Origin of the sequence: Streptomyces luteolifulvus (assembly GCF_008806595.1) — a bacterium.
Taxonomy (GTDB): Bacteria; Actinomycetota; Actinomycetes; order Streptomycetales; family Streptomycetaceae; genus Streptomyces; species Streptomyces luteolifulvus.
Genome location: NZ_VZRB01000001.1, coordinates 279,433 through 336,244, shown reverse-complemented (window position 1 = coordinate 336,244; position 56,812 = coordinate 279,433). Strand labels below are relative to the sequence as shown.

Genomic DNA, 56,812 nt, shown 5'->3' with positions numbered 1-56,812 from the left:
TACTATTGGACTACCAAAACAGTAATAGCACCAGGAAAGGAGAATATAATGCCATCTCAGACATCGAGCAAGAATCGCAAAGAAGTTGCAGTGAAGCGAGCGGTTCTATACCTGCGCGTTTCGTCCAAGCGCCAGATGGACACCGACGCAGACTTCGACCCCGAGGGCAACTCGATCAACACGCAGCGAAAACATGCGCTGCAAAAAGCCAAAGAACTCGGAGTTGACGTCGTCGACGAGTACGTCGAACCAGGAAACTCGGCAGTAACCATCGCCAAGCGGCCCGTTTTTCGCCAGATGCTCAAACGCATCACCGAGCAGCGAGACGTCGATTGCGTCATCATCTACATGCGCTCACGCGTCTTCCGAAACTACATCGACGCCGCCATCACCAAGCGGCAGCTTGAGCAGTTCGGCGTCAAGTTGGTGTCCACCAAAGAGAACTTCGGCGACGGCGATATGGCCGAGGCCATGGAGGCAGTAACCGATGTTTTCAACTGGCTTGCAGTCCGCCAAAGCGGCGAGGACGTCAAGACCAAAATGGCCAACAAGGCTCGCAACGGCGGCACGATCACCCGCACCCCTGTCGGGTACCTGAACACCATCGAACTCGTCGACGACCGCAGGGTTCGCACCGTCGCCGTCGATGCTGTACGCGGCCCCTTCATCCGCCTGGCGTTCGAGCTGTATGCCACCGGTGAGTTCACCGTGGAAGAAGTGGCGCAGGAACTGTACGACCGTGGGCTGCGTATGCCCCGCAACGCCCGGCACCCCGAAGAACGGGGGATCTCCACCAACCGACTGCACGTCGTCCTGCGCGACGACTACTACTGCGGCTGGATCACCCACGAGGGCGAGAAGTACAAGGGGCGTCATACTCCCCTGGTCCCCCAAGACCTCTTCGACCGTGTACAAGAGATTGCCGACTCCCGAAACAACGCTCGTGAGAGACGGCGTGTGCATCACCACGAGCTAAAGGGTTCGCTGTTCTGTGGCTCCTGCCGTCGCCACCGAGGTGAACAGCGCCGCATGATCGTTCAGCACGCCACCAACCGGAACGGCGACGTCTATCGGTACTTCTTCTGCAACGGCCGCTTCGATCACATTTGTGAGCTGCCGTACGCCCCGATCGAACAGGTCGAGGAAGCTGTCGAGGACCACTACGCCACTGTGCGCTTCACACCAGAGTTCATCTCTGCCATGCGCACTGAACTGGCCACCATGGTCGATGAGCAGCAGGCCACGACCAAGCTCCTCCAAGCCCAGCTCACGAAACAGCTTCGTGCGCTCGACACCAAGGAGAGCAACCTCATCGACCTGGCCGCCGACGGCGGCCTGCCCCAGGGCAAGATCAAGGCCAAGCTGCGAGACATCACCAAGCAGCGGGATCGCCTGACGACTCGGCTCCACGATGTCGACGAAGACCTCAGCACAGGAGCAGAGATCATCGAGACGTGTTTGCAGCTTCTGCAAGATCCGCAAGCGTTGTACCGGCGTTGCAACGATCAGCAGCGCCGCCGGCTGAACCAGGCGCTCTTCGAGGCGCTGTACATCGACAAGGACTCGGACGGCAACGTTCGGGTGGGCCACAAGCTCAAGGAGCCGTTCGGCACACTGCACGCGGCACAAGCCCAACACCAAGCCCCCACAGGGCCGCCGCAGGCCCCGGCCACCCTCCAAGCCGTCCTGCCTGCCCCCAAACGGCAAAGCGCCCCTCCCCAGCCGGGGACGGGCGCTGGCCTGCAACTAACAGGGGCCGCCCTAGCGGGCGGCCCCTGGAAGGTACCGGGTTCCAATGAACTTCTTATGGTGGGCGATACTGGGTTCGAACCAGTGACCTCTTCGGTGTGAACGAAGCGCTCTCCCACTGAGCTAATCGCCCGGGAACGCACTGAACAATACAGGTCCCCGCGGCCTTCCTTCAAACCGCTTCGAGGTACTTCACCAGGCCGCGCCGTCCGGACCGCATCATCAGCCAGTGGTTGGCGCGGAACACCGGCCGTCCCGGCACGGCGAACAGCCTGAGCAGCGGCTTGTTGACGTCGACGACCTGCTCGTAGCGCGCCAGCGTGCCGCCCCCGCCGCCGGTGATCGTCCAGCGCACCCGTCCGTCGAGGTCACCGGACAGAGCGATCTCCAGCACTCCGGCCGCCCGGTCGCGGCGCACCTCGCGCGCGGTGAAGGTCAAGTCGTAGGGCAGGAGGGCGCGGACACGGATGACGCCGACCGTGTCGCCGGCCCGCCGTACCTCGCGCACCTGGCGCCACCAGCGCGGGTAGTCCTCGGCACGCTCCAGGGCGTCGTACACGGCGCCGGGCGGCGCGGCCAGGGCCCACCGGCTGCGGAAGCGGTAACGGGTCCAGTCCATGTTCCGAGTCTGCCCTCCCGGGACGCGGTGAGCCGCATCTGAGTACGTTCTGAGTAGCCGCACTCATGCCGTGCGAAGTGACGCGGCCCACACTCCAAGGCATGACACACACCCCGCCCCCGGCCGAGGAGTTGCGGCTCCTCGACGCAGAGCTGTGGCGCCTCGACGCCCGCCGGGCTCACCTGCTCGTCCGGCGCGCCCAGTTGGTCGGCGCCCTCCAGTCGGCACAGCGCGTGCAGCCGGTCTCGCCGACGCCCGTGGGGCCGTCCCGCCCGGAGGCCACCGCACCGGGTGTGCAGAACGTCCTTCTGCTGCTCGGAGGCATCCTGCTCACCATCGCGGCGATGGTGTTCACGCTGGTCAGCTGGGGTCATCTGGGGATCGCCGACCGGGCCCTGGTGCTCGGCGCCGTCACGCTGACGGCCCTCGGCACACCGGTGGTGCTGCTGCGGCGGGGTCTGCGCTCGACCGCCGAGTCGGTCGCGGGCCTCGGCCTCGCGTTGACGGTACTGGACACCTATGCCCTGCACGAGGTCACGTTCACGGCGGCGGACGGCATGACGTACCTGGCCACCGCGTCGACGGTGCTGTCCGCGGTGTGGGTGGCGTACGGCTCGGCGCTCGCCGCGCTCCCGGCCGCGACCCCGCTGCGTCTCCCGCTGCCCGCCGCTCTGGTCGTCGCCCAACTCCCGCTGCTGCTCTGGGGGTTCGCAACCGGCGGTGGACCGCACACGATCACGGCCGCGCTGCTGCTGACCGCCGCCTTCGACACGGTGGTCGCGCTCCGGGTGTCCGTGCCGTCCGTCCGTCTCGTCGCCGTCGGCGGCGCGTTCGGCACCGGTGGCGCGGGCGTATTGACGACCGGCCTGCTCTCCCTGAGCGCGACCGGTCCGAGCGCCGCCGCCCGTGCGGCGGCGCTCTTCCTCCTCGCGGCGACGATCGCGCTGGGCGCCGCGTGGTTCACCCCGCGGCCCGGGCTCGCGACGGGCTCCGCGACGGTGGGCGGCCTGCTCCTGGCCACCGGCGCCGGGGGTGTGCTGCGCACCTGGCTGCCCGGCGACTGGCTGGTGCCCGCGTATCTGGCGTGCGGGATCGCCCTGTTGGGCGGGGTGCGGGGTGCCCTCCCGGAGCCGGTGCGCCGGGGTGTCGTCCGGGCCTCCGCGGCCGTGCAGGCGGGTGCCGTGCTGTGGACGCTGCCGGCCGTCGGTGTCGCCCTGCTGGGGCCGGCCTCGTGGGTGTGGCGGGCGTGGTCCGGTGCTCCGGCCGACGCGCGCGACGCGGCGACGGCCGACGCGCTCTGGCCGCCGTACTCCGCCACCGTTCCCCTCGTCCTCGCCGCGGTCGCCGCGGTGGCGGCCCTGGCGTTCCGTGGCACGGAGCGGCACCCCCGGGCGCTGACGGTCGCGCTGACCCTGACCTGGGCAGCGGTGATGGTCATCCCGCCGGCGCTGGAACTGCCGTACACCGTCGGCCTCGTGCTGTACGGAGTCGCGGCGACGGCTCTGCTGGGCCCTGTGACGCGGACGGCGACGGGACTCGCCCTGCTCACCTCCCTGTGCCTCGGCTTCCTCTCGCTGGCCGCGGAACCCGCGACCCTCGCCGTGCTCGCGTCACTGACCGTCCTGTTCGCGGCGGCCGCGTGGCGGCGGCGCCTCGCCCCGGTCTCCGCCGCCGCGTCCCTCGTGTACGCCACCGGGCTCATGTGCGCCGTGGGCGCCTCGCTGAACTGGCAGCCGCAGCACACCGCGCTGCTGGTGCTCGTGGTGCCGGTGGCCGCGGCCCTGATCGCACCGCGCACCGCCGACCCCGCCGTCACGGCGGCCGTCGAGGCGACGGGAGCCGGCGCCGGCCTCCTCGCCGTCGGTCTCGCGATCGCCGACCCACCCCTGCTGGCCCTGGTGCTCGCCCTGTGCGGGGTGATCGCCGCCGGTACCGCCGTCCGCCCCGGCCGCCGCCCCGTGGGCTACGCGGCCGCCGTCCTCTTCCTGGCGGCCACCTGGGTTCGCCTGGCGGCCTGGGACGTGGCGACGCCGGAGGCGTACACGCTGCCGGTCACGGTTCCCGCGCTGCTCGTCGGCGCCCTGCGCCGGCACCGCGATCCCGAGGCGTCGTCCTGGACGGCCTACGGTCCCGGACTGGCCGCCACCTTGATGCCGAGCCTCCTCGCGGCCTGGGGCGACGCGCACTGGACGCGCCCGCTGCTGCTGGGCGCGGCGGCTCTGCTGGTCACCCTGCTGGGTGCCCGGCACCGCCTCCAGGCCCCGCTGCTGCTCGGCGGCTCGGTGCTCACGCTGGACGCGCTGCATGAACTCGCCCCGTACCTGGTCCAGGTGACCGACGCACTCCCCCGCTGGGTTCCTCCCGCCCTCGCCGGACTGCTCCTGCTCGCGCTCGGAGCGACGTACGAGCAGCGGCTGCGGGACGTCCGGCGGGTGCGGGAGGTCCTGGGGAGGATGAACTAGCCGACGGTAACGGCATTGTCCGGGCTCAGAGTGAGGTCGAGCGGCGTAACTTCCGAAGAAATCCAGCGGCGTTCTGGAAACGTCGGAAACGTCCGGGGGATTTCCGCCGATGGCCTGTGTCTGGAACTTCTCCCAGAAAGAGACATAGTCCTGGAAGTCCCTCCCCGAGTAACGGATCGTCACCGTCCAGTCGGCGGAGGGTTGCCAAGGGTCTGGGTGGGGGGAGTTCGTGGCGCCCGGGCGCGTGGCGGGGTGGCTCGGGCGGGGGTTGGCGGGCAGGGGGCGAGAGGCTGGCGCTGTTTGGGAGCCTCGCGGCACCGAGTCGGGAGTCAGCCATATCTGGCCGGAGGGCTTCCGCGGGTGGGCGGAAGAACGCCGTCCCACACGGCCGGAGAGACGTCCTCACCCGGCCGGAGCAGCCGCCACATCCGGCACAAGGGCTTCCGCGGGTGGGCTGAGGAACGCGGTCCACCCGGCCGGAGGAACAGTGCCACCCGGGCGGAGGTGATTTCTCATCCGGTTGGAGGGTTCATCCCACCACCGAAAGCGACTCCCCGAGCCCGTCGGTGAGGTCTCCCCGAGCGTCGAAGGGCCTGCTCCCGCGGCGCAGGGCCCGCTCCCGCGTCGGCGTGCATGCCCCCACGCGTCGGCGCGCCCGCGCCCCCACCTGCCGTCCGCGCAGCACACACGACAACGGCCCGTCCGCTCTCTCGCAGACGGGCCGCCGTATCCCGGTGGGCGATACTGGGTTCGAACCAGTGACCTCTTCGGTGTGAACGAAGCGCTCTCCCACTGAGCTAATCGCCCGGGCGCAGGAAGAACATTACCCCATGTCAGGGGGTGCCTGTGACCAGCGACAACCGGCAAACGGCACCCCCTTCGCCGGTCACTGGTCCTTGATCTTCCAGGGCATCTCGAAGCCGAACTTCCAGAGGTAGACGCCGACGAGTACGCCCACGATGACCAGGCCGATCACCGTCAGCGTGATGTTGCGCCGACGGACCTTGGGATCGAGGGCACGCTGCGCCGCCTCGGTGACCTTGCGCTTGGTCCAGCGCAGCACCAGCTGGGCCCAGACGAACTCGGTCGCCCAGATGGCCATGCCGCCGAAGATCACCACCCAGCCCGGTCCGGGCAACGGCAACATGATGACGCCCGCGCCCACGACCGCGAGTCCGATGATGAAGACACCGACCTGCCAGCTGACGTGCAGCATCCGGCGCGCCTTGATGAATTCCGGCGCCCGCGAGCCGAGCCCCTGATGGCTTGTCGCCTCGTCCGCCTTCGTCTCGTCCGACGCCACGGCTACCTCGCCCGGCTCGTCACTCCCCGTATTCATACGGCCAAACCCTACCCGAACGAAACCAGTCACTGGAATGGTCGTACCGTGCTAACAGGTTCTCGGCCGGAAGAGTTACGTAAAGACACGCAAAACACTCAGAGGGGTTTACAACGGCACCGTAGGTGGCATGTCGATTTCGCCGACGTGCGAATCCCCGAGCGCACACTGAGCGAAAGGCCCTGGCGCTTATGAACACCACGGTCAGCTGCGAGCTGCACCTGCGCCTCGTTGTGTCGAGCGAGTCCTCCCTGCCTGTCCCCGCAGGCCTGCGGTACGACACGGCCGACCCCTACGCCGTGCACGCCACCTTCCACACCGGAGCCGAGGAGACCGTCGAGTGGGTGTTCGCCCGCGACCTCCTCGCGGAGGGCCTCCACCGGCCCACCGGCACCGGCGACGTCCGAGTCTGGCCGTCGCGCAGCCACGGCCAGGGCGTCGTATGCATCGCCCTGAGCTCTCCTGAGGGCGAGGCTCTGCTCGAGGCCCCGGCGCGGGCCCTGGAGTCCTTCTTGAAGCGGACGGACGCGGCCGTGCCGCCCGGCACGGAACACCGGCATTTCGATCTTGATCAGGAGCTCTCGCACATCCTGGCGGAGAGCTAGGGGCGAGGCCTCACGAAGCCGCCCGGCGCCGTCCACTCGGGGAGACGGCTCGGGCTCAGACAGCCGCATTCGGCTCATGGCCGGCGCCGCCCCGCGGAGCGTTCCGCGGGGCGGCGCCGGTTGTGTGCGGGGCCGTGGCCATGGGGCCAGGGGTTGGCGTGGGTCGGGGAGACCTGTGATCGCGGGTGCGGTCGGTTGTGGCAGGGAGCCGCACAGCCCGGCACCCACGGGTGCCGCCTCTCTCGGGGACAGGAGCCGCCCCAGCGGCACGGCTGCCCGCGGCTGTACGGCCGCCGGGAACCACCGCCCTCTCCGTCGCGTTGTATTCGGCAAGCGCGGGCGCGGCCGGTGGGTGTCGGGTCGGAGCCACTACCATCGGCCAGCATCGGCGGGCGCCCGCCCGTCTCCAGGCCAGGGAGCGAAACGTGCTGATCACCCACGACACCCGGTGCGCGCTCGACACCGTGGTGGATCTGGTGAACACCGCACCGGAGGACGACACGACACCGGACGCACTGCCGGACGTGCCGGCCCTCGAGGATTTTGTGCGCAACCACGACGTCAGTGATGTCGGGGCGCTCTCGGTGTTCGACCTCTCCGCGGTGCGCAAGATCCGCGGGCGGTTCGCCTCGGTCTTCGCGGCCCCGGACGCCCGGACGTCCGCCAAGCTGATCAATGAGCTGGTGGCCGCCGCGGGCACCACGCCCCGGCTCACGGACCACGACGGCTACGACTGGCATGTGCACTACTTCGCGCCGGGCGCCTCCGTCGCCGACCACCTGGCGGCCGACTGCGGAATGGCGCTGGCGTTCTTCGTGGTCGCCGGTGAGCAGGAGCGGCTGCGGCGCTGTGAGGCCCCCGACTGCCGGCGCGCCTTCGTCGATCTCTCCCGCAACCGTTCGCGGCGCTACTGCGACAGCCGCACCTGCGGAAACCGGCTGCATGTGGCCGCGTACCGGGCCCGGCGCAAGGAGGCGGCGGGCTGACGCCCCCTGGACACCTTGGTGTGTCGTGGCCCCCGGCGGGTGGCGCCGGGAACCACGGGTATGGCTCACAGCATCAGCAGATCGTGCAGCGCAGCCATGAGCAGCAGACACCCGATCACCGCAAGGAAGATCATCAGCGGTGGCTGGGAAAGGGCGAAGAGGCACCCGCGCGGCTCGTCCTGTGGCGGCGCGGCCTCGCTCTGTGTCGTGTCCAGCATCTCGCCGCGATGATGACGCAGCGAGCACTCCTGACGCGTTCAACACGCCCGGGAGGAACGGGAGTTCGCTGGAATCCGTGACATTCGGTTCAGCTCGTGATCGTTTACGGACGCACGCCGACCCGCTGTGTCGCTTCGGTCCGTCCCGCGGATGTCAACGGATGTCAGCGGATGAGGGCGGATGCCGGCGGTGTCATATGCCGTGCTTCTTGAGGATGGCCTCGATGTCGCTGAAGTCGTCCGCCGACTCGGCGCGGGGCGCGGCCGCGGGGCGGGTCGCCGGACGCTTCCCCGGGCCCAGGGAAGGGGCCGAAGCCGCGGGAGCCACCGCGTCGCTCTGCGTGGCGCCCCTGGTCTCCTTGCGTTCCTTGCGGGTGCCACCACGGCGGCGCTCCACGGCACGGGTGGTCGCGAACAGCACCCAGGCCGCGCCGAGCACACCGAAGCCCGCCCAGGCCGTGGGGCTGAAGGCGGTGTCGGCGGCCCACTCGACGATTCCGGTCATCACCAGTCCGAGCGGGACGAGGGAGTAGGCGGCGATCCGGACCGCGGCGAGGAAACGCTTGCGGTACGCCGTGACCGCGGCGATGCCCAGGCCGGCCGCGGAGACGGCGGAAAAGACAGTCTCGGCAATCATCCGGTCCTCCAGGCAGGGCACGATCGGGCAGGGACACGTTTCGTCCCTTCCATCCTGCACCGCCCGGAGCCCGCCCGGCCATGCTCCGGCCGGACATCAGGGAGATCTCCGGGTCGGCTCCTCCGCAGGTGCCGGTCGGGGTCGTACCGGTTGGGTGCCCCGGGCCCGGGGCTGGGAGACTGTGCCCATGAGTGACTCCTCCCCCGACCGTACCGCCGTACCGGTCCTCGACGTCTGGTGCGAACTGCAGTGCACGGACTGCCGCAGCGCCCTGGACGACCTTCGCGCCCTGCGCGCCCGCTACGGCGACCGTCTGGAGCTGCGGCTGCGGCACTTCCCGCTGGAGAAGCACAAGCACTCCTTCGCCGCGGCGCAGGCCGCCGAGGAGGCCGCGGAGCAGGGGCAGGGATGGCCGTACGTCGAGGCGGTGCTCGGGCGGGTCGAGGAGCTGGACCGCGGGGGCGAGGCCTTCCTGATCGAGGTGGCCCGTGAACTCGGGCTGGACGCCGAGGAGTTCGACACCGCGCTGATCGACGGCCGGCACATCCTGATCGTCGACGCCGACCAGGCCGAGGGCAAGGCGATTGGTGTGACCGGCACCCCGACCTATGTCATCGGCGGCGAGCGCCTCGACGGCGGCAAGAGCCAGGAAGGGCTGCGCGAGCGCGTCGAGGAGATCGCGGACCGGCTGCTGGCCGAGCAGGCGTGAGGCGATCTCAGAGCAGGTTCTTGTACATCGAGTACCCGATCGTCACGTAGCCCAGTGACTCGTAGAGCCTCTCGGCAGGGGTGTTGCCCGCGAACACGTTGAGGCCGAGGACCCGTCTGCCGGCGGACAGGGCCTGGGCCTCGGCGAGCAGCATCAGGGAGCGGCCGTGGCCCCGGCCCCGGTGGGGTTCGTCGGTCTCGACGTCGAAGACGAACGCCTTCTCCCCCGCGAAGGCCACCCAGAGGCAGCCGACTCGGCTGCCCTCGTGTTCCAGGACGCTGAGCAGCATGTTCTCCGTGGCCAGGCCCTGCGGCAGCAGCTGCTCATGGTCCCGCTGCGACTTGGCCCGTGCCTCGGCCTCGGGCACGCCCCGGTCGATCAAGTCCTGGGCGTACCCCTCGATGCCGTGCTCGCTCCAGGGTCCGTACTCGGCCTGCGTCAAGGGTCTGCCCCGGCTGCCCGCGGGCAGCTCGGGTGCGATGCTGCCGAGTTGCTTCTCCATGCCCCGGTTGCGGTGGACGTAACCGAGCGCCGTGGCGAGCCGCAGCGCGGCCCCGGCCTCCGCCGGCACCCTGATCTCCAGCTGAGTGCAACCCCAGCTCCGCGCGACCTCCTCGGCGGCGAGAGCGGCGACCGTGCCCCGGCCGCGCCCGCGGTCCGGCACCTCGATGCGCAGGTCCTTGATCTGGGCGACGGCAGGCCCGAGGGAGGGATGCGTCGAGAGGTGTATCCCGCCGACGGGGCGGCTGTTCACACACACCTGGTAGCGCCGTGAGCGTGTCCCGTCGGCCGCATGCTGAAGCGGCTCGGTCGGCCGCAGAGTCGTGGTCATCACCGGTGTTCTACCCGCTGCCGCCGGCCAGGTCAGCCCAATATCGCCGGCCTTTACGGATCGAGGTCGCCCGCGGCCCGCTCGTCGAAGACCCGCATGGCCTTGGCGGTCACCGGGCCCGGCGCGCCGGACAGCTCCCGGCCGTCGACCCGGTGCACGGCCTGTACGTCGCGCAGCGTGGAGGTGAGGAAGACCTCCTCGGCCTGTTCCAGGACGTCCAGCGGCAGGTCGGTCTCCTTGGCGCCCGTCCACTCGACGGTCAGGGCACGGGTGATGCCGGCGAGGCAGCCGGAGGCGAGCCGCGGGGTGTGGATCTCGCCGTCGAGGACGACGAAGACATTGGACCCGGTGCCCTCGCAGAGCTGCCCGACCGTGTTGCCGAACAGCGCCTCGGAGGCGCCCTGTTCGTGGGCACGGGCGAGGGCGACGACGTTCTCGGCGTACGAGGTGGTCTTCAGGCCGGTGAGGGCGCCGCGCTCGTTGCGGGTCCAGGGGACCGTGATCACGGCCGTGGAGTCGGGGCGGCGGGTGGTCTCGCCGAGGGCGACGACGAGGGTGGGGCCGTGTTCGCCGCGGTCGGAGCCGAGCGGGCCGTGGCCGCCCGTGTACGTGATCCGCAGCCGGCCGAGCGGCATCGGGTTGGCCTCGATGACGGCGGCGCAGGCGCGGCGGACCTCGTCGAGGTCGGGGTCGGGCAGGCCGAGGCCCTGGGCGGAGCGGGTCAGCCGGTCGAGATGGCGGGTGAGCGCGAACGGCCTCCCGTGCACCGCCTTCACCGTCTCGAAAATGCCGTCGCCCACGGTCAGTCCGTGGTCGAAGACGGAGACACGGGCGGACTCGATGTCCTGCAACCCGCCGTCGAGCCAGATCGTCACGTCAGTCCCTCTCCAGTCACCTCGTACGTTCCCGACGCTACCGCGAGCAGGCGGGACGCCTTCAGTTCGGTCTCCCGCCACTCCCCCTCGGGGTCCGAGCCCCAGGTGATGCCGGCGCCGGTGCCGAACCGCAGCACGCCGTCCGCGCGGTCGATCCAGAAGGTGCGGATGCCGACGGCCAGCTCACCGGTCCCCCGGTCCGCGTCGACCCAGCCGATGCCTCCGCAGTAGGGGCCCCGCGGTGCGGTCTCCAGTGCGTCGATGATCCGCAGGGCGCTCGACTTGGGCGCGCCGGTGACCGAGCCGGGCGGGAAGGTCGCGGCGAGCAGTTCCGGCCAGCCGGCGTCCTCGCGCAGCTCGCCGCGGACGAGCGACACCAGGTGCACCAGTCCCGGATGCTTCTCGACCACGCACAGGTCGGGCACGGTGACGCTGCCCGTCGCACAGACCCGCCCGATGTCGTTGCGGACCAGGTCCACGATCATCACGTTCTCGGCGTAGTCCTTCTCCAGAAGGTCCGCCTCGGTCCGCCCGGTGCCCTTGATCGGCCCGGACTCGACGGTGCGGCCGTCCCGGCGCAGGAACAGTTCGGGGGACGCGGTGGCTGTCTCTACGCCGTGACCGGGCAACCGAATCGTTCCTGCGAACGGCGCGGGGTTGCCGCGCGCCAGCAGCGCCGTCAGCGCGTCCACGTCGGCGTCGGGCGCCACGGGCGCGGTGAGCACCCGGCAGAGGTTCGCCTGATAGACCTCGCCGGCCGCGATGTGCTCACGGATCCGCCGGACACCCGCCGTGTACGCGGCGTGGTCGAGGGAGGACGTCCAGTCACCGGCCGCCGGCCCGTGCCACCCGCCCGGCACCGGCGCCGGCACGGGCTCCTGTCGTACGTCGCTGAAGCGGGCGCAGGTCAGACCGCCCTCGTATTCCGCGCAGACGGCCCAGAAGCCGGTGGAGTCGAGGGCCGAGGGATCACTGGTGACGTCGACGAGGCCCGTGGCGACACGGTTGCCGAAGCGGGCGAGAGGAGGGAGGCGGAGCACGCGACGAGTCTATGGCGCGTGTCCGGCACATGGCCTGACCATGTCGTTCCCGGGGCCGGGACCAGGAACGTGAGCAGGCGCAGCGCAGCACGCTGCACAAACGCGTTTTTGTACTGGCCCGGGAATCCGCTAGAGTTCAGCATGTCGCCGGGACGCGCAAGCGGAACGGAAACGACAAGCGGACGTAGCTCAGTTGGTAGAGCGCAACCTTGCCAAGGTTGAGGTCGCCAGTTCGAACCTGGTCGTCCGCTCGAAGGACGTGGGGGATCATCCCGAACCCCTGCACTCCTGGTGGAGTGGCCGAGAGGCGAGGCAACGGCCTGCAAAGCCGTCTACACGGGTTCAAATCCCGTCTCCACCTCCAAGGACGATTAGCTCAGCGGGAGAGCGCTTCCCTGACACGGAAGAGGTCACTGGTTCAATCCCAGTATCGTCCACTGGCCCGGGCTGACCGGGCCTCAGCGCGATTAGCTCAGCGGGAGAGCGCTTCCCTGACACGGAAGAGGTCACTGGTTCAATCCCAGTATCGCGCACGCAGTACGCACCACCAGCAGGTCCCACCTGCGCGATTAGCTCAGCGGGAGAGCGCTTCCCTGACACGGAAGAGGTCACTGGTTCAATCCCAGTATCGCGCACCAGCCGAAGCCCCCGGCCGTCTCGTACGGCCGGGGGCTTCGTCGTGCCCGGGTCTCCCGTCAGGAGGAGAAGAGCATGTGACCGAAGCTCTTGTGACGCTTGTGGCCGTAGTGGCCGCCATGGCCGTGGCCACCGTGCGGGGCACCCCAGGCGGGGGCCGGGGCCGACGGGTACGCCTGCGGGGCACCCGGCGGCGGCGCGGGCTGCGACCACTGGCCCTCCAGGCGGGTCAGCGCCTCCAGCTCGCCGTAGTCGAGAAAGATGCCGCGGCAGCCGCTGCACTGCTCGATCTGGACGCCATTGCGGTTGTACGTGTGCATCGGCGCATGACATTTCGGACACTGCATGGTCGGCTCAACTCCTCGCCGGTAGATCCAGCTTCGTGTTACAGCAGCACAGACTCTGTCCGGCTGCGGTCGGTTGCACCCTACTTCGCATATCCGGCAGCCAACTCCGGCGGGGCCGTACCCATTCGGTCACAGGCGTCGACCACGGCCTGCTCCACCTCGTCCAGGGGGCGGCCTGCCTCGACGGCCTTCGCGACCGCCCGTGCGGCGGTCTGCACGGTGAGGGCGCGGGCGGGTACGTCCAGGACGGGCCAGGGGTCGCCGTCCGCGGGGACGGCCGGGCCGCCGGCGGTGCGGTAGGCGGCCAGGAAGCGAGTCCATTCGTCCGGCGGGAGCAGACCGCAGGCGTACCAGGCCGCCGGGCGGGCCAGGTCCCAGGCGGGAACGCCGGTGCCGAGGTCGTCGACGTCTATGAGCCTCCAGGGGCCGTCGGGAGCCGGGTGGCGGACGAGCTGGCCGAGGTGGAGGTCGCCGTGGCAGAGGGTGTTGGTGTCCGGCATGGGGGCCTCCGCCCGGGCCCAGCGCGGGAGCGCGGACCAGGCGCGCAGGACCGGGGCGGTGGCGGGGTGGGCGGGGGCCGCGGCGCGGAGCCGGGCCATGGCGCGGGACGCCTTCACGGGGCCGCGCATCGGGGGCAGGCCGGTGGGGGCGGGGGTGCGGTGGAGCGCCGCGAGGAGTGTGGCGGCGTCTTCCCAGGGTGCGGCGTCCGGGTTGTCCGGGTCGACGGGGGCGCCGTACGGCCAGAAGGTCACCGGGCGGCCGTGCAGGGCGACCGGCGTCGGGCTGAGCGGCTGGAGGAGGACGCCGGGGAGGTGGGTGGCGGCGGTGAGACGGAGGGTGAGTTCGGGGAGAAGGGTGTCCGTGGCGTGGGCTTTGGCGACGGTGTCCGCGTGGCGGACGACGGTGCCGTCCGGGCGGTCGGCGAGGGTTGTCGCACCGCAGGGGCAGGGCTCGGCTGCTGCATGGGCCTTGGCCTTGGCTGTGGCGGCGAGCTCGGAGAGGAGGAGGTCGGCGGTCACGTGGCTCCCTGGGGCGTGCGGGTCTGTGCGCGAGGGTACGCAGGTGAGGTTGCCGGTCGCTGTGCAGGCACCCACCGGCAGCAACCACCTCCGCGAGAGCGCGCGCCGGCTCGGGCGCACAAGAATGCCGGCGCAGCTCCCCAGCTGCGCCGGCATTTGTGCCGTCCGCCGCACCCCCGTCCCCACGGGGTTTCATGGGTGGATGTCCCCGCCCGGACCGCTCTTCCGGGCCTGGGGTCGCCGCTCAGCGCCCCAGCATCACGCCCACGGACGACGCCTGTGTGGCCACTGTCTCCCAGCCGTCGAAGACGAGCAGGAGCAGGGCCGCCAGGGGAAGAGCCATGAGGGTCGCCACCAGGGGGTGGCGGCGGCCCTGTCGACGGGGGCGGAGCGCGGGGGCGTACACCTTGCGCTCCTGCGTGCGGATCAGTGTCCGCGGTGCCGAGTGGGCCATGGTCCCTCTCCTGACCGGTCTCAGTTGTCGTTGGCAGCGGCGGGTGTCTGACCTCGGGGGACGAGTGCTGCACCCGCCGCTTGACCTCAAATCTAGGCGTCCGGTGCCCGGCGCACGTCATGCCCTCGTACCGATTGCCGGGCCTCCCCGAGGATGAGCCGTGACCTGGGATGTACTCCCCTGGGTGGAGACGGGGTCCTAGGACTCGGGGTCTTCCCTGAGGGGGCGTCCGGAGTGCCCCGAAGTTTCCGGGCCGTCCTCGCGCGGCACCGGCTGCTCGACCAGGGCGAGGACCCGGTTGGCCATGAAGCGGGCCGTGCGGACCACCGTCCCACTGCGGGTGACTTCGCTCACTTCCACGACACCTCGTCGTACCGCCGTCTCCACCCGGCGGCCCGCTCTGCTCGCCACCACCTCGTAGGTGCGCGTCGTGTCCCCTGCGTCCACGACTATCTCCACGCGATCACCCTTCACGCGTTCAATCCCCCTTCCGTGACGGGTGGTTGGGAACACCGGCCTGCCAAAGCCCGGCTCCTCACGGGTTCCCTGACCACCTTTCAAGTCTCCCATCCGGCACTGACAATCGATCGGGTCGAGAGGGCGCGGCCTCTGCGCGCGGACGGCCGGGTAAACGTAAGCTGTGCCACGTCACACGGACCGGGCAGCGGGGATGAACATGGCGATGATGCGCCTGAGGCGCGAGGACCCGCGCGTCGTCGGCTCGTTCAGGCTTCACAGACGGCTCGGCGCGGGCGGGATGGGCGTCGTCTATCTCGGCTCCGACCGCAAGGGACAGCGGGTCGCGCTGAAGGTCATCCGGCCGGACCTGGCGGAGGATCAGGAGTTCCGTTCACGGTTCGCGCGCGAGGTCTCGGCGGCGCGGCGGATCCGTGGCGGGTGCACGGCGCGGCTCGTCGCGGCGGATCTCGACGCGGACCGGCCGTGGTTCGCCACACAGTACGTGCCCGGCCCCTCCCTGCACGACAAGGTCGCCGACGAGGGACCGCTCGGCGCGGCCGAGGTCGCCGCGATCGGGGCAGCGCTGTCGGAGGGGCTGGTCGCCGTCCACGAGGCCGGCGTCGTGCACCGGGACCTGAAGCCCTCGAACATCCTGCTCTCGCCCAAGGGCCCGCGGATCATCGACTTCGGTATCGCCTGGGCGACGGGGGCCTCGACGCTCACCCACGTCGGGACGGCGGTCGGCTCACCGGGCTTCCTGGCGCCGGAGCAGGTGCGCGGCGCCGCGGTGACGCCCGCCACCGACGTGTTCTCCCTCGGCGCGACCCTGGCGTACACGGCGATGGCCGACTCGCCCTTCGGGCACGGCAGTTCCGAGGTGATGCTGTACCGCGTGGTGCACGAGGAGGCGCAGCTGCACGGCGTGCCGGACGCGCTGGCTCCGCTGATCCGGGCCTGCCTGGCGAAGGACCCCGAGGAACGGCCCAGCACGCTCCAACTGTCGCTGCGGCTCAAGGAGATCGCGGCCCGCGAGGCACAGGGGCTCGCCGACGCGCGGCCGCCCGCGCCGCGCGCCGGCGAGGCGGACCGGCCCACCGGGCGGCTCACCGACACCTATCCGGAGCGCACGCCGCATCGGCGCCCGCAGGGACAGCAGGGTGCCCAGGGGACTCCCCCGCCGCGCGGCGCGACCGCGCCGTCCCGCGGTCCCGCTCCCTCGCGCGGCGGCAGCAGCGCGTCACGAGGCGGCGGCACGCAGTCCCGGTCCGGGGCGCGGCCCACGCCGTCCTCGCGGAACACCACCCGCTCCGGCAGCGGTGGCAGGCCCACACAGCGCAGCGGGACGGGACGTCCGGCGCCCAGGACCACGGGCACGGGGCGGCGGCCCGCCAATCCGCGGCTGCTGCGCCAGCGGCTGGTCGTGTTCGTCGTCGTGACCCTGCTCGTGGCGCTCGGCATCGCCGCGGCGCAGGGCTGCCAGGGGCCGGATCGGGGGCTCGGCGGCGACGGGGGTGTCGTACCGAAGCAGCAGGAGCAGACGGACGTACGGCCGCATCGCGGCGGCCTCTACGGCGGAAAGCTGATGTCCGAGCGGTTCGCCTCGACGTTCGAGTTGACCGAGTAGAGCTTGTCCGGTGGATCGGGCTCAGCTCTCGGGGCGGCCCGTCGCCACCGCGTAGAAGGCGACCGCGGCGGCCGCGCCGACATTGAGGGAGTCGACGCCGTGGGACATGGGGATGCGGACCCATTCGTCGGCGGCGACCAGGGCCTGGGTGGACAGGCCGTCGCCTTCGGCGCCGAGCATCAGGGCCACCCGGTCCATCGTGTGGGGCGCGGCCTCGTCGAGGGGCCTGGCCTTCTCGTCGGGGGTGAGGGCGAGGAGCGTGAAGCCGGCCTCGCGGACCGAGTCCAGGCTCTTGGGCCAGGTGTCCAGCCGGGCGTACGGCACGGAGAAGACCGCGCCCATCGAGACCTTGACGCTGCGGCGGTAGAGGGGGTCGGCGCAGTCCGGGGAGAGCAGGACCGCGTCCATGCCGAGGGCGGCCGCCGAGCGGAAGATCGCGCCGATGTTGGTGTGGTCGTTGACCGACTCCATGACCACCACCCGGCGGGCGGCCCTCAGGAGTTCGGCGGCCGTCGGGAGCGGCTTGCGCTGCATGGAGGCGAGCGCGCCGCGGTGCACGTGGTAGCCGGTGACCTGCTCGGCGAGTTCCGGGCTGACCGCGTACACCGGGGCGGGGAGTTCGTCGATGACGTCGCGCATGACGTCGACCCACTTGGCGGACAGCAGCATCGAACGCATCTCGTATCCCGCGTCCTTGGCCCGGCGGATGACCTTCTCGCCCTCGGCAATGAACAGGCCCTCGGCGGGTTCGCGCTTGCGGCGCAGCTCGACGTCGGTCAGGCCCGTGTAGTCGCGCAGGCGCGGGTCGTCGGGGTCTTCAACGGTGATGAGATCGGCCACAGGGTGATACTGCCTTGTCCTCGGTGCGGTGCCAACGGCTGTGAACGGGTTGGGTTACCCGGGGTTACTCGGCCGGTGGCGCGGAGCTCGCCGCACCCACGGTGACGACCTCTCCGATGACGATGACCGCCGGGGGCTTGACCTCCTGTGTCCGCACCGTCTCGGCGACCGTCGCGAGGGTCGCGTCGACGCGACGCTGTGCGGCCGTCGTGCCCTCCTGGACGAGGGCGACCGGGGTGTCCGGGGACCTGCCGTGGGCGATCAGGGTCTCGGCGATCTTCCCGATCTTGTCGACGCCCATGAGGACCACGAGGGTGCCGGTGAGCTTCGCGAGGGACGGCCAGTCGGCCAGGGAACGCTCGTCGTCGGGGGCGACATGGCCGCTGACCACGGTGAACTCATGTGCCACCCCGCGGTGGGTGACCGGGATGCCGGCCGCTCCCGGGACCGAGATGGAGCTGGAGATGCCGGGCACGACGGTGCACGGGATGCCGGCCTCGGCGAGGGCCTGGAGCTCCTCCATGCCACGGCCGAAGACATAGGGGTCGCCGCCCTTCAGCCGTACGACGGACTTGCCCTGCTTGGCGTGCTCGATCAGGGCGTTGTTGATGGCCTCCTGGGCCATGTAACGGCCGTACGGGATCTTCGCCGCGTCGATCACCTCGACGTGCGGCGGGAGTTCGGCGAGCAGGTCGCGCGGGCCGAGGCGGTCGGCGATCACGACATCGGCCTCGGCGAGCAGACGGCGGCCGCGGACCGTGATCAGGTCCGGGTCGCCGGGGCCGCCGCCGACGAGGGCGACGCCGGGGGTGCGGGTGCGGTGGTGGGGGGCGACGAGCGTGCCGTCGCGCAAGCCCTCGACCACGGCGTCGCGGATGGCGGCGGTGTGGCGGGGATCGCGGCCCTTGGCGCTCGTGGTGAGGACGGCGACCGTGACGCCCTCGCTGTGCCCCGTGGCCGGGGTCCAGGCCGTGGCAGCGTCGGCGTCGTCGGAGCGGACGCACCACACGCGGTACTGCTCCGCCTCGGCGGAGGCGCGGGTGTTCGCCTCCGGGTCACTGGTGGCGATCAGGGCGTACCAGGCGTGCGCGAGGTCGCCCTCGGCGTACGGGCGCCTCTCCCACGTGATCTCGCCCGCGTCCGCCATCGCCTCGACCGACGGGGTCGCCTCGGGGGACACGAGAAGGACGTCCGCGCCCGCCGCGATGAGGGCCGGAAGCCGGCGCTGGGCAACCTGGCCGCCGCCGAGGACCACGACTCGGCGGCCGGTGAGGCGGAGGCCTACGGGGTAGGCGGGGTTTTCGGCCATGAGGTGCGCTCCTCGTACGGGCGGGGCTGGGCGCTGCGGCTCTGGAGCGGCCCTGACGTGCGGATTTTAAGCTGCGGGTTCAGCGTACGGCGGGGGTGGGGGGCGCGCGGGAGCGCACACCCGGCCCACCCCCGGTTCCGGCCTACTTCTCGGTGACTCCCGCCGAGTCGAAGGTCGCCACCTCGTGCATCGCACGCGCCGTGCTCTGCACCAGGGGAAGGGCCAGCAGCGCGCCCGTTCCCTCGCCGAGACGGAGGTCCAGGTCGACCAGGGGGCGCAGGCCCAGCTTGTTGAGCGCGGCGACATGACCCGGCTCGGCGCTGCGGTGGCCCGCGATGCACGCGGCCAGCACCTCGGGGGCGATCGCGCGGGCGACCAGCGCGGCGGCGCCGGCACTGACCCCGTCCAGGATCACCGGCGTACGCAGCGAGGCACCGCCCAGGAGCAGGCCCACCATCGCCGCGTGCTCCAGCCCGCCGATCGCGGCGAGAACCCCGATGGGGTCGGCCGGGTCCGGCTGGTGGAGCTCGATCGCGCGGCGGACGACCTCTGTCTTACGGGCCAGGGTCTCGTCGTTGATGCCGGTGCCACGGCCCGTCACCTCGGACGGGTCCGTGTCCGTGAAGACCGCGATCAGCGCCGCCGACGCGGTGGTGTTGGCGATGCCCATCTCGCCCGTGAGCAGGGCCTTGTTGCCGGCCGCCACCAGGTCGCGGGCCGTCTCGATACCGACCTCGATGGCCTGCTGGGCCTCCTCGCGGGTCATCGCGGGACCGGTGGTCATGTCGGACGTGCCCGGGCGGACCTTGCGCGGCAGCAGACCGGGGGTGGCGGGCAGATCGGCGGCCACCCCCACGTCGACGACGCACACCTCGGCGCCCACCTGGCCGGCGAAGGCGTTGCAGACCGCTCCCCCGCCGAGGAAGTTCGCCACCATCTGGGCGGTGACCTCCTGCGGCCAGGGGGTGACGCCCTGGGCGTGCACACCGTGGTCGCCGGCGAAGATCGCGACGGCGGCGGGCTCCGGGATGGGCGGCGGGCACTGCCGCGACAGCCCGGACAGCTGCGCGGAGATGATCTCCAGCATGCCGAGCGCGCCGGCCGGCTTCGTCATCCGCTTCTGCCGCTCCCACGCCTCGCCGAGCGCCTTCGCGTCCAGCGGGCGGATCTGCGCGACGGTCTCGCCGAGCAGATCGTGCGGGTCCTCGCCGGGCAGGGCGCGACGGCCGTACGTCTCCTCGTGGACGACCCAGGACAGCGGGCGGCGCTTGGACCAGCCGACCTGCATCAGCTCGGGCTCGTCCGGGAACTCGTCGACGTAGCCCACACAGAGGTAGGCGATGACCTCCAGGTGCTCGGGCAGACCGAGGGCGCGGACCATCTCTCGCTCGTCGAAGAAGCTGACCCAGCCGACGCCGAGGCCCTCGGCGCGGGCGGCGAGCCAGAGGTTCTCGACGGCGAGCGCGGCGGAGTACGGCGCCATCTGCGGCTGGGTGTGCCGGCCCAGCGTGTGGCGGCCGCCGCGGGTCGGGTCGGCGGTGACGACGATGTTCACGGGGGTGTCGAGGATCGCCTCGATCTTCAGTTCCTTGAACTGCTTCGCCCGGCCCTTGGGGAGGGACTTCGCATAGGCGTCGCGCTGGCGCATGGCCAGTTCGTGCATGCTGCGGCGGGTCTCCGCGGAACGGATGACCACGAAGTCCCAGGGCTGGGAGTGGCCCACGGAGGGGGCGGTGTGCGCGGCCTCCAGGACACGGAGCAGCACCTCGTGCGGGATCGGGTCGCTGCGGAAGCCGTTGCGGATGTCGCGCCGCTCGCGCATCACCCTGAGCACGGCTTCGCGCTCGGCCTCGTTGTAGGCGGGTGCGGCCGGGCCCGTGGACTGTCGTACGTCTTCCACTGCGGCCGTGCTCTCTTCCTGGTCGGCGGCCCGGGTGTCCAGGTCGTCCGCCTGCTGTACGAGTTCGGGGGCTTGGACCATGTCCTGCGCGGCCTGCGCGGCCTGCGCGGAAGCCGGGTCGGGCGCGCGGGGGGCCGGGACCGTGGCGACGGGCTCCTCCGCGGGGAGGACGATCGGCTGCGGAGGGGTTGGTGCGAGGTGCGGGGTGGTGGGCACCGAGCCCTCGACCGGCACGAACTCGCCCAGCGGCTGGTCGGGGTGGGGCTCCAGGGGGACGCCGACCGGGAGGTGCGTGGCTTCGCCGGGGGCTTGGCCGTGGCCGTGGTCGGCGGGTTCGGTGGAGTTCGTGGGGGGTTCCTGGGTGGTGAGGGGCGCGGGCTGGGGGTTTGTCGGGGTGGCTGCGATGAGGTCGGTGGCCTGGGGGAAGGCTGCGGGTGCGAGGGGTTCCGGGTCGGCGGGAGACGCGTGCTCAGGCTGGGTGGGGGCGTGCTCTGCCTCGGCCGGGGCGGCCGGCGTGTCGAGTGGGGTGGGGACGGGCATGCCGAGCGGGGCGTCCATGTTCGGCGGCAGCGGGGCCAGGTTCTGGTGGGCGTCCGGGCCGGCGAAATTCTGGTGGGTGTCCGGAGCAGGGTGTGAGGCCTGCGCCGGGTCCTGGTCCGGGGCCGGGGCCGGGGCCGGGACGAGCTGAGGGCCCTGTTCCGGCTGCGAGTTGTGGGTGGACTGCGCGTCCATGGCGGGAACGGGATGGGTGTCCGCGACCGGCTCGTGGCCAAGGGTGGCGTGCCCGGCGACCGGGTGCTGTGGCGATGGCTCGTGGACGACGTCTGCGGAGGCGGCGGGAGGCGCGGCTTCCTCCGCGAGTTGCGCGGCGGGTACGGCTTCGGGGCTCTCCGGTACCTGAGCGGGGACATCCACCGGGAGTACATGCGTCGCGTCGGGGCCCTGAGCGGGAACCGGAGCGGTGTCCGTGGGCGCACTGACCGGGACTTCGCCGGTGTCGGAAACGGGGATGCTGACGGGAAGCCGGCCGGCTTCTGGGAAGTGGGCGGTGGGGGGGACCTGGCCGATCTGATCCGCCTCGGGGGGCTGTACGGCGTCCGGGGCGGGGGTCGGCATGGGGACCTGGCCGGTGTCCGCGTCGGCGACGGGTCCTGGGGCGGGGCTGGCGACTGCCTCGGCGGCGGTCGCGGGGCCGGGGCCGGAAGCTGCCTCGGCGGGGTTCGTCGGGGCCGGGCCGACGGCTGGCTCGGCCAGGGTCACCGGGGCCGCGCCAGCAACTGCGTCACCGAGGTTCACCAGGGCGGGGCCAGCGTCGACATCGGCAGACGTCGTCACGGCTGGGCCGGCACCGACATCGGCAGGGGTCGTCACGGCCAGGCCGGACGCTGCCTCGGCGGGATTCGTCGGGGCCGGACCGACGGCTGCCTCGACCGGGGTCACCGGGGCCGCGCCAGCAACTGTCGCGCCGAGGTCCACCCGGGCGGGACCGGCATCGACCCCGGCAGACGTCGTCACGGCCAGGCCGGCCGCTGCCTCAGCGGGATTCGTCGGGGCCGGACCGACGGCTGCCTCGACCGGGCTCACCGGGACAGCCAGGCCAGCAACTGCATCACCGAGGTTCACCAGGGCGGGACCGGCGTCGCCCCCGGCAGAGGTCGTCACAGCGAGGCCGGACGCTGCCTCGGCAGGGGCGGACGGAACAGGTCCGGCAGTCGCGGGGGCGTGCCCGGTCTCGGTACCGACGGGCGTCGGCGGGACCACCTCAGGAACAGACTGCGGCACCGAAACCTGCCCGGTCTCAGCGCCAACGGCCGGGACTGATCCTGACTCAGCACCAACGGAGCTCACCGGGACGTGTCCGGCCACAGCACCCACGGGCGGTACGGGCACCTGCCCGGCGTCCGGCACTGATGCGGTCACCGGCACCTGGCCCAGGTTCGGAACAGGGGGCGCCCCAGGGCCGACCTGCACGTATCCGTCGCCTGGGGTGACCCCCTCGGCCGGGCCGGCAGATCCGAGGTCAAGACCTGGCGCGGGCTGCCCATCCAGCGAGCCTTGCTGTCCCTGCGCGGCCTGTCCGACGAACGAAACATCCACACCCTGCACGACCGAGCCACCCGGCCCCTGCACGACCGGCCCACCCAGCGAACCGTCCGCACCCTGCCCCACCGGCCCCCCGAACGAACCGTCCGGACTCTGCGCCCCAGCCGCGGGCTCCCCCACCTGCGGGCCAATCTCAGTGTTCGTCTCCGGGGTCGTCGGCGCGTTCGCGGTATCCACCTGGTTCGTCAGCAGGGCCCCGGCGGCCTGCGCCGGGTCCGCCAACCCCTGCGCCGCACCCACCTGCTCGGCTGCGTGCCCCGGCACCGCGCCCACCTGCTCGGCGCTTTGGACTTGCGCCGCTCCCAGCGCCTCCGCCGCGTGCGCATGCCCCTGTGCCGGAACAACCGTTTCCGCAGGGAACCCCCCTGCACCCACCGGGACCTGCGCCGAAGCCTGGGTGACCCATGGCGTCACGCCATGGGGCGGGGTGTCCCGTGTCTGTGGGACGTCCAGGTACTCGGGGCCGCTGGTCGGCGGGCCGGAATGCCGTACCGGTGCGCCCGCGGGACCCCGGTCGGCGAGGGAGCGGACCGGACTGGTGGAGGCGTCGGGGATCGGCGGGCCCAGATGCAGCGGGCGCCGCGGGGAGGGCGGCGGTGCGGGGGCCTGGGCGGTCGGGTCGGGGAGGCGGACGCCGCCGAGGTCGACCGAACCGCTGTCGCGGCCGGACATCTCGTGCGCGCCCGGCTCGTGCACGGCCTCGATGACGGGCTCGGGCGCGGGCGGAGCGACCTCGTGACCCCACGCGCCCTGGGCGCCGGGCAGAAGTAGCAGGTCTTCGTCCTCGGCGGTGGTCTCGGAGAGGTAGGTGTACGCGCCGTGTGCGGGGACGCCCGGCTGCTCCACCATGCCTGCACTCTCCGGCAGTCCCTCGCCCGGGACCTGGCCGGTGTCGGTCATGCGTACCCCTCGCCCATCGGTTAGTGCTCCTACGACCAGCTCGCCCGGAACGGCGCACCGACCGCCCCACAGTGAAGAACGAGCGTGCGTGCCCAGCGGCACGAACGGCCTGCCGACAAAGACGACAAAGCCATTAACTGGCATTGTCGCGGCCGTTGCTCCGTCGCGGCAGCTTGATCCGCGACGGTCCGCTGTGGACTGCGCCACGTTGCGCGTCCTCCGGTTCTGCCGTACCACACCCACCCCAAAGCGGGTGTGTTTTCCGGACATTGACCGACGAACCGCCGGGCGTCCGAGTGCGGCACAACGATCGGCCAGCCTACCGCGCGCGGTACGACAACAGGATCACGGGGACGGGAACGGACTTATCGCGCACGACTCGGCAACAGGCCGCTGAGCAGGAACGCGACGCTCCGTTCGGTCTCCGTCCAGACCCGCGTGTCGAGTTCGACGGACTGGAGGAGGGCGCACTCGACCTGGTAACCGTGCTCCGTGAGGTCGCGGCCGACGAGTTCGGCCGCATCGCGGGTCGCCGCGTGCGCGACGACGCGCTGCGGACGGCGGTCGGCGACCGCGGAGACCACGGCCGCTCCCCCGCCCCCGACGCGCACGACGTCCGGCTCGGGAAGGTTCTCCAGAATGTGCGGGGCGCTGCCGTGCACGATCTGCATCTGGACCCCGAAGCGCCGGGCGGCCGCATCGGTGCGGGCGCAAGCCTCCAGGTTCCGGTCGACCGCGATGACGGCGGCCCCGGCGCGCGCGGCCTCGACGGCGAAGGCTCCGCTGCCGCAGCCGATGTCCCACACGAGGTCGCCGACGCGTGGCCCGAGGCGGGCGAGTTGGGCCGCCCGGAGCAGATCCGTCTCGCCCTCGCCGAGCCCGCCGCCGTAGGTCCCGGCGGGCAGCGCCCAGCCGCGCGGTCCGGCGGACGGGTCGCGGCCGGCGATCCAGCCGCCGCCCTCTGCGGCGGTGCCCGGCGGAGCGACGGGGCCGCCGATGACGATGACGACGTTCGGGTCGCGCCAGCTGTGGTCGGCGGCCTTGTCGGAGGTGACGACAGTGACCTGCTCACGGTCGGTGCCGAGTTCCTCGCAGATGACGAAGGTGCGGTGGACGCCCTCCAGGAGCAGGCCGAGTTCGGCGGGGCCTGCGCCCGGTTGGGTGAGAACGGCGACTTTGGTGTGGGCGCGGCACACATTCACCGCGCGTCGCAGGGTGCGACGGTGTGCGACGACCACTTGTGCGTCGTCCCAGGGCATGCCGGCCCGGGCGAAGGCGGCGGCCACGGAGGAGACGGCGGGGACGACTTCCACCTCCAGGCCGAACTCGGGTGCGCGCAGGGTCCGTACGACACCGAAGAAGCCGGGGTCCCCGTCGGCGAACACGACCGCGGTGCCGCGGTGGGCGGCGATACGGCGGGCGGCGAGCGCGACGCTGCCGAGCCGGATGCGTTCGGCGGCGGCCGGCACCTCGGGGAGCGCCAGGTGGTGGGCGGCACCGGCCACGAGGGTGGCGGCGCCCAGGGCGGAGCGCGCCGCGGCGGTCAGCGGCGAGCCGTCCCAGCCGATCACCGTGACCCGGTCGGCCATCGTCGTCAGTCTCCAGGAAGTTCGCGCAGGTTGTCAGGGGTTCGCCCGGGGTTGTTCGGGCTCCGTGAGGGTACCTCGGGAGCCGGCCGGGGCGGCGGCCCCCTGCGATCAGTTCCAGTCCGAGAACGACGTGAAACCGCCGGTGTCCGCCAGTTCCTCCCCCGCGCCGTCGAGGTCCTCGGGCAGCAGGCTCCACACGATGAAGTCGGTGCGGACGTCGGTCCACGTGCCGTCCTCCGCGCGGACGTGGACTATGCAGGCGTTGCGCAGCACGCCCTCACTGATACAGCCGATCTTCTGGGCGACCTGCTGGGAGGCTGTGTTGTCGGCTGCCGTGCGCAGCTCGATGCGTTCGAACTTCTGGTCGCCGAAGAGCCATTGGGCGGTGGCGAGGGCCGCCTCCGAGGCGTAGCCCTCGCCGCGGGCCCAGGGGGCGATGATGTACGAGAGTTCGGTGGACCGGATGTGCCAGTTGGTCTTGCCGAGCTGGACGATGCCGACGAGGCGCTGGGTGAGGAATTCGGTGACCGCGAGGCCGAGTCCTCGGCCGGCGGCGCGTTCGGTGGGCGCGTACTCGGTGATCCAGTCGCGGGCGCCCTCCTCGGTGAGGGGCTGGGGGACGTCGGTCCAGGCGCCGACCTGTTCGTCGTTCATCATCTCGGCCAGTGCGGGCACATCGTCCTCGTCGAGGGGCCGCAGCACCAACCGCTCCGTGCTGATGGAGATGTTGGGGAAGGTGCTTGTCATGCGCCGCTCCGTAACCTTCGGAAACCTTCGGACCTGCTGAACTGCCCAGCATGCAGCATGAAAGCACTTAACCGCACTGCGGGGTCCGCCCCCGCTGCCCCCTGGGTGTGGGGGGACCCCCACCGGTGAGGGAGCGGACCCCGTGCGCGGCGATACGCCGTAAACGGCGCCTTAGAAGGACGGGATGACCGAGCCGTCGTACGTGTCCTCGATGAATTTCCTGACCTCGGCGGAGGTGAGCAGCTCGGCGAGCTTCTTCACCCGCGGGTCGGTTTCGCTGCCGTCCTTGACCGCGAGGAAGTTGCCGTACGGGTTGTCCTTCGCGGACTCCAGGACGAGCGCGTCCTGCGCGGGCGAGAGGTCGGCCTCGATCGCGTAGTTGCCGTTGACCACCGCCGCGTCGACGTCGTCCAGGGAACGCGGGGTCTGGGCCGCCTCCAGCTCCTTGAACCGGAGGTTCTTCGGGTTCTTGACGATGTCGGAGGGCGTCGCCTCGTTGCCCGCACCGTCCTTCAGCGTGATGATCCCGTTGGCGTCGAGGAGCTTGAGCGCCCGCGCCTCGTTCACACTGTCGTTCGGGACGGCCACGGTCGCGCCGCTCTTGAGGGCGTCGGCGCTCTTGACCTTGTGGGAGTAGAGGCCGAGCGGCTCCAGATGAACCGTGACGACGGGCACGATGTGGGTGCCGTTCTTCTTGTTGAAGTCGTCGAGGTACGGCTGGTTCTGGAAGAAGTTGGCGCCCACCGAGCCGTCCTCGGTCGCGGTGTTGGGCGTCACGTAGTCCGTGAACTCCTTGACCTCCAGGTCGAGGCCCGCCCTCTTGCCCAGGTTGTCCCTGACATAGGTGAGGATCTCGGCGTGCGGGGTCGGGCTTGCGGCGACGACCAGCGGACCGCTGGTGTCCGAGGCCCCCGAGTCCTTGTCCGAGCCGCAGGCGGTGAGCCCGAGGGTGAGGGCTCCGGCCGCGAGGACGGCCGTGGTGATCTTGGCGGTGTTACGCACGAAAAGTGCCTTTCCTTTTGGGTGGTGCGGCCCCGCTGTCGGGTGTGCGGGGAGTTCTGGGGAGGGTGGGAGGTGGGACCCTCAGAGCCTGTGTCAGGCGGCCTTGCGGACGTCCGCGGGCGCGGGCTCCTTGGCCTTGAGCAGGCGCAGCCTGGGCGCGGGGCCGGAGCGTCCGCCGCGGCGGTGCAGCGAGCGGGCCGCGTAGTCACCGGCGAACTGCATGACGGAGATGACCACGGCGAGGATGGCCACGGTGATCCACATCAGCTCGGTCTCGAAGCGCTGGTATCCGTACCGGATGGCGATGTCGCCGAGGCCTCCGGCGCCGACGGTCCCGGCCATGGCCGAGTAGCCGATGAGCGCGACGATCGTGGTGGTGGTGCCGGCGATCAGCGAGGGCAGGGACTCGGGTACGAGCACCTTGCGGACGACGGTCCAGGTGTTGCCGCCCATCGACTGGACGGCCTCGACGAGGCCGCCGTCCACTTCGCGGACAGCCGCCTCGACAAGGCGCGCGAAGAACGGGATCGCTCCGATGGCCAGCGGCACGATGGCGGCCTCGCGGCCGATGGTCGTCCCGGTGATCCAGCGGGTGAAGGTCATCAGCGCGACCATCAGGATGATGAACGGCATCGAGCGGGCGATGTTCACGATCTGCCCGATGACCTTGTTGGCAACGACGTTCCGGAGCAGTCCGCCCCGGTCGGTGAGGACGAGGAGGATGCCCAGCGGAAGCCCTCCGGCCACGGCGATGAGCGTGGACCAGCCGACCATGTACAGGGTGTCCCCACACGCCTGGACCAGCAGGGGCTGCATCTCGGACCAGTCGGTCCGGGTCACTTGGCACCTTCCTTCGCCGGCACGGGCTCCCGGTCCGGGGTGCCGACCACGTCGATCTGGAGGCCCCGTTCGCGCAGGAAGCCGATCGGCACGACGTTGTCCTCGTAGCGGCCGGGCAGTTCGATGCGCATCCGGCCGACCTGGTGGCCGCCGACGGTGTCGATGGCGGCGCCGAGGATCGAGATGTCGATGGTGTAGATGCGCGAGAGCTGCGAGATGACGGGCTGGGTGGCGGCCTCGCCGTGGAAGGTGACGTCGACGACGGTGCGGTCGTCGCCGGAGGCCTCGCCGCCCACCGGGAAGAGCGCGGCGGCGAGCTCGGAGCCCTGGGTCGCGAGCAGTTCGCTGACCGTGCCGGACTCGACGATACGGCCGTTCTCCATGAGGGCGGCCGAGTCGCAGACGCTCTTGACCACATCCATCTCGTGCGTGATGAGCAGGACGGTCAGTCCCAGCTGCCGGTTCAGGTCGCGCAGCAGCTGGAGGATGGAACGGGTGGTCTCGGGGTCGAGCGCGCTGGTGGCCTCGTCGGACAGCAGCACCTCGGGGTCGCCGGCGAGGGCGCGGGCGATGCCGACGCGCTGCTTCTGGCCGCCGGAGAGCTGGGCGGGGTAGGCCTTCGCCTTGTCGGAGAGGCCGACCAGGTCGAGCAGTTCGAGCGCCGTGCGGGAGCGTTCCCGGCCCGGCTGCCCGAGGATTTCGAGCGGCAGCTCGACGTTGTCCTGGACGGTCCGCGAGGACAGCAGGTTGAAGTGCTGGAAGACCATGCCGATCCGGCTGCGCGCGCGGCGGAGTTCCCGGCCGGCGCGCGGCCCGCGTCCGGCGAGGGCGGTGAGGTCCTGGCCGGCGACGGTCACCGTGCCGGCGGTGGGCCGCTCCAGCAGGTTGACGCAGCGGATGAGCGAGGACTTGCCGGCGCCGGACTGGCCGATGACGCCGTACACCTCGCCTTCGCGGACGTGCAGATCGACGCCGTCCAGGGCGGTGACCTCACGGCCGCGCGAGCGGTAGACCTTGGTCAGGCCTGTGGTGGTGATCACTGGGGTTTCCGTCACTGTCGAGTGCGCGGGCGTGGGTGTGCCCGGGCAGGGTGCAATCGTTCAGGGACGCGACACTGTTCTCGCTGTGGCGTGGAACCGGGGAGAACATGTGCGTGGGGCGGCGTCGGTCACGTGCGGGAGCGCACGGACATGCCACGGCGGCTCGCTTCGGGGCGCGAGGCTCTGGGGGTGGTGCAGGGGCCCTCTAGAAGGCGCACATTCGACACAGACAACGAGCACCGGGCGTCAGGGGCGCCTCGGTCGCAAGGGTGCGGCTGCTCGTCGTGGTCATGCGATCAGTAAACCAGACCTACGGTCCTTACCCGACGCCGTTGTCCGCATGCTGGACGGTGGTGGACACCGGTCGGAACGGACGGAGATCCCCACTCCCCCGGCGGTGACCAGTGCGGACAGGGCCGGCAAGCCCATCACGACCGGGGCCGCGACCAGCTCGTATGCCGGTCGGCTGTGGTCAAGGCCACGATGGTCATTCCGGCCCGGGGTCGGCGGCCGGGGGTCGTTCGGCCCGTAATAAGGTCGCTGCATGCTTGCTGCCCTGACGCTCGCGACCGGCGTCGCCGCACTTCTGCTCGCCGCGTGGTGCGGCTGGGCCGCCTACCGTGACCAGCCGACGAAGGACTGGCACTTCATCGGGATGGCCGTGGTGACACTGCTGGTCCTCGTCCAGCTGGTGATCGGGATCGTGCAGCTGGCGCGGGGCGAGAAGCCGGAGCAGGGTACGACGATCTTCGTGGCGTATCTACTGGGCGCGTTCGTGTGCGTGCCGGTGGCGGGGTTCATGTCACTGGCCGAGCGCACTCGGTGGGGCTCGGTGACGGTTGCCGCCGGCGGTGTGGTGCTGGCCGTGCTCGAGGTGCGGCTCTATGACATCTGGGGAGGCTGAGGTGGCCTCCGGCAGGACGCGGCTGATCAGTGGGCCGGGGATGCTGCTCGTGTGGCTGTACGGCGTGATGGTCGTGGGGGCGGTGTCGCGGTCGGTCGTGCAGATCTCCACCGAGTTCGACCGGGCGCCGCTTGCGTATGCGCTGTCCGCGCTGGCCGGGGTCGTCTACGGGTTCATCACGTACTCGCTGGTGCGGGGTGGGGAGACGGCGCGGAAGGCGGCGTTCGTCTGTTGTGCGGCCGAGTTGGCGGGGGTGCTCGTTGTCGGTACGTGGACCTTGGTGGAGCCGTCCGCTTTTCCCGACGCGACGGTCTGGTCGGACTTCGGGATGGGGTATCTGTTCATCCCCGTGCTGTTGCCGGTGTCGGCGATGTACTGGCTGCGGAAGGCGCGTACCCGGTAGAGGGGTGCGGCCTGAGGGGGCGTCGGCGGCTGACGGTCTGCCGTGGCTTGTCGCGCCCACGTGGCGCAGCCGCACATCGACACAGCCCCGCGCCCCTTCAGGTCGCTGCTATGCCGTCGCTGCGAAAGTTCCCGCGGGCTTTTCCAGGACGATCATCGGGACTCCGTCCGCGCCCTTGGAGGTGCCGACCGTCTCGTAGCCCACTCGGCGGTAGAGGCGGAGGTTGCCCTCGCTGCGGTGGCCCGTGTGGAGGCGGAACCTGGTGGCGCCGCGTTCCTCGGCGAGGGCCGACTCGGCCGCACGCAGGAGGCGGGCGCCGATGCCGTGGCCCTGCAGGCGGGGGTGGACACAAAGCTTGCCGATGGCGGCGGCGCCGTCGCCGGTCACGCTGCCGCGGACCGAGCCGACCACTTCCTCGCCCAGCCGCGCCACGAAGACGCAGTCGGCGGCGACCTCCTCGCGGACCGAGTCCAGCGTCTGGACGAGCGGGTCGATGCGGTAGTTGCCGTACAGCGCCGCCTCGCTCTGGAAGCACAGGTACTGCAGCCTGAAGATCTGCTCCGCGTCCTGCTCGGTCGCCGCCGAGATGGTCACGCTCATGCCCATGTGCGCACGCCTCCCGCTCACCTGATCGCCTGTCGTCCCTCACTCCTATCCCCGCAGTCCACGGGTCGCAACCTCCGGTGCGAGCAATCGCCGAAGACATCCCAGACATCTGGAGCGTTCAGGGCCAAGACTCCCCTGTGAGATACCCAACTCCCCCGCGATCTCCCGGTATGTGAGGTCCTTCGGCGAGAGGAGCGCCTCCATCAGACGCGGACAACGGCCGGGCAGCCGGCGCACCGCATCACGCAGGGCGCGGCGACGGGCGGCGGCGAGTGCGAGCCGTTCGGGGTCGGGGTCGCCGTCGTCGGCGGGCTCGGTCTCATACGGCCGTTCGAGCCGGACCGTGCGGCGCGTGCGACGCACCTCGGAGCGGACCGTCCGGCGCAGCCAGCCCTGCGGGTCGAGCGGCGGACCGTCGGAGTCGAGGCGCTCCAGGAGGCGGAGCCAGACGGCCTGTTCGAGGTCGCCCGGATCGGTTCCGGACGCATGTGCCTCCGCGGAGGCCTCGGCGGTGAGCAGTGGTTGCAGGGCGGCAACCAGGTCGTGCGTCATATGCAGCAAGACCCGGCCGCCCGGGCACGGGTTGCCCGAACGGCCACACTGTCACCCCATCAGGGGACGAGCCGCTCAACCGTTGACGAAGTCCTCGCGGGCCAGCAGACCGGTGTCCGGGTTGTCGGTGAAAACGCCGTCGATGCCGGTGGCGAAGTACGTCCGGTAGGCGCCGAAGACGTCGCCGTACGCGTCGGCATCCGTGCCCTTGCGGAAGTTCGCGGGCAGGAAGGGGTTCTCGTTGCGCATCGTGTACGGGTGCAGGACCAGGCCGCGCTTGTGCGCGTCGGCGACCAGGGTGGTCGGCGTGGTGAGGTTGCCGTTCGCGTCCTTCGGGATGATCAGGTCGAGCGTCGGGCCGATGCCCTGGGCGTAGCCGGCGATCTCCCGCAGGCCCTTCGGGGTGATCAGGTCGGCGACCGTGCGCGGGTCGCCCGCCTCGACGAAGTCCCAGGGACGGGTCGTCGCACCCGAGAGGAGCACGACGAGGGGGTTGTCGACGAGCTTGTTCAGGCGCTGGATGCTGCTCGGCTCGAAGGACTGCAGGATGACCGGAGAGTTCCGCTTGTCCTTGCCGTGCCGGTGCAGCAGCTTGGCGACCCGCTCTTCCAGGCCGAGGCCCAGCTTGCGGAAGTAGGTGGGGTGCTTGGTCTCCGGGTAGATCCAGACCTGCTTGCCCCGCTTACGCGTCTGCTCGTCCTGCCACTTGAGGACCTCCGCGAAGGTGGGGATCTCCCAGCGGCCGTTGTAGAGGGTGTTGTGCGGCCGGTTCGCCGGGATGCGCTCGACGGCGCGCAGGGTCTTCAGCTCGGCGAGCGTGAAGTCCTCGGTGAACCACCCGGTGACGGAGACCCCGTCGAGGACCTTGGTGGTCTTGCGGTCGGCGAACTCGGGGTGGTTCGCGACGTCCGTGGTGCCACCGATCTCGGGCTCGTGGCGGCAGACGATGTGGCCGTCCTTGGTGGGCACCAGGTCGCCTGCCTCCACGATGTCGGCGCCCAGGTCGAGGGCCAGCTCGTAGGAGCCGAAGGTGTGCTCGGGCCGGTAGCCGCTGGCACCGCGGTGGCCGATGATCGTCGGCACCGGCAGACTCCTGAGGCCGCGGCCGGCGGGCTTGGCCCCGGCCGCGCCGGCGGTGCCGGACAGTCCGAGGACCGCTCCGCCGAGCACCGCCGCGCCGAGGAGGGCCCGGCGTCCGGTCCCGCGTGCCTGCTTCTTCGACTCCTGCGGTTCCTGCGACTGCTGCGTGCCCATGGGCGGCCTCCTGACGTCGGCTGGTGAATGCGCGCCGATCGTAGGTGCGTGTCCATGACGGGCGGGAGACCACCGTCGGAACACGTGGGTGACGCCGGATGTCGTACGGGAAAGGGCTGCTGACGCCCCATCGGCTTCGCCGGGGCGGGCCGGGGTACCCGTTCGGACGGGAGGCACGCGACCTCCGTCACATCGTTCCGGGCGGGTTACCGCCCCGCAACGGCGCGCCACCGCAGGTAAACACGCGTCAACAGTGCGTAATACCTGGGTGCACCGATGTGCAAGACCCGGGGGACCGCGAGTAATCTCCTCACCTGCACAGACTCAAACCGAATCCCTTGACACCGGAGGACCCGTTGTCCCGCTTCGCGCTCATCAAGGCAGTGCTCGGACCGATCATGCGCCTGATGTTCCGCCCTCGGGTGGAGGGTGTGGAGCACATTCCGGGCGACGGCCCGGTCATCCTGGCCGGCAACCATCTGACGTTCATCGACTCGATGATCCTGCCCCTGGTCTGCGACCGTCAGGTGGTCTTCATCGGCAAGGACGAGTACGTCACCGGCAAGAGCCTCAAGGGCCGGCTGATGGCCTGGTTCTTCACCGGCGTCGGCATGATCCCGGTGGACCGCGACGGCGGCCACGGGGGCGTGGCCGCGCTGATGACCGGCCGCCGTGTCCTCGAGCAGGGCAGGATCTTCGGCATCTACCCGGAGGGCACGCGGTCGCCCGACGGGCGTCTGTACCGCGGCCGGACCGGTATCGCGCGGCTCACGCTGATGACCGGTGCACCCGTTGTTCCCTTCGCGATGATCGGTACGGACAAGTTGCAGCCGGGCGGGGCGGGGATGCCCCGCCCCGGGCGGGTCACCGTCCGGTTCGGGGAGGCGATGGAGTTCTCCCGGTACGAGGGGATGGACCGGGATCGGTATGTGCTGCGGGCGGTCACCGATTCTGTGATGGCTGAGGTGATGCGGCTGTCCGGGCAGGAGTACGTGGACATGTACGCGACCAAGGCGAAGGCCGCGTAGCGGTTCGGTTTTCTGGTGCGGGTGCGTGGGGGCCGGCTGTTTCTGGTGCGGGTGCGTGAGGGCTGGCTGTTTCTGGCGCGAGTGCGTGAGGGCTGGTCGCGCAGTTCCCCGCGCCCCTAGGGCTTACTGTCCAACCGCTCGTTGCGCAGCAGGAACCACGCTGCCGCCGCGGTAGCCAGGAGGACCGCCGCTCCTGCGCCCGTCGCCAGGGTCAGGCCGTCCACGAAGGACTCCCTCGCCGCCGTGAGCATGGTCTCGGCCTCGGGCGCCGGCATGTGTGCTGCCACCTCCACCGCGCCGCCCAGTGACTCGTGGGCTCCGGCCGGAGTGCCCGCCGGGGCCGTGAAGCCGCTGTAGACGGCCGTCACGATCGAGCCCAGGGCGGCGATGCCCAGGGCCGCGCCCAGTTCGTAGGCCGTTTCCGAGACCGCGGAGGCGGCTCCCGCCTGGTCCTTGGGGACGGACGAGAGGATGACGTCCGAGGTCACCGTGAACGAGAAGCCCGCGCCGACACCGACGACCAGGAGGGCGGCTCCCAGCAGGGGGTAGCCGGTCGACCGGTCGATCACCGTGAGCGCGGCCAGTGCCAGGCCGATCGCCGCGAGACCGGCGCAGACCACCGCCCGCACCGAGAAGCGTCGGGCCGCGTGGCCCGCGACCAGGCCGGAGGCCACCGCGCCCACCGCGGCGGGCAGTTCGGCCAGGCCTGCCTCGAACGGGGGCCTGCCCTGGACGAGTTGCAGGTACTGGGACAGGAAGAAGACCAGGCCGGAGAGGCCGAGGATGGTCAGCAGGTCGGCCAGGACCGCGCCGCCGAAACCGCGGTTGCGGAACAGGCGCATGTCCAGCAGCGGGGACGGAAGGGTGAGCTGGCGCCGTACGAACCCGTACAGCGCGCCCGCGCCCAGCAGGCCCGCGGCGAGCGTGGGCCACGCGAACCCGTGGGTCGCGGCCTCCTTCACCGCGTACACGATGCCGATCATGCCGACCAGCGACAGTACGACGCTGACGATGTCCCACGGGCCGGGGTTCGCGTTGCGGGACTCGGGCAGCTGCCGGATGCCGACGAGGACCAGCACCGCCATCACCGGCAGATTGATCAGGAAGACCGAGCCCCACCAGAAGTGCTCGAGCAGGAAGCCGCCGGCTATCGGTCCGACGGCCGTGCCCGCGGAGGCGGTCGCGCCCCAGATGCCGATGGCGAGGCTGCGCTCACGCGGGTCGTGGAAGATGTTGCGGATCAGGGCGAGCGTGGCCGGCATCAGGGTCGCACCGGCGACGCCGAGCAGCGCCCGGGCCAGGATCATCGTCTCGGGCGTGGACGCATAGGCGTTGAGCACCGATATCGCGCCGAATGCGGTGGCGCCGACGAGCAGGATCCGCTTGCGGCCCACGCGGTCGCCGAGGCTGCCCATGGAGACGAGCAGACCGGCGATGACGAAGGAGTAGACGTCACCGATCCACAGGAGCTGGGTGCCGGTGGGCTCGAGGTCCTCGCTGATGTAGGGGGTCGCGAGACCGAGGACGGTCGCGTCGACGGCCACCAGCAGCACGGCGAGGACGAGGACGCAGAGCGCGAGCCAGCGGCCCGGGCGCTTCACCGCCTCGGTCGTCTTCGTCGGCTGCAGGGTGCTGGTCATGATTCCTCTCTTCGCAGTGCGCCGCCGAGCAGCAGCTCGACGATCATGTGGGTGAAGTCCTTGCGGGCGACACGGCCCTCCGCGACCGCCCAGGCGCCGGAGGCCATCAGGCCGTAGAGCGCCTCGGTGAGCCAGGCCGGGGTGAGGTCGATACGGAACTCGCCGCTCGCCTGGCCGCGCCGGAACAGGGCGCCGATCCGGGCGTCGAGGCGGGCCCAGCCCTCGTTCTGTTCCTCGCCCTCGAACAGCTGGTTCTCGGTGTAGAGGAAGGCGAGCAGTCCGGCGGCCGGCTCGATCTCGTGCACCAGTCGCCGTACGGCCTCGCTCGCGGGCCCTTCGTCGGGGCGGGCCGCGGCCAGCGCCGCCTCGCACTCCGCGATGCCGAGCGACTCCAGCGCGCGTACGAGCGCGTCGCGCCCGGCGAAGTGGCGGTGCAGCGTGGCCCGGCTGATCCCGGCGGCCCGCGCGACCTCGTCCATCGTCGCGGTGGATTTGCGGGTCAGCAGGGCTGCGGCGGAGCGCAGCACATGGTCACGGTCGACAGCCATGAGACGAGGATAGCCCATGTGAGACATTAATGTCTCAAGAAAGGCATACGTGACTCAGGGACTGGGGCGGTGGCGGCGTCGCGCCGGTGGGTCGGTGGCGGTGCCGCTCAGTGCCAGGGCAGCTGCCCGCGCCGCTCCCAGTAGGCGCGCGGCTCCTCGACCAGAGCGGCCAGCCGGGTCAGCTGGTCCTCGTCGAGGTCGACGACCGCCGCGTGCAGATTGGAGGCGAGCTGGGTGGTCGTGGCGGCACCGGAGAGGACGACACCGGCCCAGGGCCGGCGCAGGATCAGGGCGAGGGCGACCGCGTCGCAGCCGAGCGACGTCTCCCGCGCCACATCCTTCAGGGCGTCCGGCGCGTAGGGCTCCGCGAGGCGCCCGTTGGCCATGCCCTCCTTGACGATCACCGTGAGTCCGGCGTCATGGGCCTCGGCGAGCGCGGGACCGGCCGAGGTCTCCAGGGCGTTGTAGGTGGACTGGACGGTACGGAAGAGGGGCTCGCCGTCGACCGTCACGGCGAGCGCGGCTCGGACGGCGTCCGCCTGCGCCGGGCCGCTGGTCGAGAAGCCGATGCTCACCCCCTGGGCCGCGGCCTCCGCCAGCCTGGCGTGGAGTTCCTTGTCGGTGAGGGCCGGGCTGTCCGGGGTCACCGAGTGGATCTGGTAGAGATCGAGGCGGTCGCCGAGCAAGGCGTCGGTCTCGGCGCGCTGCCGGTCGTAGGTCTCGACCGTGTGGTCCTTGACCTCGTGCTGTTCGGCGTCGGTGGTCCAGCCGGCGGTGTAGGTGTAGCCCCATTTGCTGCCGATGACGATGTCGTCGATGTCGGGGCGGGCGTTCATCCAGTCGGCGAGGAACTCCTCGGAGCGGCCGTAGGAGCGGGCCACGTCGAAGTAGCGGACGCCCTGGGCGTAGGCGGCGTCGAGCAGTTCGTGGCTGCGGGCGCGCAGGGCGTCCACGCTGCGCTCGGCCGGGAGGTCCTGCTCGCGGCCGAGGTTGATGTAGCCGGGACGGCCGACTGCGGCGAGACCCAGGCCGATGTGCGCGGTGGGCGTGGTCGCGGTGGCCAGACGACTGAACGGCATGGGGCGCTCCGTGCACGATCGGCGGAGGGGGACCCGCACCAATCTACCCAGCCCCGGGCGGTTCAGCCCGAGCTGACGCAGCGCGGGCCGAATGCCGGGTCGGCCGGTCCGCTCCGCCCGAGGGCGTCGAGCACCCACTGCTCGACGAGCGGCGACTTGGGCGCCTGGTCGTGCTCGGTGATGTCGAGCGGGCAGCGGTCCTGGAGCCGCACGTTGGTCACGTAGGAGGCACGGCCGGCGAGGAATGAGCTGGTGTACGGCACGACGACCTCGTCGTAGCGCGTGGCGATCGCCGTGTAGTCGGGGCCCACCGGAGTCTCCGGGTCGGCGTTGAGCTCCTGGAGGAAGTCCGAGCCGGCGGTCTGGTCGGCACAGGAGGGGCAGACGGTGGCACCAGCCGCGAGGGCCAGCGGATTGGAGGTGCCGTGGTTGGAGGGCACGATGCCGACGAGGTCGTCGACCTTGGTCGCGCCACCGAGGAACTTCACGTAGTAGCGGGGCATCATGCCGCCCTGGCTGTGGCCGACGATGTCGACTCTCTTGGCACCGGTCGCACCGAGAACGGCGTTCACGACATCGCGCAGCTCGGCCGCCGAGTCCGGGATCGGGGCGGTCTCCAGGTCGCCGTACTCGAAGGAGAAGACGCAGTATCCGGCGTCCGCGAGCGCGGGCGAGAGGGTCAGCCAGTTCTCGTACGAGGTCTTGAAGGTGCCGTTCACCAGGACCACGGGCTGCGGGTGGGCGGAGTCCGGCTTGCAGGACCAGTCGTTGGCTCCCGGCGGCGGGGTGTCGGCAGCACCCGCGGGGGCGGTGAGGCCGAAGGCGAAGAGCGCCGCTGTGAAGGCGACGGCGAGGAGGCGGACGGTGCGGCCTGTACGTCGTGCGTGCATGACGGCCCTTTCCTGCTCGGCTGCTGTCGGCCGGCGTTCGACAATGCCGACCAGAACCGGAATCGTTACCTCCGAGTAGGAACGAGTCAAGCTTTCGGCCACTGGCCGAATCTCATCCGTTATCGACAGGCGACCCGTCGAGCGGACGGAGACAGCACGAAGGGCCCGGACATGTGCTGCTGTCCGGGCCCTTCGGTCGACTACGGGGAAGGCCGACTAGACCTGCTTGGCCGAGGCCCATGTGTGCTGGGCGGCCACGTCCGCCTTCAGCTCGGCGAGTTGGACGGCGACCGCGCCGGGCGCCGTGCCGCCGCGGCCGTCGCGGGAGGCGAGGGCGCCGGGGACGTTGAGGACGGAGCGGACCTCGGGGGTCAGGTGGGCGGAGATCTTCGCGAACTGCTCGTCGGTCAGGCCGTCCAGCTCCTTGCCCTCGGCCTCGGCGACCTTCACGCACTCACCCGCGACCTCGTGCGCGACCCGGAACGGAACGCCCTGCTTGACCAGCCATTCGGCGATGTCGGTGGCGAGCGAGAAGCCGGCCGGGGCCAGTTCCTCCATGCGCTCCCGGTTGACGGTGAGGGTCGCCATCATGCCGGTGAAGGCGGGCAGCAGGACCTCCAGCTGGTCGCAGGAGTCGAAGACCGGCTCCTTGTCCTCCTGGAGGTCGCGGTTGTACGCGAGCGGGAGGGCCTTGAGGGTGGCCATGAGGCCGGTCAGGTTGCCGATCAGGCGGCCCGACTTGCCGCGCGCCAGCTCGGCGATGTCCGGGTTCTTCTTCTGCGGCATGATCGACGAGCCGGTGGAGAACGCGTCGTGCAGGGTCACGAAGGAGAACTCCTTCGTGTTCCAGATGATGATCTCCTCGGCGATCCGGGAGAGGTTCACCCCGATCATCGCGGTGACGAACGCGAACTCGGCGACGAAGTCGCGGGAGGCCGTGCCGTCGATGGAGTTGCCGACGCTGCCGTGCTCGAAGCCCAGGTCCTTGGCGACGGCCTCCGGATCGAGGCCGAGGGAGGAGCCGGCCAGGGCGCCGGAGCCGTACGGCGAGACCGCGGTGCGCTCGTCCCACTGGCGCAGCCGCTCGGCGTCCCGGGACAGGGACTGCACATGGGCGAGGACGTGATGGGCGAAGAGCACCGGCTGGGCGTGCTGGAGGTGGGTGCGGCCGGGCATCGCGACGTCGGGGTGGGCCTCGGCCAGGCCGATCAGCGCGTCCTGGAGGTCGGCGATCAGGCCGGCGATGATCCGGGCGTGGTCGCGCAGATACATCCGGAAGAGGGTGGCGACCTGGTCGTTGCGTGAGCGTCCCGCGCGCAGCTTGCCGCCGAGGTCGGGACCGAGGCGTTCCAGCAGACCGCGCTCCAGGGCGGTGTGGACGTCCTCGTCGGCGATCGTGCCCACGAAGGAGCCGCCGGCGACATCGGCTTCCAGCTGGTCGAGCCCGGCGATCATCCGCGTCAGCTCGTCGTCCGTGAGCAGGCCCGCCTTGTGCAGCACACGCGCGTGGGCACGCGAACCGGCGATGTCGTAGGGCGCGAGCCGCCAGTCGAAGTGGACGGACGCGGACAGCTTCGCCAGGGCCTCGGCGGGACCGTCGGCGAAACGACCGCCCCAGAGCCGTACGTCACCGCTGTTGCTGCTCACTTGCTGTGCTCCTCGGAGGTGGTGGCTGTGGTGTCCGGGGGACGCCCCGGCTGCCGCTCAGGTCAGATCCCGCTTGGCGGCGATCTTCGACGACAGACTGTAGATGTCGATGAAGCCCTTGGCCGCGGCCTGGTCGAAGGTGTCGCCGGTGTCGTAGGTGGCGAGGTCGAAGTCGTAGAGGGACGACTCGGAGCGTCGCCCGGTGACGACCGCGCGGCCGCCGTGCAGGGTCATCCGGATGTCGCCGTTGACATGCTGGTTGGCCTCGTCGATGAAGCCGTCGAGGGCGCGCTTGAGAGGCGAGAACCACTGGCCGTCGTAGACCAGTTCGCCCCAGCGCTGCTCGACCTGCCGCTTGTAGCGCGCGAGTTCGCGTTCGACGGTGACGTTCTCCAGCTCCTGGTGGGCGGTGATCAGGGCGATCGCGCCCGGAGCCTCGTACACCTCGCGGGACTTGATGCCCACCAGCCGGTCCTCGACCATGTCGATCCGGCCGATGCCCTGGGCGCCGGCGCGCTCGTTGAGCTGCTGGACGGCCTGCAGGACGGTGACGGGCCTGCCGTCGACGGCGACCGGGACGCCCTGCTCGAAGGTGATGATCACCTCGTCGGCCTCGCGCGGGGCGGCCGGGTTCGAGGTGTACTCGTAGACGTCCTCGATCGGGGCGTTCCAGATGTCCTCCAGGAAGCCCGTCTCGACCGCGCGCCCGAAGACGTTCTGGTCGATGGAGTACGGGGACTTCTTGGTGGTGGCGATCGGAAGCTGCTTCTCCTCGCAGAAGGCGATCGCCCTGTCCCGGGTCATCGCGTAGTCACGGACGGGGGCGATGCACTTCAGGCCGGGCGCGAGGGCGGCGATGCCGGCCTCGAAACGGACCTGGTCGTTGCCCTTGCCGGTGCAGCCGTGGGCGACCGTGGTGGCGCCGTGCTTCCTGGCGGCGGCGACGAGATGCTTGACGATGGTGGGCCGGGAGAGCGCGGAGACCAGCGGATAGCGGTCCATGTAGAGGGCGTTGGCCTTGATCGCCGGGAGGCAGTACTCGTCGGCGAACTCGTCCCTGGCGTCGGCGACCTCGGCCTCGACCGCGCCGCACGCGAGGGCACGCTTACGGATGACGTCCAGGTCTTCGCCGCCCTGGCCGACGTCGACCGCGACGGCGATGACCTCGGCGCCCGTCTCCTCGGCGATCCAGCCGATGGCGACGGAGGTGTCAAGACCGCCTGAGTAGGCGAGTACGACGCGCTCGGTCACGGGGTTCTCCTCAGCAGTGCATTCTCTCCCTATGCATGAGTATGCATTGCACTGCATGATTCGTCAATCCCGGCCGCAAATTCCTTAGACGGGCGAAAGACATCCCCCCATAATCGTTGGACATGGGAAAGACCTATGAACGCATAGACGGCAGGCTCCGCACGTTCATCGAGGCGCAGCCCCTCTTCTTCACCGCCTCCGCCCCCCTGTCCGGCGACGGCACGGTCAACCTCTCCCCCAAGGGCCTCAGGGGCTCCTTCGCCGTGCTGGACGAGCGCACGGTGGCCTACCTCGACTTCGCCGGCTCCAACGCGGAGACCATCGCCCATCTGCGCGAGAACGGCCGGATCACCCTGATGTGGTGCGCCTTCCAGGGCCCGCCCACCATCGTCCGGGTGCACGGCCGCGGCGAACCGGTCTTCCGCGACGACCCGCGCTTCCAGGAACTCCTCGCCCGCTTCCCGGACATCGACGCGACCCCGCACGGACTGCGCGCCGTCATCGTCGTCACCGCCGAGCTGATCCGTGACTCCTGCGGATACGCCGTCCCGTACATGGCATACGAGGAGGACCGCGAGCTCCACGGAAAGCGCTTCGCGCGTGAGGACGACGCCTCGCTGAGCGAGTACTTCGCGAACAAGGACCACATCGCGACGAGCCTGGATGGCCTACCCGGGCTGCCGTTGCCGCTGCCGCCGTCTACGGTCTGAGCCATGCGCTTTCCTGTTGTCGCCGGTGTCGTGTCCGCATCCTTCCTGTCGCTCGGTGCCGCGCCGCCCGGCGGCGCGGCACAGGCGCCGCTGCCCGCGCGGATGGCGGACGCGGGGGGCGGCAGTCAGCTGATCACGGCCGTGGCGCCCCTGGCCGGGTCGACCTCCGGCACGGTGACCTGGTGGGACCTGCGGGGCGGGACATGGGTCAAGGCCGGTTCGGCGGCCGCCCGGTTCGGGGCGAACGGACTCGTCGAAGGGGCCTCGCGCCGGCAGGGGACGAACACGACTCCCACGGGCCTGTACGCACTGCCGTATGCCTTCGGCGTCAAGGCGGCGCCGGACGGGATGGACTACAAGTACCGCCCCGTGCACCGGGATTCATGGTGGTGCCAGGACAACACCTCGCGCTCGTACAACCGTTGGGTCGAGCCGCGTCCGGCGGACTGCCGGGCGGGCGAGGCCGAGCGGTTGATCTCGTATCCGACGCAGTACGCGTACGCGCTCGTCATCGCGTTCAACTACGAACGGCCGGTGCGGGAGCGCGGCGCCGGTATCTTCCTGCATGTCAACGGCCGTGGTGCCACGGCGGGTTGTGTCTCGGTGCCGTCGGCGGCGATGCGGCGGATCCTCGCGTGGGCGGATCCCGGGAAGAAGCCGCACATCGCCATCGGGACGACGGACGGGGCGACCGCGGTCACCCGGTACTGAGCCGGGCACCAAGGCCTCGGACTCTGGGGTTACCGCCAGTCACCCCAGTCCGCACCGGACTCTGCGGGCGGCTGAACACACGGGCGACGCGGCACGTACAAGTGGACCGAGGGACCACGCCACCCCCCTTGCTCCCGTCCCCGGAGGAATCGTGACCACGACGCTCGCAGGCGGCCGCGCCGCCCGCCGCCAGACGATGCGCCGCATCCGCCCGCGCCGCTCACCGGCGACCATCCTGCTGATCGCCCTATGGGCCGGCGCGGCCGGCGTGCTGTGGCTGTGGTGGCACAACACCCCGTCCATCGCGGACAACAACAGCAGGATCCTCAACGCGGGCCGGATCACCGGCCTGCTCGCCGGCTATCTGATGGCGCTCGTGGTGCTGCAGATGGCCCGGGTGCCCGCCCTGGAACGCCGGGTCGGCTCCGACCGGGTCGCCCGCTGGCACGCGATGAGCGGCCGGTACACGATCTGCCTGGTCGTCGCGCACGTCTTCCTCACCATGTGGGGCTACGCGCTCCAGGCCGGCAAGTCGCTCGGCGACATCGTCCAGCAGACGATCGACTCCATCAATCAGCTGCCGGACATGGGCAAGGCGGCCATCGGCACCGGACTGCTGTTCCTCATCGGGCTGGTGTCGATCGGCGGGGTGCGGCGCAGGATGCCGTACGACGCCTGGTACCACATCCATCTGATGACGTACGCGGCGGTGTTCCTGACGTTCTGGCACCAGATCACCACCGGCAACGACTTCGCCGTAGAGCCCACCGCGAAGACCGTCTGGTACGGGCTGTACGGCACGGTCACCGCGCTCGTGATCTGGTACCGCATCCTCACCCCGATCCGGCTGAATCTGCGTCACCGGATGTTCGTCGAGGCGGTGATCGAGGAGACCCCGGGCGTCGTGTCGGTGCTGATCGGCGGTCGCAAGCTGCACCGGATGGGCGCGGAGGCCGGACAGTTCTTCCGGTGGCGGTTCCTCGCACCGGGCATGCGGTTCAGCTCCCACCCGTACTCGCTGTCGGCGGCGCCCCGCCCCGACATGCTGCGGATCACGGTGAAGGCGATCGGCGACCACAGCGCCCGGCTGCGCGAACTCACGCCCGGCACCAAGGTCTGGGCCGAGGGCCCGTACGGCGCGATGACCGCCCAGCGCCGCAGCCGCGGCAAGGTGCTGCTGGTCGCGGGCGGTGTCGGGATCACGCCGATGCGGGCGCTGTTCGAGACGCTGCCCGGCGCGGCCGGCGACATCACCCTCCTGTACCGGGCCAACAGCACCCAGGACCTGGCCCTGTGGGACGAGCTCGCCGCCATCGCGGACGAGCGCGGCGCCCGGCTCATGTACGCGGTCAACAGCCCGGACGGGGAACGCCCGGACATCTCCGCGGACAGCCTGCGCCGGAAGATGCCGGACATCGACAAACACGACGTCTTCATGTGCGGGCCGAACGGGTTCGCGCAGTCCGTGTACGAGGCACTGCGCGGCGCGGGAGTTCCCGCCCGCCGCATCCATCACGAGTCGTTCGAGATGTGAGCGACGGGACTTCAGGAGCTCAGAAGCGATGAGGAAGAGTCACCCCATCCGGCGTGTCGTGCTGGCCACCGCCGCCACCGTGTCGGGAGTCGTGCTGCTGCTGTCGCTGAAGCCGGCGTCCGACCCGGGCGCCGCCGCGGCCGCCGGCGGCGCGGCGCCGCAGCAGACCGCCGCGGCTCAGGAGTCGGCCCAGGGCGGTGCCCAGGCCGCCGCGAGCGGCACGGTCACCGGCGATGCGGCGCAGACCCAGTACGGCGCGGTCCAGGTACGCCTGACCGTGAACAACGGCAAGATCACCAAAGCCGAGGCGGTCCAGGCGCCCAAGGGCGGCCAGAGCGACCGGATCACCGCCGACGCCGTGCCCAAGCTCAACCAGGAGGCGGTCGCCGCGCAGGGCGCGGACATCGACGCGGTGTCCGGGGCGACGTACACCAGCGGTGGCTACAAGCAGTCGCTGCAGTCGGCGCTCGACAAGGTCAAGGCCGCCGAGCCCGCGGAGGGCTCGTCGCAGGGTTCCGGCGACGGCTCGGGCGGTGCCCAGATCACCCGTACCGTCACCGGCAAGGCCGTCCAGACGCAGTACGGTCCCGTCCAGGTCCGTATCACCGTCAGCGGGGGGAAGATCACCGAGGCGGAGGCCGTCCAGGCCCCGTCGGGCGGAACGAGCTCCCAGAAGACCGAGCTGGCCGTCCCGAAGCTCAACCAGGCGGCGGTGGCGGCCGGCAGCGCCGACATCGACTCCGTGTCCGGGGCCACGTACACCAGCACCGGCTACCAGCAGTCCCTTCAGTCGGCGCTGGACCAGGCCGGTGGCTGACACGGTGACCGAGCCCGCGCAAGCTCCCGCCGCGGTACGTCATGCGGAGGAGGTCATGGGGACCGTCTTCTCCTTCGACGTCCGCGGCGGGGAACCCGCCGCCGTACAGGCGGCACTTCAGGAGGCCGTCGCCGGGCTGCACCGGATCGACGAGGTGTTCAGCACGTACCGCGACGGCAGCGACATCTCCCGGCTGGCCCGGGGCGAGCTGTCCGTCGAGGAGTGCGATCCGCTGGTCGCCGAGGTGCTGGAACTGGGCGCCGAGGCGGAGCGGACGAGCGACGGCTGGTTCAGCATGCGGTACCAGGGCCCGCTCGATCCGACCGGGATCGTCAAGGGCTGGGCGGCGGAGCGGGCTGCACGTGCCGTGGCGGCGGCCGGGGCGAGCGGGGTGAGCGTCAACGGGGGCGGCGACGTCCAGCTGCTCGGCACGCCCGGCGCACAGCGGCCTTGGCGGGTCGGGGTGTCCGACCCGTTGCGGCCGGGCGGGCTGGCGGCGGTGATCTCCGCGGCGGGCACGGAGGAGCTGGCGGTGGCGACATCCGGTACGGCGGAGCAGGGCGCGCACATACTCGACCCCCGGACGGGCCACTCCGCGGTGACGGATCTCGTGGCGGTGACGGTGGTGGCCCCCTGCCTGACATGGGCGGACTGCTGGGCCACGGCAGCGTTCGCGATGGGTTCGCGGCAGGGGTTGCGCTGGTTGGAGTCGCTGCCGGGGGTGGAGGCGTTGCTGATCACCGCGGGCGATGAGGTGCGGTGCACGGGAGGTTTGGCGGCGCGGCTGGGGTGAGCGGCGCTGGGAGCTGACCCGCTGCCGGTGCGTGCGGGCGGGTTGCGCGGCCCGGCGCCGACGGGGTGCCGCTGCGCCCACCCGTGCCACCCGTGCCGCCCGAGCGGCACGACTGCCCGCGGCTGCGCCCGGCGCTCAATGCCCGTTCTGGGCCAACCGCAGCAGATGGTCCGCCAACGCCTGCCCCCCACTGGGATCCCGGCTGATCAGCAGCAGCGTGTCGTCGCCCGCGATCGTCCCGAGGATGTCGTGCAGTTCCGCCTGGTCAATGGCAGAGGCCAGGAACTGCGCCGCCCCCGGAGGAGTCCGCAGGACGACGAGGTTCGCAGAAGCCTCCGCGGAGATCAGCAGCTCCGCCGACAGCCTCCGCATCCGCTCCTCCTTCGCCGACTCCCCCAACGGCGCCCGCGGAGTCCGGAAACCCCCCTCACTCGGCACCGCGTAGATCAGATCACCGTCGGTGTTACGGATCTTCACCGCGTTCAGCTCGTCCAGGTCCCGGGACAGCGTCGCCTGCGTGACATGCAGCCCGTCGTCCGCGAGAAGCTTCGCCAACTGGCTCTGCGACCGCACCGGTTGCCGGTTGAGAATGTCCACGATCCGGCGGTGGCGTGCCGTGCGGGTCTGCGGCACGGCAGGCCCGGCGGTCTGCTCGTGATCCTGCGCCTGGCTCATCGTCGTCTCATTCCCCGGATCATCCGTCCCCGTTGGCTGCCTTCGCTGCGTCCAGGATGCCGGGCAGCACCCGGAGGAACGCGTCCACGTCGTCGTCGCCGAGATTCAGCGCCGGCATGAGCCGTACGACGTCGGGGGCGGGCGCGTTCACCAGGAAACCGGCCTCCTGAGCCGCCTGCTGCGCCTGCGGCGCGAGCGGTTCGGTGAGCACGATACCCAGGAGGAGGCCCGCACCCCGGACATGCGCGATCAACGGATGCCGGGAACCGCCGTCCGCGCCCTCGATTCCGTCGCGCAGTCTCTCGCTCTGCCGCTTCACGTTCTCCAGCAGGCCCTCGGCCGCGATGGTGTCGAGGACGGCGAGTCCGGCGGCGCAGGCGACGGGGTTGCCGCCGAAGGTCGTACCGTGCTGGCCGGGCCTGAGTAGGTCGCCGGCGCGCCCGAAGGCGACGGTGGCGCCGAGCGGCAGCCCGCCGCCGAGTCCCTTCGCGAGGGTGACGACATCGGGCAGGACGCCTTCGTGGGCCTGGTACGCGAACCAGTGCCCGGTACGGCCGATGCCGGTCTGTACCTCGTCGAGGACCAGGAGGGAGCCGGTGGCGGCGGTGATCGCGCGGGCGGCCTTGAGGTAGCCGGGCGGGGGCACCACGACCCCGTTCTCGCCCTGGATCGGCTCGATGATGACGAGGGCCGTCTCCTCGGTGACCACGGCGGCCAGCGCCTGCGCGTCGCCGTACGGGACGTGCGTGACCTCGCCGGGCAGCGGCAGGAACGGCTCCTGCTTGCCGGGCTGGCCGGTGAGCGCGAGGGCGCCCATGGTCCGGCCGTGGAATCCGCCCAGAGTGGCCACCATGTGGGTCCGCCCGGTCAGCCGGCCGATCTTGAAGGCGCCCTCGTTCGCCTCGGCGCCCGAGTTGCAGAAGAACACCTTGCCGTCGCGGCCGAAGTGCTGGAGCAGGCGTTCGGCGAGCGCGACGGGCGGTTCGGCGATGAAGAGGTTGGAGACGTGGCCGAGGGACGCGATCTGCCTGCTGACGGCCTCGACGACGGCCGGGTGGGCGTGGCCGAGCGCGTTGACCGCGATACCGCCGACGAAATCGACGTACTCCTTGCCCTCGGCGTCCCACAGCCGGGTGCCCTCACCGCGCACGAGCGGGAGCCTCGGGGTGCCGTAGTTGTTCATGAGTGCGCCCTGCCAGCGCGCGGTCAGGTCCTGGTTGCTCACGACTCCCCCTCGTGCTCGTCGGGCACGACCATCGTGCCGATGCCCTCGTCGGTGAAGATCTCCAGCAGGATCGAGTGCTGGACCCGGCCGTCGATGACGCGGGCGGTGGTCACGCCGCCCCGCACGGCGTGCAGACAGCCCTCCATCTTCGGCACCATGCCGGAGCTCAACTCCGGCAGCAGCTTCTCCAGTTGGGAGGCGGTGAGGCGGCTGATCACCTCGTCGCTGTTCGGCCAGTCCTCGTACAGGCCCTCGACGTCCGTGAGGACCATGAGGGTTTCGGCGCCGAGAGCGGCGGCCAGTGCGGCGGCCGCCGTGTCGGCGTTGACGTTGTAGACGTGTCCGTCGTCCTGGCTGCGGGCGATCGACGAGACGACCGGGATACGGCCGTCGGCGAGCAGTGCCTCGATCGCGCCCGTGTCGATGTCGGTGATCTCGCCGACCCGCCCGATGTCGACGAGCTCGCCATCGATCTCGGGCTGGTGCTTGGTCGCGGTGATGGTGTGCGCGTCCTCACCGGTGAGGCCGACGGCGAGCGGCCCGTGCTGGTTGAGCAGCCCGACCAGCTCGCGCTGGACCTGCCCGGCCAGCACCATGCGGACGACGTCCATGGCGTCCTCGGTGGTGACGCGCAGGCCCGCCTTGAACTCGCTGACGATGCCGTGCTGGTCGAGGGCGGCGCTGATCTGCGGGCCGCCGCCGTGCACGACGACCGGCTTGAGGCCGGCGTGGTGCAGGAACACGACGTCCTGCGCGAACGCGGCCTTCAGCTGCTCGTCGATCATGGCGTTGCCGCCGAACTTGATGACGACGGTCTTGCCGTTGTGCCTGACCAGCCAGGGCAGGGCCTCGATGAGGATCTGGGCCTTGGGGAGCGCGGTGTGCTTACGAGTGGTGCTCATGACGAGTACGCGCTGTTCTCGTGGACGTAGTCCGCGGTGAGGTCGTTGGTCCAGATGACGGCCGTCTCGGCGCCCGCGGCCAGGTCGGCGACGATGTGCACCTCGCGGTAGCGCATGTCGACCTTCTCGCGGTCCTCGCCGACACCGCCGTTCTTGCAGACCCAGACGCCGTTGATGGCGACGTTCAGCTGATCCGGTTCGAAGGCGGCCCCGGTCGTGCCGATCGCGGAGAGCACGCGGCCCCAGTTGGGGTCCTCCCCGTGGATGGCGCACTTGAGGAGGTTGTTGCGGGCGATGGAGCGGCCCACCTCGACGGCGTCGTCCTCGGTCGCCGCGTTGATCACCTCGACCTTGATGTCCTTGCCGGCGCCTTCGGCGTCCCGGATGAGCTGCTGGCCGAGGTCGTCGCAGACGGCCCGTACGGCTTCGGCGAACTCCTCGTACTCCGGGGTGACTTCGCCGGCTCCGGAGGCGAGCAGCAGCACGGTGTCGTTGGTGGACATGCAACCGTCGGAGTCGATGCGGTCGAAGGTGACCTTGGTGGCGGCGCGCAGGGCCTTGTCCAGCGTGGCGCTGTCGACGTCGGCGTCGGTGGTGAGGACGACGAGCATGGTGGCGAGGCCCGGGGCGAGCATTCCGGCGCCCTTGGCCATGCCTCCGACGGTCCAGCCGTCCGTGGTCACGACGGAGGTCTTGTGGACGGTGTCGGTGGTCTTGATGGCGATGGCGGCCTTCTCACCGCCGTGCTCCGACAGCTGGGCCGCGGCCGTCTCGACCCCCGGCAGCAGCTTGTCCATGGGCAGCAGCACACCGATGAGGCCGGTGGAGCAGACGGCGATCTCGATGGGGGCCCGCCCGAGGACGTCGGCGGCCTTCTCGGCGGTGGCGTGGGTGTCCTGGAAGCCCTTGGGGCCCGTACAGGCGTTGGCGCCGCCGGAGTTGAGGACGACGGCCGAGACCTGGCCGCTCTTGAGCACCTGCTCGGACCACAGCACCGGCGCGGCCTTGACACGGTTGGAGGTGACGACGCCCGCGGCGGCGCGGCGGGGCCCGGTGTTGACCACGAGGGCCAGGTCCGGGTTGCCGTTCTCCTTGATCCCGGCGGCGATGCCTGCCGCCGAGAATCCCTTGGCTGCCGTGACGCTCACGGTGCGACTCCGATCGTGGAAAGCCCCGTGGTCTCGTCGAGCCCGAGGGCGATGTTCATGCTCTGGACGGCACCGCCCGCGGTGCCCTTCGTCAGGTTGTCGATGGCGCTGATGGCGATGATGCGGTCCGCCGCCTCGTCGTACGCGACCTGCACCTGAACGGCGTTCGAACCGTAGACGGACGCCGTGGCGGGCCACTGTCCCTCGGGGAGGAGGCGGACGAAGGGTTCGTCGGCGAAGGCCTTCTCGTAGGCGGCGCGGAGCGAGTCGCCGGTGACGCCGTCGGCGGCCTTGGCGCTGCATGTGGCGAGGATGCCGCGGGGCATCGGCGCGAGGGTCGGTGTGAAGGAGACACAGACGCGCTCGCCGGCGGCCGCGGAGAGGTTCTGGATCATCTCGGGGGTGTGCCGGTGGACACCGCCGACGCCGTACGGCGACATCGACCCCATGACCTCGCTGCCCAGCAGATGGGGCTTTGGCGCCTTGCCCGCGCCGGAGGTGCCGGAGGCCGCGACGATCACGGCCTCGGGTTCGGCGATCCCGGCCGTGTACGCCGGGAAGAGGGCGAGCGAGACGGCCGTGGGATAGCAGCCGGGCACCGCGATGCGCTTGGACCCCTCCAGCGCGGCGCGGCCACCCGGCAGTTCGGGGAGGCCGTAGGGCCAGGTCCCGGCGTGCGCGCAGCCGTAGAACCTCTCCCAGTCGGCGGCGTCCTTCAGCCGGAAGTCGGCGCCCATGTCGACGACGAGCACGTCCGGGCCGAGCTGCTCGGCGACGGCGGCGGACTGACCGTGCGGCAGGGCGAGGAAGACGACGTCGTGTCCGGCGAGGACTCCGGGGGTCGTCTCGGCGAGGACGCGGTCGGCCAGCGGCAGCAGATGTGGCTGGAGTGCGCCGAGCTTCTGGCCGGCGTTGGAGTTGCCGGTCAGGGCGCCGATCTCGATCCCGGGGTGGCTGAGCAGCAGACGCAGGAGCTCTCCGCCCGCGTATCCGCTCGCTCCGGCCACTGCCGCACGTGCCGCCATGTCCATCCTCCTCTTGATGGCATGACTATACGTTTCGCTGCACGTTTATGCAATCCGTCCCCCGTGAACACATGTGGGCCATGTCACAGGAAGTAATCGGGGGCCTGTCGCACACCTTTGCGATGATCAATCCTTTTGTCGCTTCCGGCAGACAGCTAGGTTTTCACACCGACCACACTTCTTCACGGCAGCCACACATATGGCGCCTCAGAATCGAATACGGGTGGATGTTGATACCACTGGGGGACTTGTCCTCTCCTTTCCGGAGAAGGACTGTTTGGCATGAGCGCAGCAAGTTTCTGCGCTGGACGGCGGGCGGGCTCGCCGCGGTCATGTCCGTGACCCTGCTGCAGGGGGCGGCCGAGGCCGCTCCGCAGGCGAAGCCCGCCAAGCCCGAGGCGGCGACCACCGCGGCCGACATCGCCTCGGCGAAGGTCGCGGCGCGGTTGTCGGGCAAGCGGGTGGAGGCGCTGTCGGAGCGCACCGAGACCTCCACGACCTGGGTGAACAAGGACGGCAGCCTGACGACGGAGCTGTCGGCCGGGCCGGTGCGCTTCGAGCGTGACGGCGCCTGGGTGGACGTCGATGTGGATCTGCGCGAGTCGGGCCGTGGCGTGGAGCCGGTGGCGCACCCCAACGGGCTGCGGCTGGCGGGCAGGACGGGTACGCCGGCGAAGTCGCTGAGCGCGGCGCAGCAGTCGAAGGCCGTCGACCTGGTGACGCTGGGCGAGGGCAGTGAGCAGATCACGCTGGGCTGGAAGGGCGGTCTTCCGGAGCCGGAACTGCATGGGGCGCGCGCGGAGTACGTCAACGCGGTGCCCGGCGCGGATGTGGTGGTCGAGGCGACCCGCACCGGCTTCGAGCAGTACGTCGAGATCAAGAAGAAGCCGGCCACCGACGGGTTCTCCTACACGCTGCCGTTGGAGACCGAGGGGCTGACGGTCGAGCAGCTGAAGAACGGCAGCCTGCAGTTCACCGACAGGAAGAACAGGAAGCGGGCCGTCATGCCCGCGCCGGTGATGTGGGACGCCACCGTCGATAAGCGCTCCGGCGAGCACACCCGCCGGGTGCCGGTGTCGATGAAGATGGTCAAGAAGGACTCGGGCGTCGACCTCGTGGTCACCCCGGACCCCGAGTTCCTCGCCGACCCCGAGACCAGGTACCCGGTGACGGTGGACCCGTCGACGTCCTCGCTGTCGAATGTCTTCGACACCTATGTGCAGCAGGGCGAGACGGCCGACCTGTCGTCCGACACGGAGCTGGACTTCGGCAACCCGGGCACCACCAACGCCGACGGGACGCCCCGCACGGCACAGTCCTTCATCGGCTGGAACACCTCGCCGATCGCCGATGCCCTGATCTCCAGCGCGAAGCTGAGCCTGTGGAACTTCCACTCGGCCAACCAGACGGGCTGCTCGGCGCAGTCGTGGGAGGTGTGGTCCTCCGGGGCCGCGTCGACGTCCTCCCGGTGGACGAACCGTCCCACCATGACGGCGAAGAAGGCCACCTCGACCGAGACCCGCGGCAACCCCTCGTGCACCTCCCAGCCGGACGGCTGGATCAACGCCGATGTGACCACGCTGGCGCAGGAGTGGGCCTCGGCCAAGGCCACCCGCGGGCACATGGGTGTGCGCGCGACGAGCGAGACGGCCGTGGCGCAGTGGAAGCGGGTCAACTCCGCGAACGCGGCGGCGAATCCGCCGAAGCTCGTGGTGACCTACAACTTCCGGCCGAAGACGGGCACCAGGCAGGAGGCCGGCCCGCCGTTCTTCTCCTACGGCGGCGCCTACATGGTGAACACCACCACACCGACGCTGCGCGACACCTTCGTCGACGCCGACGGTGACAAGGTCAACGGCACCTTCCAGATCTACGACAACGCCACCAACACACAGGTCGGCGAGGTGATCGTCTCGAAGTACGTGGCCTCCGGATCCGCGGCGTCGGTGACCGTTCCGTCCGGGGTGCTGAGCAACGGCAAGACGTACAAGTTCCGCACCAACCCCTACGACGGGACGCACTACAACACCGGCTGGTCGGCGTGGAAGACGTTCACCGTCGACACCTCGGCCCCGTCCGCCCCGGCGCAGATCACCTCCACCGACTACCCGGCCGGGCAGTGGGTCAAGGGCGCGGGCCAGGCAGGCACCTTCACCGTCACCCCGCCCTCCGCGGACCACAACTGGCTGGAGTGGTCGCTGGACGGCGTGACCTGGACCAGGGTCGCCACCGGCGGCTCGGGCGCTGCCAAGGCGATCTCCGTCACCCCGCCCAAGAACGGCACCCACACCCTCCAGGTGCGGTCCGTCGACAAGGCGGACAACAAGTCCGAGGCCAAGGAGTACACCTTCCACGCCGGTTCCGGGGGCTTCCTCCAGCCGGCCGAGGGCGAACGCACCGCACGCCGGCTGCCGTTGGTCGCCGAGGCCGAGGGCGGCACGTACGACAAGGTCTCCTTCTCCTGGCGCCGCTCCGAGGCCGACGCCTGGGTGAAGATCCCCGTCGGGGACGTCACCTCCGGCGGGACGGCGCTGACCGCCTGGCCGGTCGGGCTCACGGGCGGCAGGAACGCGGCGCTCGTCTGGAACGCCACCGGCACCGTCGACCCCGACGGCACGGTCCAGATCAAGGCCGACTTCACCGGCCCCGGCTCCGCCTCCAGCAGCACCGAACCGCTGACCGTGGTCGTGGACCGCAACGCCGACGGCGCCGCCACCACCGACGCCGGTCCGGGTTCGCTGAACCTGCTCACCGGTGACTACACGCTGACGGAGACCGACGCGTCGTTCTTCGGCATGACGATGACGCGGACCGCCTCCTCGCGAAACCCCGACCAGGGCGCCCAGCAGGAGGGCCAGGCCGCGATCTTCGGCAAGGAGTGGGTCGCGGGCACCATCGCGGACGACACCACGTCCGACTACAGCCATGTCCGCAAGGTCTCCGACACCGCGGTCGACGTGGTGATGTCCGAAGGCGACGCGGTCCACTTCACCGCCAACGCGGCCAGGACCGGCTGGGTCCCCGAGCCCGGCGCCGAGGCGCTCACCCTCAAGGGCGCTGTCACCGGCTCGTTCACCCTGTCCGACACCGAGGGCACGGTGACGACCTTCGCCAAGCCCGGCTCGGCGGCCACGGCATGGCAGGTCTCCACCACCCTGACGGACGGTCTGAGCAACTCCACCACCAAGGTGGTCTCCGAGACCGTGACCGCGGCCGGCAAGACGCTGGCCCGCCCCAAGCGGATCATCGCCCCCACCTCGGCCGCCACCGCTGCCGCGTGCGAGGCCGATCCGGCCACCAAGGGCTGCCGGGTACTGGAGTTCGTCTACGCCACCGCGACCACGGCGACCGGTACCGCGACCGACGCCGACTTCGGTGACGTCACCGGCCAGGTCAAGCAGATCAAGCTGTGGGCCACCGGCCCCGGCGCCGCCGCCGCGACCGCGACGGCCGTGGCCTCGTACCGGTACGACTCCGCCGGCCGGCTGCGCCAGTACTGGGACCCGCGGACCGGACAGCAGGCCGAGAGCCAGTACGCCTACGACGAGGGCCGCGTCACCTGGTTCCAGCCGCCGGGCGTGCTGCCGTACAGCTTCGACTACGGCAACGCCGGCAGCGGCACCGCCCCCGGTGCGGGAATGCTGCTCAGCGTCTCGCGTCCGGCCCTGAAGCAGGGCTCCGTGGACACCACCGAGGGCGAAGCGGTCACCAGCATCGTCTACGGCGTCCCGCTCACCGGCACCAAGGCACCCCATGCCATGGGCGCCGGCGATGTCGCGAAGTGGGGGCAGCTCGACACCCCGAGCGACGCCACCGCCGTCTTCCCCGCCGACTCCGTGCCGCCGTCCCACGACGGCGCGGACCTGACCGGCGGCGGATACACACGCGCCGAGGTGCACTACCTCGACGCCTCCGGCCGTACCGTCAACACGGCGGAGCCCGGCAAGCACATCAGCACCACCGAGTACGACCGGTTCGGCAACACCGTCCGTGAACTGAGCGCGGCCAACCGCGAGCTGGCACTCGGCACGACGGACACGCAGAAGGACACGCTGACGGGTCTGGGCATCATCTCCCGCTCCGCGGCCGAGCGAGCCCACCTGCTGTCGACCACCTCCCTGTTCAACGAGGCCGGCACCCGGGAGGTCGAGGAGTTCGGCCCCCTCCACCGGGTGGACCTGACCGAGGACCTCAAGGACGGAACCACCGTTCTGGTCAAGGCCGGCACGTCCGTTCCGGCCCGCACCTGGACGGTCAACGAGTACGACGAGGGACGGCCCACCGACGGCACGGCCAAGGTCAAGGACCAGGTCACTCTCAAGATCGTCGGCGCCCGTGTCCGCGACTACTACTCGGTCATGGGTGAGAAGCGCGTCACCGAGACCCAGTACGACTGGGCCAAGGGCCTTCCGAAGCTGGTCATCCAGGACTCCGGCGGCCTGAACCTGACGACCACCGCCGGGTACGACGCACAGGGGCGGATCACCGACCTCGTGCCTCCGGCCGGCACCGGTGACGACGCTGCCAGCCGCGTCACCACGTACTGGTCCGCCGACGGCACCGGCTTCTGCAAGGGCCGCCCCGAGTGGGCCGACCAGGTCTGCTGGAGCGGACCGGCCGGAAAGATCACCGGCGGCGGCAGCCGGCCCGACGAAGTGACCGACTCCACCGTGGAGTACGGCTACTTCGGCCAGCCCACCAAGGTCACCGACACGGCCAACGGCCAGTCCCGCACCACCACCAGGTCGTACGACGACGCGGGCCGGCCGCTGAAGACCACGGTGACCGGCGGCCTCGGCCAGGCGGTCCCGGAGTCCACGGTGGAGTACGACCCGGCTACCGGCGAGGTCACCAAGATCACCTCTCCGACGGCGGGCACCATCACCAAGGCGTACGACAAGCTCGGCCGCCTCATCTCGTACACCGACGCCGACGGAGGCAGGACCACCACTGCCTACGACGAGCTCGACCGCGTGGTCAAGGTCAGTGACACCGTCCCGTCGACCGTCACCTACACCTACGACCACGGCGCCGAGCCGCGCGGTCTGGTCACCAAGGCCAGCGACTCGGTCGCCGGTGACTTCTCCGCCGCGTACGACGCGGACGGCTCCGTCACCGCCGAGAAGCTGCCCGGCGGCTACACCCTGAACATCACGGAGGACGCCACCGGCGCCCCGACGTCCAGGGCCTACACCCGGGACAGCGACGGCACCGCCGTCTACACCGACGTGGTGACCCGCTCGGTCCAGGGACGGACGACCAGCCACTCCGGCTGGTCCGACCAGCGCTACGCATACGACAAGGCCGGTCGTCTGACCGCGGTCGAGGACACCGTCGGCGAGGTGTGCACCCGGCGCACATACGCCTTCGACAAGCGTTCCAACCGCACCGGTCTGACCACCGCGACGGGCGAGGTGTCCGGAACCTGCCCCACCACGGGAGGCACCACCACCAGCCACAGCTACGACAGCGCCGACCGGCTCGTCGACTCCGGTTACTCCTACGACGCCTTCGGCCGCACCACCGCCCTGCCGGGCAGCACCGTCGACTACTACGCCAACGACCTCGCCTACCGGCAGACGGCGAACGGCAAGCGGCAGACCTGGCAGCTCGACGCGGCCCTGCGCTTCCGCTCCTGGAAGGCCGAGACCGGCAGTGGCACGACCTGGACACAGACCGCGTCCAGGGTCAACCACTACGGCGACGACAGCGACAGCCCCCGCTGGCTCGTGGAGGACACCGCGAGCGGAGCCGTCAGCCGCAACGTGCGGTCCGCCTCCGGCGACCTGGCCGCGGTCACCGGCAAGACCGGTGACACGGAGCTGCAGTTCACGACCATCCACGGCGATGTGGCGCTGCAACTCCCGCTGGACGTGAGCAAGGCACCCGTCGTCGTCGACTCGGACGAGTACGGCAACGTCCGCGAGGGCGGAAGCGGGAGCCGCTACGGCTGGCTCGGCGCCAAGCAGCGCTCCGCCGAGACCCCCACCGGTCTCGTCCTCATGGGGGCCCGCCTCTACAACCCCGCCACCGGCCGGTTCCTGTCCGTCGACCCCGTCGCGGGCGGCAGCTGCACCAGCTACGAGTACGTCTGCGGCGACCCGGTCAACCTGGTCGACCTCGACGGCAGAATGACGGCGGTCGCCCTCGTCGGCATGGCCGGACTCGGAGTCAGCACCGGCACGGTACTCGCCGTGATCGGTGTGGGCGCGGTCGTCGCCATCATCGGCCTCGTCTGGTGGTACGGGAAAAAGTGGGCCATCAACAAGGTGAAGAGGCTTTGGCGCGAGGCCCGCAAATCCGGAAAGGAAAGGGCGAGCGACGCTCCGAGCTTCGTCAAGGGGAAGAACAAGATCCCCGGAAAATCGGCACAGCAGTCGGCGGTGGAATACTTCAAGAGGGCGTTCGGGCGCCCTCCGAGCAAACGGGAAATGGGCCCCGGTGGGCCCATCAACAAGGCTAAGAAGTATCTCGATCGCAAGTAGATAGGTCACCGGAAAACACTTCGGGGGTGCGGCGCCGACCGGCGCCGCACCCCCGAAGTGCTTGTATCATGAAAATATCCCCCGGGGTTTACCCGGGAGCGAATT

At 70.8% G+C, this 56,812-nt stretch carries 48 protein-coding genes, 7 tRNA genes and 1 pseudogene; 20 read left to right on the top strand and 36 right to left on the bottom strand.

Annotated elements, in window-relative coordinates; genetic code table 11:
- Window positions 1-48: 48 nt before the first annotated feature.
- Window positions 49-870 (top strand): annotated as a pseudogene (locus F7R91_RS44185) (recombinase family protein); the annotation flags it as partial.
- 102 nt (window positions 871-972) lie between these two features.
- Here F7R91_RS44185 and F7R91_RS01585 read toward each other — a convergent pair.
- From F7R91_RS01585 to F7R91_RS01575, 3 genes are all read right to left on the bottom strand, one after another.
- Window positions 973-1,590 (bottom strand): hypothetical protein, encoded by a 618-nt coding sequence (locus tag F7R91_RS01585; RefSeq protein WP_150943594.1) that lies wholly within the window; start codon window positions 1,588-1,590, stop codon window positions 973-975.
- Between the two features lie 217 nt (window positions 1,591-1,807).
- Window positions 1,808-1,882: transfer RNA gene (locus F7R91_RS01580), tRNA-Val, on the bottom strand.
- A gap of 39 nt (window positions 1,883-1,921) precedes the next feature.
- Window positions 1,922-2,368: an SRPBCC family protein gene (locus F7R91_RS01575; protein WP_150943592.1), complete on the bottom strand. Its 447-nt coding sequence runs from the start codon at window positions 2,366-2,368 to the stop codon at window positions 1,922-1,924.
- 65 nt (window positions 2,369-2,433) lie between these two features.
- Between F7R91_RS01575 and F7R91_RS01570 the strand changes: the two genes are divergently transcribed.
- The gene (locus F7R91_RS01570) at window positions 2,434-4,830 is read left to right on the top strand and encodes an SCO7613 C-terminal domain-containing membrane protein (RefSeq protein ID WP_150943590.1); all 2,397 of its coding nucleotides are present in this window, start codon (window positions 2,434-2,436) and stop codon (window positions 4,828-4,830) included.
- Between the two features lie 735 nt (window positions 4,831-5,565).
- Here F7R91_RS01570 and F7R91_RS01565 read toward each other — a convergent pair.
- A tRNA-Val gene (locus tag F7R91_RS01565) sits at window positions 5,566-5,637 on the bottom strand.
- A gap of 79 nt (window positions 5,638-5,716) precedes the next feature.
- Entirely contained in the window at window positions 5,717-6,169 is a 453-nt protein-coding gene (locus F7R91_RS01560; protein WP_150943588.1) for a TIGR02611 family protein, read from the bottom strand.
- Between the two features lie 191 nt (window positions 6,170-6,360).
- Here F7R91_RS01560 and F7R91_RS01555 point away from each other — a divergent pair, with 191 nt between their 5' ends.
- Complete coding sequence (locus F7R91_RS01555) at window positions 6,361-6,774, top strand: SsgA family sporulation/cell division regulator (protein WP_004002642.1); 414 nt, start codon at window positions 6,361-6,363, stop codon at window positions 6,772-6,774.
- Window positions 6,775-7,199: 425 nt separating this feature from the next.
- Window positions 7,200-7,760 carry a CGNR zinc finger domain-containing protein gene (locus F7R91_RS01550; RefSeq protein WP_150943585.1) on the top strand — a complete coding sequence of 187 codons (561 nt, stop codon included), beginning with the start codon at window positions 7,200-7,202 and terminating at the stop codon, window positions 7,758-7,760.
- A 65-nt stretch (window positions 7,761-7,825) separates the two neighbouring features.
- Here the strand turns inward: F7R91_RS01550 and F7R91_RS41785 are convergent, their stop codons facing one another.
- Both F7R91_RS41785 and F7R91_RS01545 read right to left on the bottom strand, forming a co-directional pair.
- Window positions 7,826-7,978: a hypothetical protein gene (locus F7R91_RS41785; RefSeq protein ID WP_191971303.1), complete on the bottom strand. Its 153-nt coding sequence runs from the start codon at window positions 7,976-7,978 to the stop codon at window positions 7,826-7,828.
- Between the two features lie 193 nt (window positions 7,979-8,171).
- Window positions 8,172-8,615, bottom strand: coding sequence for a hypothetical protein (locus tag F7R91_RS01545; protein WP_150943583.1), 444 nt, complete (start codon window positions 8,613-8,615; stop codon window positions 8,172-8,174).
- 187 nt (window positions 8,616-8,802) lie between these two features.
- Here F7R91_RS01545 and F7R91_RS01540 point away from each other — a divergent pair, with 187 nt between their 5' ends.
- A complete protein-coding gene (locus F7R91_RS01540; RefSeq protein ID WP_191971302.1) occupies window positions 8,803-9,324 on the top strand; it encodes a DsbA family protein in 522 nt (173 codons plus the stop codon).
- A 7-nt stretch (window positions 9,325-9,331) separates the two neighbouring features.
- On the opposite strand, the gene F7R91_RS01535 is transcribed toward F7R91_RS01540, so the two are convergent.
- Genes F7R91_RS01535 through F7R91_RS01525 form a run of 3 tightly spaced genes read right to left on the bottom strand, consistent with a single transcriptional unit; the run spans window position 9,332 to window position 12,071 of the window.
- On the bottom strand, window positions 9,332-10,156 hold the full coding sequence (locus F7R91_RS01535) for a GNAT family N-acetyltransferase (RefSeq protein WP_191971301.1): 825 nt from the start codon (window positions 10,154-10,156) through the stop codon (window positions 9,332-9,334).
- 53 nt (window positions 10,157-10,209) lie between these two features.
- Complete coding sequence (locus F7R91_RS01530; protein WP_150943577.1) at window positions 10,210-11,031, bottom strand: aminotransferase class IV; 822 nt, start codon at window positions 11,029-11,031, stop codon at window positions 10,210-10,212.
- Window positions 11,028-12,071: a chorismate-binding protein gene (locus F7R91_RS01525; protein WP_150943574.1), complete on the bottom strand. Its 1,044-nt coding sequence runs from the start codon at window positions 12,069-12,071 to the stop codon at window positions 11,028-11,030. The genes F7R91_RS01530 and F7R91_RS01525 overlap by 4 nt, the downstream gene beginning before the upstream one ends.
- Before the next feature lie 178 nt (window positions 12,072-12,249).
- Between F7R91_RS01525 and F7R91_RS01520 the strand changes: the two genes are divergently transcribed.
- From F7R91_RS01520 to F7R91_RS01500, 5 genes are all read left to right on the top strand, one after another.
- Window positions 12,250-12,322, top strand: a tRNA-Gly gene (locus F7R91_RS01520).
- 39 nt (window positions 12,323-12,361) lie between these two features.
- Window positions 12,362-12,435: transfer RNA gene (locus F7R91_RS01515), tRNA-Cys, on the top strand.
- A gap of 1 nt (window position 12,436) precedes the next feature.
- Window positions 12,437-12,508: transfer RNA gene (locus F7R91_RS01510), tRNA-Val, on the top strand.
- A gap of 24 nt (window positions 12,509-12,532) precedes the next feature.
- Window positions 12,533-12,604: transfer RNA gene (locus F7R91_RS01505), tRNA-Val, on the top strand.
- 30 nt (window positions 12,605-12,634) lie between these two features.
- Window positions 12,635-12,709: transfer RNA gene (locus F7R91_RS01500), tRNA-Val, on the top strand.
- A gap of 57 nt (window positions 12,710-12,766) precedes the next feature.
- Here F7R91_RS01500 and F7R91_RS01495 read toward each other — a convergent pair.
- The 4 genes from F7R91_RS01495 to F7R91_RS01480 all read right to left on the bottom strand — a co-directional run bounded on the left by F7R91_RS01495 (window position 12,767) and on the right by F7R91_RS01480 (window position 15,001).
- Window positions 12,767-13,054: a TFIIB-type zinc ribbon-containing protein gene (locus F7R91_RS01495; RefSeq protein WP_150943573.1), complete on the bottom strand. Its 288-nt coding sequence runs from the start codon at window positions 13,052-13,054 to the stop codon at window positions 12,767-12,769.
- Between the two features lie 80 nt (window positions 13,055-13,134).
- Window positions 13,135-14,073, bottom strand: coding sequence for an aminoglycoside phosphotransferase family protein (locus F7R91_RS01490; RefSeq protein WP_150943571.1), 939 nt, complete (start codon window positions 14,071-14,073; stop codon window positions 13,135-13,137).
- A gap of 244 nt (window positions 14,074-14,317) precedes the next feature.
- Window positions 14,318-14,527, bottom strand: a complete 210-nt coding sequence (locus F7R91_RS01485; RefSeq protein ID WP_150943569.1) for a hypothetical protein — start codon at window positions 14,525-14,527, stop codon at window positions 14,318-14,320.
- A 198-nt stretch (window positions 14,528-14,725) separates the two neighbouring features.
- Window positions 14,726-15,001: a hypothetical protein gene (locus F7R91_RS01480; RefSeq protein WP_150943567.1), complete on the bottom strand. Its 276-nt coding sequence runs from the start codon at window positions 14,999-15,001 to the stop codon at window positions 14,726-14,728.
- Between the two features lie 196 nt (window positions 15,002-15,197).
- On the opposite strand from F7R91_RS01480, the gene F7R91_RS01475 reads away from it, so the two are divergent.
- Window positions 15,198-16,610, top strand: coding sequence for a serine/threonine-protein kinase (locus tag F7R91_RS01475; protein ID WP_191971316.1), 1,413 nt, complete (start codon window positions 15,198-15,200; stop codon window positions 16,608-16,610).
- 21 nt (window positions 16,611-16,631) lie between these two features.
- Here F7R91_RS01475 and F7R91_RS01470 read toward each other — a convergent pair whose 3' ends face one another.
- The 8 genes from F7R91_RS01470 to F7R91_RS01435 all read right to left on the bottom strand — a co-directional run bounded on the left by F7R91_RS01470 (window position 16,632) and on the right by F7R91_RS01435 (window position 28,880).
- Complete coding sequence (locus tag F7R91_RS01470; RefSeq protein ID WP_150943563.1) at window positions 16,632-17,450, bottom strand: TrmH family RNA methyltransferase; 819 nt, start codon at window positions 17,448-17,450, stop codon at window positions 16,632-16,634.
- Window positions 17,451-17,514: 64 nt separating this feature from the next.
- The gene (cobA, locus tag F7R91_RS01465; RefSeq protein ID WP_150943561.1) at window positions 17,515-18,759 is read right to left on the bottom strand and encodes a uroporphyrinogen-III C-methyltransferase; all 1,245 of its coding nucleotides are present in this window, start codon (window positions 18,757-18,759) and stop codon (window positions 17,515-17,517) included.
- Window positions 18,760-18,901: 142 nt separating this feature from the next.
- The gene (gene cobT, locus F7R91_RS01460; RefSeq protein WP_150943559.1) at window positions 18,902-23,662 is read right to left on the bottom strand and encodes a nicotinate-nucleotide--dimethylbenzimidazole phosphoribosyltransferase; all 4,761 of its coding nucleotides are present in this window, start codon (window positions 23,660-23,662) and stop codon (window positions 18,902-18,904) included.
- Window positions 23,663-24,027: 365 nt separating this feature from the next.
- Window positions 24,028-25,251, bottom strand: coding sequence for a precorrin-6y C5,15-methyltransferase (decarboxylating) subunit CbiE (gene cbiE, locus F7R91_RS01455; protein WP_150943557.1), 1,224 nt, complete (start codon window positions 25,249-25,251; stop codon window positions 24,028-24,030).
- A gap of 108 nt (window positions 25,252-25,359) precedes the next feature.
- Entirely contained in the window at window positions 25,360-25,998 is a 639-nt protein-coding gene (locus F7R91_RS01450) for a GNAT family N-acetyltransferase (protein WP_150943556.1), read from the bottom strand.
- Between the two features lie 171 nt (window positions 25,999-26,169).
- Window positions 26,170-27,000 carry a MetQ/NlpA family ABC transporter substrate-binding protein gene (locus tag F7R91_RS01445; RefSeq protein WP_150943554.1) on the bottom strand — a complete coding sequence of 277 codons (831 nt, stop codon included), beginning with the start codon at window positions 26,998-27,000 and terminating at the stop codon, window positions 26,170-26,172.
- Between the two features lie 93 nt (window positions 27,001-27,093).
- Window positions 27,094-27,816 carry a methionine ABC transporter permease gene (locus F7R91_RS01440; protein WP_150943947.1) on the bottom strand — a complete coding sequence of 241 codons (723 nt, stop codon included), beginning with the start codon at window positions 27,814-27,816 and terminating at the stop codon, window positions 27,094-27,096.
- A gap of 20 nt (window positions 27,817-27,836) precedes the next feature.
- Window positions 27,837-28,880 carry a methionine ABC transporter ATP-binding protein gene (locus tag F7R91_RS01435; protein WP_150943552.1) on the bottom strand — a complete coding sequence of 348 codons (1,044 nt, stop codon included), beginning with the start codon at window positions 28,878-28,880 and terminating at the stop codon, window positions 27,837-27,839.
- Between the two features lie 544 nt (window positions 28,881-29,424).
- Between F7R91_RS01435 and F7R91_RS01430 the strand changes: the two genes are divergently transcribed.
- Window positions 29,425-29,784 carry a hypothetical protein gene (locus F7R91_RS01430; RefSeq protein WP_150943550.1) on the top strand — a complete coding sequence of 120 codons (360 nt, stop codon included), beginning with the start codon at window positions 29,425-29,427 and terminating at the stop codon, window positions 29,782-29,784.
- Entirely contained in the window at window positions 29,765-30,187 is a 423-nt protein-coding gene (locus F7R91_RS01425) for a hypothetical protein (RefSeq protein WP_150943548.1), read from the top strand. Before F7R91_RS01430 ends, F7R91_RS01425 begins: the two co-directional genes overlap by 20 nt.
- Window positions 30,188-30,295: 108 nt before the next feature.
- Here F7R91_RS01425 and F7R91_RS01420 read toward each other — a convergent pair whose 3' ends face one another.
- From F7R91_RS01420 to F7R91_RS01410, 3 genes are all read right to left on the bottom strand, one after another.
- A complete protein-coding gene (locus F7R91_RS01420; protein ID WP_150943546.1) occupies window positions 30,296-30,793 on the bottom strand; it encodes a GNAT family N-acetyltransferase in 498 nt (165 codons plus the stop codon).
- Between the two features lie 45 nt (window positions 30,794-30,838).
- Window positions 30,839-31,345, bottom strand: a complete 507-nt coding sequence (locus tag F7R91_RS01415) for an RNA polymerase sigma factor (RefSeq protein ID WP_150943545.1) — start codon at window positions 31,343-31,345, stop codon at window positions 30,839-30,841.
- 75 nt (window positions 31,346-31,420) lie between these two features.
- The gene (locus F7R91_RS01410; RefSeq protein ID WP_150943543.1) at window positions 31,421-32,599 is read right to left on the bottom strand and encodes a glycerophosphodiester phosphodiesterase; all 1,179 of its coding nucleotides are present in this window, start codon (window positions 32,597-32,599) and stop codon (window positions 31,421-31,423) included.
- 356 nt (window positions 32,600-32,955) lie between these two features.
- Here F7R91_RS01410 and F7R91_RS01405 point away from each other — a divergent pair, with 356 nt between their 5' ends.
- Window positions 32,956-33,627, top strand: a complete 672-nt coding sequence (locus tag F7R91_RS01405; RefSeq protein ID WP_150943945.1) for a lysophospholipid acyltransferase family protein — start codon at window positions 32,956-32,958, stop codon at window positions 33,625-33,627.
- A gap of 116 nt (window positions 33,628-33,743) precedes the next feature.
- On the opposite strand, the gene F7R91_RS01400 is transcribed toward F7R91_RS01405, so the two are convergent.
- The 6 genes from F7R91_RS01400 to F7R91_RS01375 form a co-directional block, all read right to left on the bottom strand.
- A complete protein-coding gene (locus tag F7R91_RS01400; protein ID WP_150943541.1) occupies window positions 33,744-35,267 on the bottom strand; it encodes an MFS transporter in 1,524 nt (507 codons plus the stop codon).
- Window positions 35,264-35,815, bottom strand: a complete 552-nt coding sequence (locus F7R91_RS01395; protein WP_225320488.1) for a TetR/AcrR family transcriptional regulator — start codon at window positions 35,813-35,815, stop codon at window positions 35,264-35,266. The genes F7R91_RS01400 and F7R91_RS01395 overlap by 4 nt, the downstream gene beginning before the upstream one ends.
- Window positions 35,816-35,922: 107 nt before the next feature.
- Window positions 35,923-36,894, bottom strand: coding sequence for an aldo/keto reductase (locus tag F7R91_RS01390; protein ID WP_150943537.1), 972 nt, complete (start codon window positions 36,892-36,894; stop codon window positions 35,923-35,925).
- 62 nt (window positions 36,895-36,956) lie between these two features.
- Window positions 36,957-37,784: an alpha/beta fold hydrolase gene (locus F7R91_RS01385; RefSeq protein WP_150943535.1), complete on the bottom strand. Its 828-nt coding sequence runs from the start codon at window positions 37,782-37,784 to the stop codon at window positions 36,957-36,959.
- 216 nt (window positions 37,785-38,000) lie between these two features.
- On the bottom strand, window positions 38,001-39,431 hold the full coding sequence (argH, locus tag F7R91_RS01380) for an argininosuccinate lyase (RefSeq protein ID WP_150943533.1): 1,431 nt from the start codon (window positions 39,429-39,431) through the stop codon (window positions 38,001-38,003).
- Between the two features lie 57 nt (window positions 39,432-39,488).
- Complete coding sequence (locus F7R91_RS01375; protein WP_191971300.1) at window positions 39,489-40,682, bottom strand: argininosuccinate synthase; 1,194 nt, start codon at window positions 40,680-40,682, stop codon at window positions 39,489-39,491.
- A 122-nt stretch (window positions 40,683-40,804) separates the two neighbouring features.
- Between F7R91_RS01375 and F7R91_RS01370 the strand changes: the two genes are divergently transcribed.
- The 5 genes from F7R91_RS01370 (at window position 40,805) to F7R91_RS01350 (ending at window position 45,247) form a co-directional block, all read left to right on the top strand.
- Window positions 40,805-41,392, top strand: a complete 588-nt coding sequence (locus tag F7R91_RS01370) for a pyridoxamine 5'-phosphate oxidase family protein (protein ID WP_150943529.1) — start codon at window positions 40,805-40,807, stop codon at window positions 41,390-41,392.
- A gap of 3 nt (window positions 41,393-41,395) precedes the next feature.
- Window positions 41,396-42,103, top strand: coding sequence for a L,D-transpeptidase family protein (locus F7R91_RS01365; protein ID WP_150943526.1), 708 nt, complete (start codon window positions 41,396-41,398; stop codon window positions 42,101-42,103).
- 151 nt (window positions 42,104-42,254) lie between these two features.
- Entirely contained in the window at window positions 42,255-43,637 is a 1,383-nt protein-coding gene (locus F7R91_RS01360) for a ferredoxin reductase family protein (protein WP_191971299.1), read from the top strand.
- A gap of 28 nt (window positions 43,638-43,665) precedes the next feature.
- The gene (locus F7R91_RS01355) at window positions 43,666-44,454 is read left to right on the top strand and encodes an FMN-binding protein (protein WP_191971298.1); all 789 of its coding nucleotides are present in this window, start codon (window positions 43,666-43,668) and stop codon (window positions 44,452-44,454) included.
- A complete protein-coding gene (locus tag F7R91_RS01350) occupies window positions 44,447-45,247 on the top strand; it encodes an FAD:protein FMN transferase (RefSeq protein ID WP_225320487.1) in 801 nt (266 codons plus the stop codon). The genes F7R91_RS01355 and F7R91_RS01350 overlap by 8 nt, the downstream gene beginning before the upstream one ends.
- A 135-nt stretch (window positions 45,248-45,382) precedes the next feature.
- Here the strand turns inward: F7R91_RS01350 and F7R91_RS01345 are convergent, their stop codons facing one another.
- From F7R91_RS01345 to argC, 5 genes are read right to left on the bottom strand one after another with little or no spacing between them, the layout of a single operon-like run.
- On the bottom strand, window positions 45,383-45,922 hold the full coding sequence (locus F7R91_RS01345) for an arginine repressor (RefSeq protein WP_150943525.1): 540 nt from the start codon (window positions 45,920-45,922) through the stop codon (window positions 45,383-45,385).
- Between the two features lie 19 nt (window positions 45,923-45,941).
- Window positions 45,942-47,147 carry an acetylornithine transaminase gene (locus tag F7R91_RS01340; RefSeq protein WP_150943523.1) on the bottom strand — a complete coding sequence of 402 codons (1,206 nt, stop codon included), beginning with the start codon at window positions 47,145-47,147 and terminating at the stop codon, window positions 45,942-45,944.
- Window positions 47,144-48,049 (bottom strand): acetylglutamate kinase, encoded by a 906-nt coding sequence (gene argB, locus F7R91_RS01335; protein WP_150943521.1) that lies wholly within the window; start codon window positions 48,047-48,049, stop codon window positions 47,144-47,146. Before argB ends, F7R91_RS01340 begins: the two co-directional genes overlap by 4 nt.
- Window positions 48,046-49,197 carry a bifunctional glutamate N-acetyltransferase/amino-acid acetyltransferase ArgJ gene (gene argJ, locus F7R91_RS01330; protein ID WP_150943519.1) on the bottom strand — a complete coding sequence of 384 codons (1,152 nt, stop codon included), beginning with the start codon at window positions 49,195-49,197 and terminating at the stop codon, window positions 48,046-48,048. The genes argB and argJ overlap by 4 nt, the downstream gene beginning before the upstream one ends.
- A complete protein-coding gene (gene argC / locus F7R91_RS01325; RefSeq protein ID WP_150943517.1) occupies window positions 49,194-50,222 on the bottom strand; it encodes an N-acetyl-gamma-glutamyl-phosphate reductase in 1,029 nt (342 codons plus the stop codon). The genes argJ and argC overlap by 4 nt, the downstream gene beginning before the upstream one ends.
- 332 nt (window positions 50,223-50,554) lie before the next feature.
- Here argC and F7R91_RS01320 point away from each other — a divergent pair, with 332 nt between their 5' ends.
- On the top strand, window positions 50,555-56,707 hold the full coding sequence (locus tag F7R91_RS01320) for a DNRLRE domain-containing protein (RefSeq protein WP_150943515.1): 6,153 nt from the start codon (window positions 50,555-50,557) through the stop codon (window positions 56,705-56,707).
- Window positions 56,708-56,812: the final 105 nt, after the last annotated feature.

Bases quoted from the DNA above. Each gene is read 5' to 3' on its own strand.
- F7R91_RS01575 (WP_150943592.1), bottom strand. From the start codon at position 2,368: ATGGACTGGACCCGTTACCGCTTCCGCAGCCGGTGGGCCCTGGCCGCG.
- F7R91_RS01570 (WP_150943590.1), top strand. From the start codon at position 2,434: ATGCCGTGCGAAGTGACGCGGCCCACACTCCAAGGCATGACACACACC.
- F7R91_RS01560 (WP_150943588.1), bottom strand. From the start codon at position 6,169: ATGAATACGGGGAGTGACGAGCCGGGCGAGGTAGCCGTGGCGTCGGAC.
- F7R91_RS01555 (WP_004002642.1), top strand. From the start codon at position 6,361: ATGAACACCACGGTCAGCTGCGAGCTGCACCTGCGCCTCGTTGTGTCG.
- F7R91_RS41785 (WP_191971303.1), bottom strand. From the start codon at position 7,978: ATGCTGGACACGACACAGAGCGAGGCCGCGCCGCCACAGGACGAGCCG.
- F7R91_RS01545 (WP_150943583.1), bottom strand. From the start codon at position 8,615: ATGATTGCCGAGACTGTCTTTTCCGCCGTCTCCGCGGCCGGCCTGGGC.
- F7R91_RS01540 (WP_191971302.1), top strand. From the start codon at position 8,803: ATGAGTGACTCCTCCCCCGACCGTACCGCCGTACCGGTCCTCGACGTC.
- F7R91_RS01535 (WP_191971301.1), bottom strand. From the start codon at position 10,156: ATGACCACGACTCTGCGGCCGACCGAGCCGCTTCAGCATGCGGCCGAC.
- F7R91_RS01495 (WP_150943573.1), bottom strand. From the start codon at position 13,054: ATGCAGTGTCCGAAATGTCATGCGCCGATGCACACGTACAACCGCAAT.
- F7R91_RS01485 (WP_150943569.1), bottom strand. From the start codon at position 14,527: ATGGCCCACTCGGCACCGCGGACACTGATCCGCACGCAGGAGCGCAAG.
- F7R91_RS01475 (WP_191971316.1), top strand. From the start codon at position 15,198: ATGAACATGGCGATGATGCGCCTGAGGCGCGAGGACCCGCGCGTCGTC.
- cobA (WP_150943561.1), bottom strand. From the start codon at position 18,759: ATGGCCGAAAACCCCGCCTACCCCGTAGGCCTCCGCCTCACCGGCCGC.
- cobT (WP_150943559.1), bottom strand. From the start codon at position 23,662: ATGACCGACACCGGCCAGGTCCCGGGCGAGGGACTGCCGGAGAGTGCA.
- cbiE (WP_150943557.1), bottom strand. From the start codon at position 25,251: ATGGCCGACCGGGTCACGGTGATCGGCTGGGACGGCTCGCCGCTGACC.
- F7R91_RS01450 (WP_150943556.1), bottom strand. From the start codon at position 25,998: ATGACAAGCACCTTCCCCAACATCTCCATCAGCACGGAGCGGTTGGTG.
- F7R91_RS01440 (WP_150943947.1), bottom strand. From the start codon at position 27,816: ATGCAGCCCCTGCTGGTCCAGGCGTGTGGGGACACCCTGTACATGGTC.
- F7R91_RS01430 (WP_150943550.1), top strand. From the start codon at position 29,425: ATGCTTGCTGCCCTGACGCTCGCGACCGGCGTCGCCGCACTTCTGCTC.
- F7R91_RS01425 (WP_150943548.1), top strand. From the start codon at position 29,765: ATGACATCTGGGGAGGCTGAGGTGGCCTCCGGCAGGACGCGGCTGATC.
- F7R91_RS01420 (WP_150943546.1), bottom strand. From the start codon at position 30,793: ATGGGCATGAGCGTGACCATCTCGGCGGCGACCGAGCAGGACGCGGAG.
- F7R91_RS01415 (WP_150943545.1), bottom strand. From the start codon at position 31,345: ATGACGCACGACCTGGTTGCCGCCCTGCAACCACTGCTCACCGCCGAG.
- F7R91_RS01410 (WP_150943543.1), bottom strand. From the start codon at position 32,599: ATGGGCACGCAGCAGTCGCAGGAACCGCAGGAGTCGAAGAAGCAGGCA.
- F7R91_RS01400 (WP_150943541.1), bottom strand. From the start codon at position 35,267: ATGACCAGCACCCTGCAGCCGACGAAGACGACCGAGGCGGTGAAGCGC.
- F7R91_RS01395 (WP_225320488.1), bottom strand. From the start codon at position 35,815: ATGGCTGTCGACCGTGACCATGTGCTGCGCTCCGCCGCAGCCCTGCTG.
- F7R91_RS01390 (WP_150943537.1), bottom strand. From the start codon at position 36,894: ATGCCGTTCAGTCGTCTGGCCACCGCGACCACGCCCACCGCGCACATC.
- F7R91_RS01385 (WP_150943535.1), bottom strand. From the start codon at position 37,784: ATGCACGCACGACGTACAGGCCGCACCGTCCGCCTCCTCGCCGTCGCC.
- F7R91_RS01370 (WP_150943529.1), top strand. From the start codon at position 40,805: ATGGGAAAGACCTATGAACGCATAGACGGCAGGCTCCGCACGTTCATC.
- F7R91_RS01365 (WP_150943526.1), top strand. From the start codon at position 41,396: ATGCGCTTTCCTGTTGTCGCCGGTGTCGTGTCCGCATCCTTCCTGTCG.
- F7R91_RS01355 (WP_191971298.1), top strand. From the start codon at position 43,666: ATGAGGAAGAGTCACCCCATCCGGCGTGTCGTGCTGGCCACCGCCGCC.
- F7R91_RS01345 (WP_150943525.1), bottom strand. From the start codon at position 45,922: ATGAGCCAGGCGCAGGATCACGAGCAGACCGCCGGGCCTGCCGTGCCG.
- argB (WP_150943521.1), bottom strand. From the start codon at position 48,049: ATGAGCACCACTCGTAAGCACACCGCGCTCCCCAAGGCCCAGATCCTC.
- argC (WP_150943517.1), bottom strand. From the start codon at position 50,222: ATGGCGGCACGTGCGGCAGTGGCCGGAGCGAGCGGATACGCGGGCGGA.
- F7R91_RS01320 (WP_150943515.1), top strand. From the start codon at position 50,555: ATGTCCGTGACCCTGCTGCAGGGGGCGGCCGAGGCCGCTCCGCAGGCG.